At 44.9% G+C, this 57671-nt stretch carries 52 protein-coding genes (1 of these 52 running past the window's edge); 24 read left to right on the forward strand and 28 right to left on the reverse strand.

The window, feature by feature from the left end; genetic code table 11:
• Window positions 1-73: 73 nt before the first annotated feature.
• From QUB11_RS11440 to QUB11_RS11455, 4 genes are all read right to left on the reverse strand, one after another.
• Window positions 74-661 carry an aminodeoxychorismate/anthranilate synthase component II gene (locus tag QUB11_RS11440; RefSeq protein WP_333157814.1) on the reverse strand — a complete coding sequence of 196 codons (588 nt, stop codon included), beginning with the start codon at window positions 659-661 and terminating at the stop codon, window positions 74-76.
• 177 nt (window positions 662-838) lie between these two features.
• The gene (locus QUB11_RS11445; RefSeq protein WP_333202869.1) at window positions 839-1300 is read right to left on the reverse strand and encodes a diacylglycerol kinase family protein; all 462 of its coding nucleotides are present in this window, start codon (window positions 1298-1300) and stop codon (window positions 839-841) included.
• A 159-nt stretch (window positions 1301-1459) separates the two neighbouring features.
• The gene (gene ybeY / locus QUB11_RS11450) at window positions 1460-2050 is read right to left on the reverse strand and encodes an rRNA maturation RNase YbeY (protein WP_333202871.1); all 591 of its coding nucleotides are present in this window, start codon (window positions 2048-2050) and stop codon (window positions 1460-1462) included.
• A 206-nt stretch (window positions 2051-2256) separates the two neighbouring features.
• Window positions 2257-2475, reverse strand: coding sequence for a DUF3285 domain-containing protein (locus QUB11_RS11455; protein ID WP_172190724.1), 219 nt, complete (start codon window positions 2473-2475; stop codon window positions 2257-2259).
• Window positions 2476-2909: 434 nt separating this feature from the next.
• Between QUB11_RS11455 and QUB11_RS11460 the strand changes: the two genes are divergently transcribed.
• Entirely contained in the window at window positions 2910-3728 is an 819-nt protein-coding gene (locus tag QUB11_RS11460) for a hypothetical protein (protein ID WP_333202875.1), read from the forward strand.
• Window positions 3729-3837: 109 nt separating this feature from the next.
• Window positions 3838-4773 (forward strand): DUF1350 family protein, encoded by a 936-nt coding sequence (locus tag QUB11_RS11465; protein ID WP_333202876.1) that lies wholly within the window; start codon window positions 3838-3840, stop codon window positions 4771-4773.
• A gap of 10 nt (window positions 4774-4783) precedes the next feature.
• Here QUB11_RS11465 and QUB11_RS11470 read toward each other — a convergent pair whose 3' ends face one another.
• From QUB11_RS11470 to thrS, 3 genes are all read right to left on the reverse strand, one after another.
• Entirely contained in the window at window positions 4784-5581 is a 798-nt protein-coding gene (locus tag QUB11_RS11470; protein WP_333202878.1) for a DUF4058 family protein, read from the reverse strand.
• Between the two features lie 32 nt (window positions 5582-5613).
• Window positions 5614-6405 carry a DUF4058 family protein gene (locus QUB11_RS11475; protein ID WP_333202880.1) on the reverse strand — a complete coding sequence of 264 codons (792 nt, stop codon included), beginning with the start codon at window positions 6403-6405 and terminating at the stop codon, window positions 5614-5616.
• Between the two features lie 109 nt (window positions 6406-6514).
• Complete coding sequence (gene thrS, locus QUB11_RS11480) at window positions 6515-8344, reverse strand: threonine--tRNA ligase (RefSeq protein WP_333202882.1); 1830 nt, start codon at window positions 8342-8344, stop codon at window positions 6515-6517.
• Between the two features lie 444 nt (window positions 8345-8788).
• Between thrS and QUB11_RS11485 the strand changes: the two genes are divergently transcribed.
• The 7 genes from QUB11_RS11485 (at window position 8789) to trpE (ending at window position 17420) form a co-directional block, all read left to right on the forward strand.
• On the forward strand, window positions 8789-9118 hold the full coding sequence (locus QUB11_RS11485; protein WP_333202884.1) for a DUF2605 domain-containing protein: 330 nt from the start codon (window positions 8789-8791) through the stop codon (window positions 9116-9118).
• A gap of 607 nt (window positions 9119-9725) precedes the next feature.
• Window positions 9726-10037 (forward strand): DUF2973 domain-containing protein, encoded by a 312-nt coding sequence (locus QUB11_RS11490; protein ID WP_333054700.1) that lies wholly within the window; start codon window positions 9726-9728, stop codon window positions 10035-10037.
• A gap of 471 nt (window positions 10038-10508) precedes the next feature.
• Window positions 10509-12500: a DICT sensory domain-containing protein gene (locus QUB11_RS11495; protein ID WP_333202886.1), complete on the forward strand. Its 1992-nt coding sequence runs from the start codon at window positions 10509-10511 to the stop codon at window positions 12498-12500.
• A gap of 984 nt (window positions 12501-13484) precedes the next feature.
• Complete coding sequence (locus QUB11_RS11500; RefSeq protein WP_333202888.1) at window positions 13485-13985, forward strand: peptidoglycan-binding protein; 501 nt, start codon at window positions 13485-13487, stop codon at window positions 13983-13985.
• A gap of 299 nt (window positions 13986-14284) precedes the next feature.
• Window positions 14285-14710: a photosystem I reaction center subunit II PsaD gene (locus QUB11_RS11505; RefSeq protein ID WP_333160170.1), complete on the forward strand. Its 426-nt coding sequence runs from the start codon at window positions 14285-14287 to the stop codon at window positions 14708-14710.
• Between the two features lie 162 nt (window positions 14711-14872).
• On the forward strand, window positions 14873-15733 hold the full coding sequence (locus QUB11_RS11510; RefSeq protein WP_333202890.1) for a GNAT family N-acetyltransferase: 861 nt from the start codon (window positions 14873-14875) through the stop codon (window positions 15731-15733).
• 139 nt (window positions 15734-15872) lie between these two features.
• Entirely contained in the window at window positions 15873-17420 is a 1548-nt protein-coding gene (gene trpE, locus QUB11_RS11515; RefSeq protein WP_333202894.1) for an anthranilate synthase component I, read from the forward strand.
• A gap of 86 nt (window positions 17421-17506) precedes the next feature.
• On the opposite strand, the gene QUB11_RS11520 is transcribed toward trpE, so the two are convergent.
• The gene (locus tag QUB11_RS11520; protein WP_333202895.1) at window positions 17507-18061 is read right to left on the reverse strand and encodes a Uma2 family endonuclease; all 555 of its coding nucleotides are present in this window, start codon (window positions 18059-18061) and stop codon (window positions 17507-17509) included.
• Window positions 18062-18153: 92 nt separating this feature from the next.
• On the opposite strand from QUB11_RS11520, the gene QUB11_RS11525 reads away from it, so the two are divergent.
• Window positions 18154-19038, forward strand: coding sequence for a PhzF family phenazine biosynthesis protein (locus QUB11_RS11525; RefSeq protein ID WP_333202897.1), 885 nt, complete (start codon window positions 18154-18156; stop codon window positions 19036-19038).
• 172 nt (window positions 19039-19210) lie between these two features.
• On the opposite strand, the gene QUB11_RS11530 is transcribed toward QUB11_RS11525, so the two are convergent.
• From QUB11_RS11530 to petH, 3 genes are all read right to left on the reverse strand, one after another.
• Window positions 19211-20062: an alpha/beta hydrolase gene (locus tag QUB11_RS11530; RefSeq protein WP_333202899.1), complete on the reverse strand. Its 852-nt coding sequence runs from the start codon at window positions 20060-20062 to the stop codon at window positions 19211-19213.
• A 379-nt stretch (window positions 20063-20441) separates the two neighbouring features.
• The gene (locus QUB11_RS11535) at window positions 20442-21758 is read right to left on the reverse strand and encodes a homoserine dehydrogenase (RefSeq protein ID WP_333202901.1); all 1317 of its coding nucleotides are present in this window, start codon (window positions 21756-21758) and stop codon (window positions 20442-20444) included.
• Window positions 21759-21940: 182 nt separating this feature from the next.
• Entirely contained in the window at window positions 21941-23146 is a 1206-nt protein-coding gene (gene petH / locus QUB11_RS11540) for a ferredoxin--NADP reductase (RefSeq protein WP_333202903.1), read from the reverse strand.
• A gap of 589 nt (window positions 23147-23735) precedes the next feature.
• Here petH and QUB11_RS11545 point away from each other — a divergent pair.
• Window positions 23736-24740, forward strand: a complete 1005-nt coding sequence (locus tag QUB11_RS11545; RefSeq protein WP_333035850.1) for a phosphoribulokinase — start codon at window positions 23736-23738, stop codon at window positions 24738-24740.
• A 91-nt stretch (window positions 24741-24831) separates the two neighbouring features.
• Here the strand turns inward: QUB11_RS11545 and QUB11_RS11550 are convergent, their stop codons facing one another.
• From QUB11_RS11550 to QUB11_RS11575, 6 genes are all read right to left on the reverse strand, one after another.
• On the reverse strand, window positions 24832-26028 hold the full coding sequence (locus QUB11_RS11550; RefSeq protein ID WP_333202906.1) for a 5-methylcytosine restriction system specificity protein McrC: 1197 nt from the start codon (window positions 26026-26028) through the stop codon (window positions 24832-24834).
• Between the two features lie 47 nt (window positions 26029-26075).
• Window positions 26076-27680: an AAA family ATPase gene (locus QUB11_RS11555; protein ID WP_333202908.1), complete on the reverse strand. Its 1605-nt coding sequence runs from the start codon at window positions 27678-27680 to the stop codon at window positions 26076-26078.
• Between the two features lie 52 nt (window positions 27681-27732).
• A complete protein-coding gene (locus tag QUB11_RS11560) occupies window positions 27733-28164 on the reverse strand; it encodes an ASCH domain-containing protein (RefSeq protein WP_333202910.1) in 432 nt (143 codons plus the stop codon).
• Window positions 28165-28181: 17 nt separating this feature from the next.
• Window positions 28182-30299 (reverse strand): GNAT family N-acetyltransferase, encoded by a 2118-nt coding sequence (locus QUB11_RS11565; protein WP_333202912.1) that lies wholly within the window; start codon window positions 30297-30299, stop codon window positions 28182-28184.
• A gap of 256 nt (window positions 30300-30555) precedes the next feature.
• Window positions 30556-30957, reverse strand: a complete 402-nt coding sequence (locus QUB11_RS11570) for a type II toxin-antitoxin system VapC family toxin (RefSeq protein ID WP_333202914.1) — start codon at window positions 30955-30957, stop codon at window positions 30556-30558.
• Window positions 30957-31184, reverse strand: coding sequence for a hypothetical protein (locus tag QUB11_RS11575; RefSeq protein ID WP_333202916.1), 228 nt, complete (start codon window positions 31182-31184; stop codon window positions 30957-30959). Before QUB11_RS11575 ends, QUB11_RS11570 begins: the two co-directional genes overlap by 1 nt.
• A 208-nt stretch (window positions 31185-31392) precedes the next feature.
• On the opposite strand from QUB11_RS11575, the gene QUB11_RS11580 reads away from it, so the two are divergent.
• Window positions 31393-33045: an FAD-dependent oxidoreductase gene (locus QUB11_RS11580; RefSeq protein ID WP_333202918.1), complete on the forward strand. Its 1653-nt coding sequence runs from the start codon at window positions 31393-31395 to the stop codon at window positions 33043-33045.
• A 62-nt stretch (window positions 33046-33107) separates the two neighbouring features.
• On the opposite strand, the gene QUB11_RS11585 is transcribed toward QUB11_RS11580, so the two are convergent.
• Window positions 33108-33485 carry a GxxExxY protein gene (locus QUB11_RS11585; RefSeq protein WP_333154313.1) on the reverse strand — a complete coding sequence of 126 codons (378 nt, stop codon included), beginning with the start codon at window positions 33483-33485 and terminating at the stop codon, window positions 33108-33110.
• 499 nt (window positions 33486-33984) lie between these two features.
• Between QUB11_RS11585 and QUB11_RS11590 the strand changes: the two genes are divergently transcribed.
• The 4 genes from QUB11_RS11590 to QUB11_RS11605 all read left to right on the forward strand — a co-directional run bounded on the left by QUB11_RS11590 (window position 33985) and on the right by QUB11_RS11605 (window position 38215).
• A complete protein-coding gene (locus QUB11_RS11590) occupies window positions 33985-36801 on the forward strand; it encodes a valine--tRNA ligase (RefSeq protein WP_333202920.1) in 2817 nt (938 codons plus the stop codon).
• Between the two features lie 182 nt (window positions 36802-36983).
• On the forward strand, window positions 36984-37295 hold the full coding sequence (locus QUB11_RS11595) for a DUF433 domain-containing protein (RefSeq protein WP_333060152.1): 312 nt from the start codon (window positions 36984-36986) through the stop codon (window positions 37293-37295).
• Entirely contained in the window at window positions 37296-37643 is a 348-nt protein-coding gene (locus tag QUB11_RS11600; protein ID WP_333060153.1) for a DUF5615 family PIN-like protein, read from the forward strand.
• Window positions 37644-37717: 74 nt separating this feature from the next.
• Complete coding sequence (locus QUB11_RS11605; RefSeq protein ID WP_333202922.1) at window positions 37718-38215, forward strand: hypothetical protein; 498 nt, start codon at window positions 37718-37720, stop codon at window positions 38213-38215.
• A 154-nt stretch (window positions 38216-38369) separates the two neighbouring features.
• Here the strand turns inward: QUB11_RS11605 and crtB are convergent, their stop codons facing one another.
• On the reverse strand, window positions 38370-39299 hold the full coding sequence (crtB, locus tag QUB11_RS11610; RefSeq protein WP_333202924.1) for a 15-cis-phytoene synthase CrtB: 930 nt from the start codon (window positions 39297-39299) through the stop codon (window positions 38370-38372).
• 92 nt (window positions 39300-39391) lie between these two features.
• The gene (pds, locus tag QUB11_RS11615) at window positions 39392-40765 is read right to left on the reverse strand and encodes a 15-cis-phytoene desaturase (RefSeq protein WP_333202926.1); all 1374 of its coding nucleotides are present in this window, start codon (window positions 40763-40765) and stop codon (window positions 39392-39394) included.
• A gap of 275 nt (window positions 40766-41040) precedes the next feature.
• Here pds and QUB11_RS11620 point away from each other — a divergent pair, with 275 nt between their 5' ends.
• Window positions 41041-41679, forward strand: coding sequence for a restriction endonuclease subunit R (locus QUB11_RS11620; RefSeq protein WP_333202928.1), 639 nt, complete (start codon window positions 41041-41043; stop codon window positions 41677-41679).
• A gap of 100 nt (window positions 41680-41779) precedes the next feature.
• Here QUB11_RS11620 and QUB11_RS11625 read toward each other — a convergent pair whose 3' ends face one another.
• From QUB11_RS11625 to QUB11_RS11655, 7 genes are all read right to left on the reverse strand, one after another.
• Window positions 41780-42409 (reverse strand): TraX family protein, encoded by a 630-nt coding sequence (locus QUB11_RS11625; protein WP_333202930.1) that lies wholly within the window; start codon window positions 42407-42409, stop codon window positions 41780-41782.
• A gap of 600 nt (window positions 42410-43009) precedes the next feature.
• Window positions 43010-44320, reverse strand: a complete 1311-nt coding sequence (locus QUB11_RS11630) for a hypothetical protein (RefSeq protein ID WP_333202932.1) — start codon at window positions 44318-44320, stop codon at window positions 43010-43012.
• A 72-nt stretch (window positions 44321-44392) separates the two neighbouring features.
• A complete protein-coding gene (locus QUB11_RS11635; protein WP_333390595.1) occupies window positions 44393-45481 on the reverse strand; it encodes an SPFH domain-containing protein in 1089 nt (362 codons plus the stop codon).
• A 122-nt stretch (window positions 45482-45603) separates the two neighbouring features.
• On the reverse strand, window positions 45604-46374 hold the full coding sequence (locus QUB11_RS11640) for a Uma2 family endonuclease (RefSeq protein WP_333202938.1): 771 nt from the start codon (window positions 46372-46374) through the stop codon (window positions 45604-45606).
• Window positions 46375-46587: 213 nt separating this feature from the next.
• On the reverse strand, window positions 46588-46842 hold the full coding sequence (locus QUB11_RS11645) for a hypothetical protein (protein WP_333202940.1): 255 nt from the start codon (window positions 46840-46842) through the stop codon (window positions 46588-46590).
• A 13-nt stretch (window positions 46843-46855) separates the two neighbouring features.
• Window positions 46856-47896 carry a DUF6745 domain-containing protein gene (locus QUB11_RS11650; protein WP_333202942.1) on the reverse strand — a complete coding sequence of 347 codons (1041 nt, stop codon included), beginning with the start codon at window positions 47894-47896 and terminating at the stop codon, window positions 46856-46858.
• Between the two features lie 393 nt (window positions 47897-48289).
• Window positions 48290-48430 carry a hypothetical protein gene (locus QUB11_RS11655; RefSeq protein ID WP_333202944.1) on the reverse strand — a complete coding sequence of 47 codons (141 nt, stop codon included), beginning with the start codon at window positions 48428-48430 and terminating at the stop codon, window positions 48290-48292.
• A 55-nt stretch (window positions 48431-48485) separates the two neighbouring features.
• Between QUB11_RS11655 and dnaK the strand changes: the two genes are divergently transcribed.
• The 7 genes from dnaK to QUB11_RS11690 all read left to right on the forward strand — a co-directional run bounded on the left by dnaK (window position 48486) and on the right by QUB11_RS11690 (window position 57013).
• Window positions 48486-50606: a molecular chaperone DnaK gene (gene dnaK, locus QUB11_RS11660; protein WP_333202946.1), complete on the forward strand. Its 2121-nt coding sequence runs from the start codon at window positions 48486-48488 to the stop codon at window positions 50604-50606.
• A 131-nt stretch (window positions 50607-50737) separates the two neighbouring features.
• Window positions 50738-51934, forward strand: a complete 1197-nt coding sequence (locus QUB11_RS11665; RefSeq protein ID WP_333202948.1) for a DnaJ C-terminal domain-containing protein — start codon at window positions 50738-50740, stop codon at window positions 51932-51934.
• A gap of 103 nt (window positions 51935-52037) precedes the next feature.
• Window positions 52038-52976, forward strand: coding sequence for an Rpn family recombination-promoting nuclease/putative transposase (locus QUB11_RS11670; RefSeq protein WP_333202950.1), 939 nt, complete (start codon window positions 52038-52040; stop codon window positions 52974-52976).
• Window positions 52977-53116: 140 nt separating this feature from the next.
• The gene (locus QUB11_RS11675; RefSeq protein WP_333202953.1) at window positions 53117-55567 is read left to right on the forward strand and encodes a dynamin-like GTPase family protein; all 2451 of its coding nucleotides are present in this window, start codon (window positions 53117-53119) and stop codon (window positions 55565-55567) included.
• Between the two features lie 200 nt (window positions 55568-55767).
• Window positions 55768-56202, forward strand: a complete 435-nt coding sequence (locus QUB11_RS11680; RefSeq protein WP_333202955.1) for a KGK domain-containing protein — start codon at window positions 55768-55770, stop codon at window positions 56200-56202.
• Between the two features lie 47 nt (window positions 56203-56249).
• Window positions 56250-56717 carry a KGK domain-containing protein gene (locus QUB11_RS11685; protein ID WP_333202957.1) on the forward strand — a complete coding sequence of 156 codons (468 nt, stop codon included), beginning with the start codon at window positions 56250-56252 and terminating at the stop codon, window positions 56715-56717.
• A 50-nt stretch (window positions 56718-56767) separates the two neighbouring features.
• Window positions 56768-57013: an HNH endonuclease gene (locus tag QUB11_RS11690; RefSeq protein WP_015179287.1), complete on the forward strand. Its 246-nt coding sequence runs from the start codon at window positions 56768-56770 to the stop codon at window positions 57011-57013.
• Window positions 57014-57272: 259 nt separating this feature from the next.
• Here QUB11_RS11690 and QUB11_RS11695 read toward each other — a convergent pair whose 3' ends face one another.
• Window positions 57273-57671, reverse strand: the final stretch of a protein-coding gene (locus QUB11_RS11695; protein ID WP_333202959.1) for a sugar-binding domain-containing protein. 3414 nt of this gene lie beyond the right edge of the window; only the last 399 of its 3813 coding nucleotides appear in the window; its start codon lies off the right edge, out of view — the gene reads right to left on this strand; the stop codon is at window positions 57273-57275.

Consider the following 57671-nt stretch of genomic DNA (forward strand, 5'->3'; position numbering starts at 1 on the left):
CCGTCCAAAAAGGACGGGCGGGACGCCCATCCCACAATAACAATTAAAATTGTAAGTTATTTAATTCGCGATCCTAAAGCCGTTCCAAGAAATTTCGCAATAATTGCTTTCCCGCAGTCGTCAAAATACTTTCCGGGTGAAACTGCACACCTTCAATGTGCGGATATTCCCGGTGCCGCACGCCCATAATAGTTCCGTCTTCAACCCAAGCCGTAATTTCCAAAACTTCAGGACAACTCTGCTTTTCAATTACCAAACTGTGATAGCGAGTTGCAATCATCGGCGATTCCACGCCCTGAAAAACTCCGACTCCTGCGTGTTCTACCTGAGAAGTTTTGCCGTGCATCAACACGGGTGCAGAAACAATTTTGCCGCCGAATACTTGACCGATACTTTGATGTCCGAGGCACACGCCTAAAATTGGTAGAGTCGGCCCCAATTCTTTGATTAATTCCAGAGAAATTCCCGCATCTTCCGGCCGCCCCGGGCCTGGAGAAATCACCACTGCCGCAGGCTGTAATTGCCTAATTTCTGCTAAGGAAATTTGGTCGTTGCGGTAGACTTGCACTTCGCTGGCTACCGGCAACTCAGCACCGAGTTCTCCTAGATACTGTACCAAATTGTATGTAAAACTGTCGTAGTTATCGATGACTATAATCACGGGTTAAGTTAGATTTTAGGTTTTAGATTTTAGATTTTAGGTTAACTCGCTCCCTGAAAGCAAGGGTTTCAAGATTTTAGATAGATGCCGAAGATAAAAATAGCTGCAATATAGACTAAGAAAACTAAAAATCTCAAATTGGTCATCTAAAACCTAAAATTTTCTGGGCCCAATAAGTTACTGACGGGCGATCGCAATTTGAACGACTGCCCACAAAGGAGGAAGCAGAAGTGCAGCACCGACGATCGTAGCAGCCATTGCTGATACCAGAACCGCTCCAGCACCGCAGTCTTTGGCAATTTTGGCTAGTTCGTGGTAGGATTGCCCGACTGTCAAGTCTACCACGGATTCGATCGCCGTATTCAACAGTTCCATTGCTAAAACTATGCCAATGGTGACGCCGATCACAGATATTTCTACAGGTTGGAGTTGCAAAAATAGCGCGAGTCCGATCGCCAATGTTCCTATAACAGTGTGAATCCGAAAATTGCGCTGAGTTTCAAAAGCATAAGTCAGACCCCCCCAAGCGTATCTAAAACTCGTAGCTAAGCTAGATGCGATTTTCCAGGACAGATCTCGGTTGTATTTCAAGGCTTTTTTAGACTCGTGGACTGTCTGGCTAGAAGAGTCTTGAGGCATGGGCAGAAACTCTGCGATTTGTGATGAAATTGAGGGTCTATCTAGTGTCATAAAGAACCAACTTTAATTTACAGAGATGAATGAAAGCTAAACTTTTCAAATTAACTACATCAAGTCTAGGTAACTTTTCTATGTTTTTACTAAAGTTTTGGTTTAATTTCAGAAAGTTATGTTGGGCTTGACATGATTTGTTAAATCACCATCAACTTCAGTTATGCTGCCAGAGATCGCAAGACCGATCGCCCGCAGCAATATTTCTTGTTGATCGAGCATTTGAGTCAGACTTTCTTCATCCGGGTGATCCCAGCCCAAAAGATGCAGAAAACCGTGGGCGGCCAGCCAAGCTAGTTCGGTCTTCAGGGGATGTCCTTGCTGCTGGGCTTGTCGGTTCGCTGTATCGATCGAGATAACGATATCACCCAAGTATAGGGGTTCAGATGACTGCATTTCCTCTAGCTGAGGACAGTCTACCTCTAGAGATGCGAAAGCTAGTACATCGGTCGATCGATCAAGCTGGCGGTACTGGAGGTTGAGCGCTTGCATCTCCGTATCGGCGGTTAAACGCAGACTGACTTCGTAGCCGGGAGCAACTGGGACATCCTCCTGCTGGTTTTCCAGCCAAACGCTAAACCAATTTTCCCAGGTTTCGGCTGCAATCTCCCCGCTGGCTGCACTCTCAGGGAGGTTGGAAGCGTCGGCTGACTGCAGGGCGTGCCCGTAACAGTCCTCGACGTTCACCTCTATTAACATTTTTTTGCTCTCCTGTCAAGGGATATATTCAATTTTTTTACAAATTCCAATTGCGCGATCGAACGGCAGGGGATTTTGCTGTTGCTGGAAAGATACAGTAATCTGTTAGAGATTGCAACAGGCAGGCAGAACAATCAGCTTAACTCCCGATTAAGAAATATCAAAAACATCAGCAGAAATTAGAGGCTGATTGTTTGAATCCCCAATTAAGAATTGAAATAGCGATCGAGAAAAGCCAAACCCACGAGTACGCCTAAAAGTCCGGCGGCTGTCAAGGCAAAATGAAACAGAGAAGTCGCCCGCTTGCGAACCATGTTCCGCATCGCCAGCTTGACATAACTCGGTGGAGGTGCAGTGTTTGTCGGCGCTGTCGGGGTTTCGGCGGACTCTTCTGAGGCGGGAATTGCTGAGGGAGGTTGACTCATAACGGTTAGTTTAGAAGGTTAACAGAGGGGTTGCTGAGAACAGACTCGTCCCGATGTTAACAAATATGTAACGTTTTGTGTAGGCTTTTTTAGCTTTTCGATCGCCCCGGGCCCATTAAAGGGGGATTATACCAACAGATGAATGTGCGATCGCCCTGATAATCAATGCGATATTTTATTTTTATCTTCAGATACACAAGGATAAATTAAATTCCCGATCCGTGTTCCTGTGCGCTTTAACAAAAATTTTTAAATTGTCAAGTCGCACAATCAAGCGACACTCATTTGAGTTAACTCAAATGAGTGTCACCAGAAAAAGCGACTGTTAACCAACCGCGACGGGCAGTTATTCATAGATATAGCCACGGAAAAACAGAAACACAATTTTCCGGCTAAATAACCCAAGCTAAAAGTTAAATTACTCGGACACAAACATGGAAGTTTCCACCTTTGAAATCCTCACCGCACCGATCGCACCTGTGATGGGCATCCCTCCACAACTCATCCCAGTGGCTCGTCGAATCGTTCAGGGATACTTTCTCACCATCTCCAATCTCGAAGCGATCGACTTGCGATATCGGATTGAGTTTACCATCAGCTTACCCGTGCCGGCAGATCCTAATAAAATCTTGCTCAACAACGCTTTCTTAGTTGTTGACGTTGAAGGCAGTAACATCGAGGTACCTCTGACTCAGCAGCCAGGGAAACCGAAGGTATATCGCGCATTTTTCACAATACCCGCTCACAAAACTGCATCTGTTCAATTGTTGCCCATTCTGCCAAAAACTCTGACTCCAGGTTTGCTGGAAGTGCGCGGCTATGTCTCGCTATTTGTGCCAGCGCGTTCCATCTTTCCAAAGCCTCAACCCCAAAGCAAGAAACCAGTCAAGGTGTTATTGAATCCCGAAATTCGCGGTACTTTCTTGCCAAACGATTTCCCGTCAGCAACTCCAACTTCACCGGACTTCGATCAAATTAATTACACTTTAGCGATCGCCAGTGGAAAAGGCTTGAACGAGATTACGCCTGAACCAGGTAAACCAATTATCATCGATTTACCAATTGTTGGCCCAATTTTGGAAGAGTTACGCAACGGTAATTTGGACTTGGCTACTTTGGAAGCAGACAATTCAGAAAAAGCTCAAATGCTCGTGCAACTGCTGGCCCAACTCGATGCCAATGATGTCAATTTGAAAGAGCTAAATACAGTGATGGATAAATTCGATATTCCTGTCAGAATGTCTCGCGGCTAGAACTGTTAAATGGTAAGTAACTGTAGGGTGGGCAATGCCCACCTTACGTTTAATTACCTTTGATTACGTTTAATTAAGCCTACTTATACACTCACTGAGCTTTATTCAAATGTCGAACTCATTTAAATTTCAGCCTGTTTCTTTTAGTTGGGTGGCTGTTCATCCGCAGCCAAAAGGTGTGGTTCAATTTATTGGTGGAACTTTTTTTGGTAGTTTACCAACTTTGTTTTATCGATATTTTTTACACCAGTTGTTTGAAGAAGGTTATACCGTAGTTGCTTTGCCGTTTAGATTTACTTTTCGTCACTGGCCCATCGCTATTGGGTTATTAAAAGAGCAGGAGATTCTGAGAACAGAACTGACCCAAATTTCTCAAAGATTAGGCTATGAAAGCGAAATTTATCAAGAACCATCGAGTTATTTTTGGGTTGGTCACAGTCTGGGATGCAAGTACATTGCTCTTTTAGAATTTTTAAGCGACGATCGGTATCCAAATATTGTGGAGAAATTCTGCGATCGCCCTGACTACGAACGGATTCAAAGGTTAATCGAAAATCTGGGCATCGACCGACCTTCAATTAAAGGCCAGCCGTCCTTATTAATTGCTCCTGATATCAGCAATACAGAGAGCGCTATTCCAGTGCGATCGCTAGCAAAAATGTTAGACAAATTCCGCTTAGGAGTGCTACCAACCAGAGAACAAACTCAATGCTTTATTGCTAATAGTTCTCTGTTTAATTTGACTGCAATAATTTCTTTCGAGCGAGATGATATTGCTGGTTCTACCAATGATATTAAGAAAAGTCCAGAACAACAAAAAAACAGCGATGTACTTTGGCTCATACAACAGCTAAGTAATAGAAAATTGCCTTTATTGAGCCAGGAAATAGAAGGCAAACATTTAGAGCCGATTGGTCTCAAAATCGGTTATTATATTGTTAATCTCAATCCTTGGGAGAAATTCATCAAACCTCTGAAAAGCCGATTTCTTGAATATTGGTCTGTTCATTTTTTGGAGGCTTTAAAAAAGCGCTTAGGCGCTTAAATATCAGTTGTTATTTGCGATCGCCCTTTAACCCTCTTTCCCCCAACAAAACATCCGCCCAAGCAGCATCTGATTCTGAAAGCGCAGGAACTGGTGTGGCGGTGTAATCTATTCTAAAGTCATAGGCGGCGCGATCGTAAACCCCATTTAATAACGCTTGTAAATCTACAATTGGTTCCGCATCACTCGCTCGCAAAGGCAAGGGAAACTGAGGAATCATATCCGGTAAATTGAAAAGGTACAAATCTGCCAAAGGCCTTTGATTTCCGCGACTCACTAAAATTCGATAACTTGCCTCAATATCGTTATCAAAAACTGGTAGAGGTTGGTAACTTCGCAGCAAGTCAATCTCAACCAGATTAGTGCGACTACCAAACACCTTTTCTCGCTTTGCTTCATACATTTCTCGCCCTTTACCAGGGCGCTTATTGGCAGGTGACAGCACTTCAAGCACTGTCACAACTTCCCTAGTTGCTGTATCTCTTACCTCTAAATATGCTTCCCTAAATTCCACAGGTACTGGCAGTCTTACTTTCAAAGCTGTCACAGGCGGTGCGGCAACTGCAACATTAGAAGAAGTAGGGTTGGTTGGACTAGGAGAACGCTGCACAGTCACATCAGGAATCCCCACTAATAGGGAATTGTCCCCGCTAAGCTCATAAACTCTTTTTTCAATATCGACGATATATTTGGGCAGCAACTGCGGCACTAATGATTCAAAAATGCTACTAATTAGCAAGTGATGTACTTGAGGCCATAATTCAGGACTTTCTAAATAAGGATTCATCCCTGGAAATGGATTAGTCATTGATTTAACTCCTGTTAATTTACCTACTTGTATTATCCCCTTAACCCTCTCTCTCGCAACAGAGAATCGGCCCAAACAGCATCCGTTTCTGACAGCGGGGGCACTGCATCGGCTGTGTAATCAATTTCAAAATCATAACCTGCGCGATCGTATACTTGATTAATCAGCGCCTGTAAATCCAGAACCGGCTCTACATCTTCGGGACGCAAAGGCAAGGGAAATGCAGGAATTGTATCGGGAAGGTTAAATAAGTATAAATCGGCGATCGGGCGTTGATTGCTGCGGCTGACTAAAACGCGGCAGTCGCTTTTATGGGAATGTCCGAAAACTGGCAAAGGTTCCCCACCCCGCAACAAGTCTATTTCGACTAAATGGGTACTGCTATCAAATATTTTATTTCGCTTATTGTCATACTTTTCTCGACCTTCCCCCCGGCGTTTATTTGCAGGCGAAAGCACTTCAAGAACCGTGACAACTTCCTTGGTTGTCATATCGATTACTTCTAAATATCCTTCCCTAAATTCTTCCGACACTGGGATTCTGACTTTTAAAGGCTGCACAGTTCGGGAAGCGACGGCGACAGCATTAGATGCGATCGCACTTGCGGGACGGCGTTTCTGTTGGATAGAGACATCAGGAATCGCTACTAATAGAGAATTTTCACCTTTGATTTCGTAAATTCGCTTTTCAATAGCGACGCGGTATTTAGGGCGCAATTGCGGAGTTAACGACTCCTTAATCACACTAATCAGTAAATGATGGACTTCTGGCCAAAAATCAGGATGTTCTAAATAAGGATTCATCCCCGGAAATGGATTAGGCATGAGCGTACTTCCCGTTTACCACTACTATTTTAGCAGCTCAATTAAAAAAACGCAGACAATATCAACATATCATCTGCGTTAATCCGCGTGCATCTGCGATTAAAATTCCCTAAAAATTGCCATAACTGCTAATAGCAGCCTGCAACCTTCCAATCACTTCATCAACCGAAATCGCCCCCAACTCCCCAGAAGCCCGCGTCCGAATATTCAAACTATTCGCCTCAACTTCCTTCGCACCCACAACACCCATCACCGGAATTTTATCCTTCTCAGCATTGCGAATCAACTTGCCCAAACGCTCGCTATCCTCATCAGCTTCTGCGCGAATATTTAGCGCCTTCATCTTCGCCGCCACTTCCTTTGCAAACGGCAAAAACTCCGCGCTGACAGGCAACAACCGCACCTGAATCGGCGCCAACCACAGCGGAAAATCGCCCGCATACTGCTCGATCAAAATCCCGATCAAGCGTTCCAAAGAACCGAAAGGAGCGCGGTGAATCATCACCGGACGCTTGCGAATGCCGTCTTCAGCAACGTATTCCAAATCAAAACGTTCTGGCAAATTATAATCTACCTGAACAGTTCCTAATTGCCATTCTCTATCCAAAACATCTTGGAAAATGAAATCGAGTTTCGGCCCGTAAAAAGCCGCCTCCCCAATTCCCTCAAAATAATTCATTCCCAAAGTTTCCACCGCGCGGCGGATTGCACCTTGAGCCTTTTCCCAAGCTTCATCGGAACCGATGTATTTCTCTAAATTGTTCGGATCGCGGAAACTCAAACGCGCTTTAAAGTTTTTCAGTTGCAGACTCTTGAATACTGACAGAATCAAATCCACCACATTCAAGAATTCAGCATCCAACTGTTCCGGCGTAACAAATAAGTGAGAATCATCCACCGTAAAGCCGCGCACCCGCGTTAAACCGCCCAATTCTCCCGATTGTTCGTAGCGGTAAACTGTGCCGAATTCCGCTAAGCGCATCGGCAATTCTCGATAGGAACGCAATTCGCTTTTGTAAATTTGAATGTGAAAAGGGCAATTCATGGGTTTCATCACAAAACCCTGTTCGTTTGCTGCTGCTTCCTCATCCTCCGCCATCAGCGGAAACATATCTTCTTTGTATTTCTGCCAGTGTCCAGAAATTTTGAACAAATCGACTCTGGCAATGTGCGGAGTCACTACTTGCAAATAACCGCGCTTGATTTGTTCTTGTTTCAAGTAATCTTCTAAAATACTTCTCAAAACAGTGCCTTTCGGCGTCCACAAAGGCAAACCAGGCCCCACCGCATCGGCAAAGATAAACAAGCCTAATTCTTTGCCTAATTTGCGGTGATCGCGCCTTAATGCTTCTTCTTTGCGGTGTTTGTATGCTGCTAGCTGTTCGGGGGTTTCCCAAGCAGTGCCGTAAATGCGCTGTAACTGAGCTTTGGTTTCGTCGCCGCGCCAGTACGCGCCTGCTAGGCTTTCTAGCTCGATCGCCTTTGGATTCAACTCACTGGTATTATCCAAGTGAGGCCCGGCGCACAAATCCCACCATTCCTCGCCCAAATGGTAAAGAGTAATCGGTTCGATCAAACCTTCTAAAATTTCTAATTTGTAAGGTTCGTTAATCTCCTTAATTCTACGTTCCGCTTCCTCGCGGCTGACTTCTTCCCGAATTACAGGCAATTTACGGTTGATGATTTTGATCATCTCTTTTTTAATGGCTTTTAAATCCTGTTCCGTAAAAGGTTCGGGAGTGTCAAAGTCATAATAGAAACCGTTTTCAATCCAAGGGCCAATGGTCACTTGCGCCTTGGGAAATAACTTCTGCACCGCCATCGCCATAACGTGGGAGGTGGTGTGGCGAATTTTTTTTAGTGCCTCCGACTCACTCGTGCGGGGCAACTCAATTTTAGCGGACTCTTCTGGAGGGGACATGGATTGTGAGCTAGACATCGGCTGAATTAGCAATTAATTTAGTTGCAGTTGCTTCTATCTTACTCAGATTGGGACAGTAAGCGCCGACTTCCGGCAGGGGGACACTCCGGGAAATTAGGTCATTCTGGCCCGCGCAGGGGATTGGCCCGCGCAGGGGATTGGCCCGCGCAGGGCATAGTTTTTTTCTTCCTTCTTTCTTCTTCCTTTCATCCGTTACATCCGTTACATCCGAAGAAAGCGAATCCGTTGCCGAACTTCCTTCTCCTATGAGCTATTGCTAGCGAGTCTGAGCGGATATTGCAGAATTTGGGGATTTCGACTCAAAAATCGCTGCTGACACATTTAAATTTATTCACACCCACCTGCTAATTGTTGTTAAATTATTAAAATTTTGTTAGAAATATGTTACAATATGTAAAGACCGTCTAAGACTATAATAGATAAATAACCCAATTTTGATCCATGCTTAATTCCAACTTGCCCGAGCCAGAATTGCTCAAAGCGTTACTGGAACCGCTGTTAGAGGATTTCACTTACTGGTTCGATCGATCGGCAAAGCTCTTAGAAACTGAGGAAATTCCCTTTCTGGGCGACGAAGATCAATCTGACTTGCTGGCGCGAGTCAAACAGGCTCAGCAAGAAGTAGGCGCTGCTAAAGCTCTATTTCAAGCAACCGGAGGTCAAGTTGGGATTGAAACAGCAGCACTGATGCCGTGGCACAGACTGCTCGCCGAATGCTGGCAAGTATCGGCGCGCTTTCGCTCATGGCAGTCAGCTCCCCCTGGAAAATAAGGAAGCGAGTTCAAGTTAAATTTGCAGTCAAATCCCAAAAATGAGGAAATGTGGCTGCTGACTTGACAACCTCCAACAGATTTCCAGTTAATAAGTTATCAGAAAATTGGGTTTAAAACCCCGTCCTTTTAGGAAGGCTTTATTTCCAAAAAGTTGTAAAAGTTTCCCAAATAGTACCCTATACTACAAATAGATACAGGTAGAATAACCGCGAGCATCGAATGGATAACCAACCCCAAAATGACCCGCTTGAGAAACAATAATGTCTCGTGGGTGGCGAAAACCACAAAAACATAGCTAGGGTAGCCATCGCGCACCCATACCAGAAAACTCAAAATCTTAGTAGTTAGATGTACCGTAGGGCATACGGGAACAAAGGGAATGATCCCTTAACGCTTGGGGAGACAAGCCCTCTGGGACTATTCAAATTAGGCTGGAAGCTTCGTTCAATTGGACGGGTTTTTGGTTTAAATATTGCCGAAGGGATGAATAGTTTAAAGGTATGTCAGTGAACCAAGAATCCCCGCGTTTACGGCCGGGAGTGTCAATACTTGCTGAAACACTTTTGTAAATTGCTGTGTGGCTGTTTAGCCCGGAGGAGAAGATAATGTTGCACTTGCTTTATATTTTAGCTTTTACCGTTCTTGCCTTTCTGGCAGTCGGTAACTTAATCCGCAGTCTAGTCACCGTTGGTATGGAGTCCCAGCGCCCTCAACAGTTCAGGGCAAATAATCCCTACCCATCCTATCCTCGCTCTCAACCGGTACCGCATCCAGAACTTTTAGATGAATACGGAAACATAGTCAATGAGCCGCTTTTAGTGATGCGTTCGCTGACTGTCCAAGACGCCCGCGAACAATTAGATGCTCTCTACAAATCATCTCCGGGCGGCAGCGACGAAGGGGGCGAACTAGCCTGATACAACCACAGCCGCAGCATTTATACTTAGGCGCGATGCCTCAAAAAAATATAGGACTTACACGCTAGGTGTCCGAAGCCCGGTTTATTCATAGATGGTGGGTAAAAACCGGGTTTCTTGGGATCAGTCGTCAAAATAATTGGTCGTTAGTTTTTAACTAATGGCTAATTATTTGCGCTTTTTTAAAGTTTAATTACCGATTAACCAGATCGATCGCCAAAAAGCGATAATTATGGCACTGATATCCAAGAGCGAGGATAGTTTGACACTCAAGTACAGGGAAACTAGGAATCGGGGCGGGCACGGCGGAGCGAATTTGGGCGAACACCGGGGTACCCCAGGAGAGCGAAACCGATTTCTTTGTACTTTACTTACCAAGTGCTGTAAATCTATCAGATACTGAAGAAGGATCGCTCTAAATCTCCTATCGATCCTGTTTTGTCATCGGCAAAAATGCACGTTTAAGGCTAGATGATCGTCCCTATTTCGCTACTGGCAGAACTTCTGCAAGCTTTGCCCCAACTGCGGGCACAAATTTATTTCAAATCTTCCATGACAGCCTTGTCTCACGCGATGGAAGACTTAGTTTTGGCGGGTTCCGACGACGAACCGCTAGTCATTGCCAGCTTTCAGCGAGAGCGCTTCTACCGCCAGGAAGCTCACCGCTACCGGCGAATTGCCTCACGCTCGTCTCAGGTATACGTGCTGGCAGCACCGGAAACTGACTTTAAAAATTCCTCGGAATGTCACGAAACTGTGGCGTTTGCACCGGAGGACGGATTGAGTAAAGAGTGGCACTTAGTGGTGCTGGGGCAGCACTACTCAACTTGCCTGATTTGTCAAGAAAAAATTGTGCCGATCGACAACCAGGACGATCGCGGGCCACTGTTGATGGATCAAGCTCGCAGATTTGAAGGAATTTGGACGTTCGATCGCGAGGTAAGCTCCAAAGCGGCGGCATTGTTGCTCGATAGAATTGTCAATTATCGCCCGGAATTGGCCGAAAAGATCGATCGAGCGCGAACTACTTACAAGCTCAAAACCCCGAAAAAAACGAGGAAATCAGCCACTTCCAAAGCCACAAAACCCAACATAAGTACGGGAAAAAGCTCAAAAATTCCCAATCCCAAATTGAGCGATGCTTTTACCGAACGCTTAGTCACCTACTTGCAAGCAGGTCAGCACAAACTACTCAAAGCATACAGCGCCATCGCCGCTCAGGAACGCAAAGAACGCCTGGTAAACTTAATTACCACGGCAATGCGGCAGTCTCTCAACCCACAAGAAATCGTCGAAGTTGCAGTCCAAGAACTCGGCACTGCCCTGTCAGCAAGCCGATGTTTGATTTATCGCTGCAAGGCTGCAGATGTGGCGGTCAAAATCGATCGCGAGTTTTTGGCTTCCGGCGCTAGTTCCCTGCTGGATCAGACTTGGCTGTTGCAGGAAAATCAAATATGGAGCGACGCGGTGGCGCGGCAGGAGCGAGTTTACATCCAAGACACAGCACAACACCCGCTGATTGTCAATACAAAATCCCTGGAAAAAATTGTAAAAAATTGGCAAATAGTCTCTTGGTTAATGGTGCCAGTGCTTTATCAGGGGCGGGTTTTGGGAATGGTGGAAATGCACCAGTGCCGATCGACTTTGGCTTGGGAAGAAGACGAAATTGCATTAGTAGAGGCAATCGCCACCCAACTCGGAGCGGCCTTAATTCAAGCAGAAACCTACGCTCATTTAGAAGAACTCAACCAACAATTAGAAGCATTAGACCGCACTCGCAGCAATCTAATTGCCATCACCGGACATGAACTCCGCACCCCTCTTTCTACGATTCAAGTTTGTTTGGAAAGCTTGAACTCCGAACCAGATATGCCCCCAGAATTGCGGCAAATCATGTTAGAAACTGCCCTCGGCGATGCCGATCGAATGCGGAAACTCGTGCAGGATTTCTTAACTCTTTCTCACTTAGAAAGCGGGCGAGTCCAATGGAATGTAGAATCGCTGACGCTGCAAGAATGCGTTGATTTGGCCCTTAGCAGCGTGCGATCGGGGGGCGGACTCGATCGACAGTTACCGGAAATTATCGCCGAAGTTTCGGCAGAATTGCCTTTAGTGCAAGCTGACGGAGAGTGGTTGGTAGAGGTGCTCTCCAAACTGCTAGACAACGCTTGCAAATTCACCACACCTCAAGGAAGCGTGACCATAAGAGCCAAATGCAACGGTTCTCGGATGGTGGAAGTTCTCGTAGCCGATACAGGGAGGGGAATCGAGGCGAACAGTTTAAAAGTAGTGTTCGATCGATTTTATCAAGAAGAAGGAGCTTTGCGCCGCAGCGCCGGCGGTACCGGTTTGGGATTGGCAATTTGCAAACAGATTGTTGCCGGCTGGGGCGGTAAAATTTGGGTAGATTCCGCAGGAAAAGACCGAGGAAGTGAATTTCACTTCACTATTCCGATTGTTTAGACTAAATTGATACAGCGTATTCAAGGTTTATGAGGTATACCCCAGAAACCGGGTTTCTTTACAGTTCTCGCATGATTACTGATTCTGTTCAATAAACCCGGTTTCTCGCGATCTACATTTACATGGAATATACTGTAAAAAACCTGGTTGGTGGGCGTCTGAGCGCGCAAGTAGCGATCGAGTGATATCAAATCCGGTAGCATCGTCCTGTATTCATCTCTGTATTCTCTCCCTCTGCGTTCTCTGCGCCCTCTGCGGTTAAATCATTCCGATACAACCGGAAACGATATGATATCAAATTCGGCTGCGCTGGCATGATATCAAATCCGCTGCTAACAAATTTGATCTGAGGGGCTATTTAAGCCGGACTTGATATCACATACTAATCTAAAGTCGTCTTGAGACGACTTGAGCTATGAGGCTCTTGTTTCAACCCCTGTCGGACTTAACGACTACTATTAATGCCGATTGCATCGGAAGGATTTAACCACAGAGAACGCAGAGAACGCAGAGAAAGAGAAGAGAGAGATGAATACAGGACGATGCAAAGGTCAAGGATATCACCCTCAATCCTCACCCTGTGAGATCGGCCTTAAAGGTGAGGTGGCCACGCGGTGTTCAGCTTTAAAATATAAAGTATCAAAGCAGATTCAGGATGCGCTTGCCGTTTTCAACCCGGTTTGGCGACACAGTACCTAGGGATGCTGCCGAAAATTAATATCAGTTTAAAAAAAGAATCCAACTGTAGGTAAGCTGCAAACCCCGATAGTAATCAGTCATGCCGAATCTAAAATCTAAAATCTATAATCTAAATTGGTATAAGTCTCCTGTCCACAAGCCGTGACATGGTAAAAGTCGATCGAATCTGTTGAGGCACGGCCAACGCCAGTGTTGATTCGGGAAAAATTGAGAATGCAAATGTTTCGCCCGGAAAAAGTTTTTTTCCAGAAGAATACTCAAACCTAGAGGTTAGCAAAATCGATTATGTCACCTACAACCCAGATGAAATCTACTCAACCTATGGCCAAAAAGCCACAACTACAATTAGGTTCTCAAGGTAAAGCGGTATTGGAACTCGAACAACTCTTAACCAAGTTGCAACTTTATCGGCAGCCTGCTAAAGGAATTTTTAACCAAGCAGTTCAATTTGCGGTGAAACTGTTTCAGTTTCGGGTTTTCTTGTCGCCGGATGGCATTGTCGGGCCGCTGACTTGGCAGGCGCTTTATACTGCTGCTCCAGTTAATATGCCGATACTCAAATTAGGCAGTTCTGGGGAAGCAGTCGCTACTGTTCAGGAAGTTCTCAAAATTTCCAAGCATTATGGCGGAAAAATTGACGGCGACTTTGCTACTTTGACGGACAAAGCTGTTCGCGCATTTCAAAAAAGCTTTGGGATTGAGGCCGACGGGATTGTAAATCAAGAAACTTGGACTGCTTTGAGCCAAATTCCGCGCGGCTATGACCCTAAGTGGTTCTTGACTTAGGGTTGACGCGGTAAATTGTGCGATCGTGTGTGGGGGGAAATTGGGGGAATGTGCGATTATTCGGGTGCCCCACAAGCACCAGAATAATTGCTGTTTTTTTTTGATTATTTTTTCGGGATTCGTGCTGCCTAATTTGGTTTTATAACTTTGGTGAAAATTACCAATTATCAACTATTAATTACTAATTATCAATTATCAGAAAAGATCGATCGCCAAAAAACTGTTAACTTTCCTTACAATTTCTACAGCCGTGTCGCCTCATGATGATACGATGCCGTAAAAATCCTTTGGATATGTTTATGGCAGAAGAACTCACTGGACAACCCCCTCTTTTCGGCGGCAGCACAGGCGGCTTGCTGACCAAGGCGCTAGTTGAAGAGAAGTACGCTATCACTTGGACTAGCCCCAAGGAGCAGGTGTTTGAAATGCCTACGGGTGGCGCTGCGATTATGCGTCAAGGCGACAACTTGCTGCATCTGCCCCGGAAGGAGCAGTGCATCGCTTTGGGTGGCCAGCAACTGCGGGCTAAATTCAAAATCACCAACTACAAAATTTACCGCGTGTTTCCAGACGGTACTACTGAGTACCTGCATCCCAAAGATGGCGTGTTCCCTGAGAAGGTGAACGAAGGTCGTCCCTACAACGGTAAGATTGACCGCAATATTGGCAGCAATCCCAATCCGGCTAAGCTGAAGTTCAGCGGTAAGAAGACTTTCGATCCTTAGACAATGAGTGCATGGCTGAGCAAAACATAGGTAATATTCCCTGTAAGGCTCAGCTTGTAAACTTGTTTTTGCAGTAGTATTCTGGCGCGGGAGGCTAAGCCCGCAGCGCCAAAATACTACTGCAAACTTCTAATCTTATTAAAAGTTAATGTTAAATTAAAAATGAATCTCGCAATCAGGCGAGCGCAGCCTTCTGATATCGATGTTTGCGCTCGCATTAATTATGAAGCTTTTAAAGATATTTCCGATCGCCATCAATTTCCTACAGATTTTCCGACGCTGGAGTTTTCAACTGAAATTATTGGTCTTGTGATCGAAAGTCCGTTGTTTTTTGGCATAGTAGCCGAGAACTCCGGTGCGGTTGTCGGCTGCGGGTTTATGGACGAACGCAGCCCGATTCGTGGTATCGGGCCCGTCAGTGTCGATCGAACTTTTCAAGGCCGCGGCACGGGACGGGAAATGATGAAAGCTTTGCTGGAACGGGGACAGGACGCTGTGGGCATCCGTTTGGTTCAGGAATCTTTTAATATGGCGTCACTGTCGCTGTACGCTTCTTTGGGTTTTGAGGTGAAAGAACCTTTCGTGTTAATGGAAGGGAAGTTTCGCAGCCAGCCTCCGCATGGGTTTGAGGTGCGGCCGCTGGCTAGTGAGGATGTTGATGAATGTGCGGCTTTGTGCAAGAAATTATACAGGTGCGATCGAACTAGCGATATTGAGTACGCCCTGAATTTCTTTTCTCCTTGGGTTGCTTGCAAACAAGGTCAGATTGTGGCTTATACTTGTGCGGTGTCGGCTTTGAGCCACAGCGTCGCAGAAACTGAGGCGGATATGCAGGCTTTGCTCTTGGGGGCGGCCGCGTACAGTTCCGAAGAATTGCTTTCTTTCCACTTGCCGGTGCGTTACGCAAGTTTGTTTCGCTGGTGTTTGCAAGAGGGGCTGCGCGCGCTCAAGCCGATGGCGGTGATGGCGGTTGGCGAGTACCAGCAGCCTCATGGCTGTTGCTTTCCGTCTTTTGTTTATTGACAAGACGGTTAGGACGCTTTTAATCGCTGAAATTATTGCCAGGATTGCATTTTCCTTCTTCCTTCTTCCTTCTATCCTTTACATCCGTTACATCCGTTACATAATCCGTTGCCGAACTTCCTTCTTCCTTCTGATATATATGATATTTCCCGATTTCTCACAATTCTCGGAACTGGCGACACAAGGCAATTTTGTACCCGTGTATCAAGAATGGGTTGCCGATTTGGATACGCCGGTGTCTGCGTGGTATCGGGTTTGTGCGGGTCAACCTTACAGTTTTCTGCTGGAGTCAGTGGAAGGTGGGGAAAAACTTGGGCGTTATAGTTTCTTAGGGTGCGATCCGTTGTGGATTTTGGAGGCTAAGGGCGATCGCACAACTCAAGTTTACCGCGATGGTTCGCAACAAGTATTTACGGGCGATCCGTTTGTAGCTTTAACTGAATGTTTGGAGTCTTATCAACCCGTGAAATTGCCGCAGTTACCGCCGGGAATTGGCGGGCTATTCGGTTTTTGGGGTTACGAGTTAATTAAATGGATAGAACCGCGAGTTCCCGTGCATCCAGCCAGCGAGAATGATTTGCCAGATGGCTTGTGGATGCAGGTGGATAATTTGCTGATTTTCGACCAGGTGAAGCGAAAAATTTGGGCCGTCGCCTATGCGGATTTGCGGGAGGTTGGCGTTGATTTGGCCGATGCTTATCAGCAAGCGTGCGATCGCGTTGGTAAGTTAGTTGAGAAGCTGCAATCGCCGCTTTCCCAGCAATCTACTCTCATAGAATGGACTCCGCCGAGGGACGGGCAAGATGCCCGTTCCACAACCGGAAATACAGAATTGGCTTACACGAGCAATATTACCCGCGAAAAGTATTGTGCCAATGTTTTAAAGGCTAAGGATTATATCAAAGCGGGAGATATTTTTCAAGTAGTTATCTCGCAGCGACTAGAGGCTGAATACAGTGGCGATTCTTTTGCACTTTACCGATCTTTGCGTCTGATTAATCCTTCTCCGTACATGGCTTATTTTCATTTCAGAGATTGGCAGATTATCGGATCGAGTCCCGAAATTATGGTGAAGGCGGAAAACACTGCTGATGGTAAAAAAATAGCAACTTTGCGACCGATTGCCGGCACTCGCCGCCGGGGTAAAACTCCTCAAGAAGATGATGCTTTGGCTGCTGAATTGCTGCAAGATCCCAAGGAAATTGCGGAACACGTCATGTTAGTTGATTTGGGCAGAAACGATTTAGGAAGAGTTTGCCGAAACGGTACTGTAAAAGTTGACGAATTAATGGAAATTGAGCGTTATTCTCATGTCATGCACATTGTGAGCAATGTGGTGGGAGAATTGGCCCAGGATAAGACAGCTTGGGATTTGTTGAAAGCTGGTTTTCCTGCGGGTACAGTTAGCGGTGCTCCGAAGATTCGGGCGATGGAGATTGTGCACGAGTTGGAAGGTTGCCGCCGGGGGCCGTATTCTGGGGTTTACGGGTATTATGATTTTGAGGGACAATTGAATAGTGCGATCGCGATTCGGACTATGGTTGTTCGTTCTTTAGGTGGTGATAAACATTCGGTTTCTGTGCAAGCAGGTGCTGGTTTGGTGGCTGATTCTAACCCGGATATGGAGTACGAAGAAACGCTCAATAAAGCCAGGGGAATGTTGGAAGCAATTCGCTGTTTGAAGTAGCGAGGCGGAGCCTCTGGATCTGTGTTACCAGGCAGAGCCTGGTAACAAGAAAACAGCAGTAATTATTGCATTATTGTCCAATTTACCTAAGCCCCTAATATTCGAGTGACCGAAACTGCAACATCAGGAAATGCCAGCGGATTAATATTACCCTGAGTCAGAGTTTCTCTCGATTGATATCCTTCATTGGTAGGCTCTCGAAATACTATTAATTCCCTAGTTCGCAAATTGACAACCCAATACTCAGAAATGCCGGGTTCCGCATAAATCTTGCTCTTGATTCCCAAGTCTTTGCTCAGAGTATGATCCGAGTATTCTATCAGCCAAAAGATGTTTTCTGGATAGGGATGATGTTCTCGGTAATCTTGTCCCAAACGTTGAATTACAGCGATATCGGGTTGTGGCTCGGAGTTGCTTGGCGGCAAGATAATCGGTTTACCTTGGCGGATTTTAGCCCGATCACCCAGCAAATAAATTAGGTACTCTCCAGCCTCATCGCTAGAGTAAGCATGAGATTCTCCTTCGGGAGCCATTTCGATTATTTCTCCACCTATTAATTCAACGTTTCGCCCTTCCAGAATGCCGGCTGCAATGATGCGGTGGTAGTCTGCAACCGTCCATTTTACAGTCGTGACGCTCACGGCGATTACTCCTATGTTTTTATTGTTATTTTAACGGCTGTCTTGCGATCGATGTAAAATATCAGTTATAGACTTTTATCAAAGGCATAATTATGAATTTTTATATAGTTGACGTGTTTGCCGAGTCAAAGTATGCTGGCAATCAACTAGCTGTATTTTGCGGTGCGGGAGTTGCCGAACTATCTGAGGCGCAAATGCTACAGATAGCGAGGGAAATCAATTATTCAGAAACTACGTTTATTCGATCGCCCGATCCGCGAGATGGCGGCTATGACGTGCGGATATTCACGCCCAAGAAGGAATTGCCCTTTGCCGGTCATCCGACTTTGGGCACTGCGTTTGTGTTGCAGCAAGAGATTATTCGCCAAAAGGTCGATCGAGTAATTCTCAATCTAGCCGTCGGTCAAATTCCAGTTACTTTTAATTATCACAATGAATCGGCAGATATTTTGTGGATGCGACAAAACCCGCCTAGTTTTGGTCAAGTTTTATCAGCCGAAAGTCTGGCAAATGTCCTGAATTTAGAACCCGATGAAATTGATTCCAACTTCCCAATTCAAGAAGTTTCTACGGGAGTACCGTTTATAATTGTCCCATTAAAAACTCTCGCCTCGCTCAAAAAAGCTCAAGTCAACTTAGATAAATATTTTGAGCTAGTTGATACAATGGAAGCGAAAGAAATTTTGATATTTTGCCCAGAAACTTACAGCGACCTTAATGATTTAAGCGTGCGAGTTTTTGCCCATTCATTAGGAATTCCAGAAGATCCGGCGACTGGCAGTGCTAACGGCTGTTTGGCTGCATATTTGGTAGAACATGATTATTATGGGTCAGCAAAGATTGATGTCAGAGTTGAGCAGGGTTATGAAATCGATCGACCTTCTTTGCTGTTGTTACAAGCTGCCAAAAATGAAGGGGAAATAGCAGTTTTGGTGGGTGGTAAGGTGGTGATGGTTGCTAAGGGAGAATTTGTGTAGAATTTTTAACAGAGAATTATTAACCGCAGATGGACGCAGCTAGATTTAGATGCTTGTTTGGCGATCGAGATGTGACAATTTTGCTAATAGCGATCGCAGCACTTTGTCTGCTTCTGGCAGTCGCAGCGCGGGAAAACCAGCCATCTGCGGCCTGAAGCAATTCTGTCTGAGTTTAAACAAAGCGCTTTTTTCGGAAAATTTGCAATTGAGTGCGATCGATCTGAACGACTACTGGCCGCCGTTTGTTGAGGACGATCGCATTGTGTCTGTTTAGCAAAAGCAACTGAGCCAATATTGCCACAATCGCGCGCCTTTTGAGGAACTTGCCTTCAAAACGCGCCATTCGGACGATCGCCTCCTCGATTTTATAACAACAGTTGTTGCCTTTCTGGGAAATCACAAAAATCGTTCCCGGTATGTAATCGCCTTCATTTGCCCAGAAAGCATACCTTTCGCCTAAAGTAAAGTAGTGAAAAACATTGTTAGCGGTGGAAGTTTTAGCTAACTTTTCCGAAACGCCCAAAGAATTAAAAACTACAGTGGATCTAATATAATCCGGGTATTTTGCTGCTATTTGCTGAGCAACTTTGCCCCCCAAACTTTCTCCGATGACATCGGGCGGATTCCCGCTGTGAAATTGCTGCTTTATCCAATCAATAGCACCCGCAGTTTGCGCCGATTTTAACTGGCGTTCTAGTTTTGCCATAAATACATCGGGCGTATCTTCCAAAACGCGATCGAAAGGATACCAAGAACCGTAGCCGCGAATCACTAAAACAGGTGGATGATTGCCAGAAATGGGGACGCGACTTTCAGCATAAAAACCAGTGCGAGAGTCTTCAAACACTTTTGTTATGATATAATTTCCATCAATAACTTGCCCTTCCTGGTGCCGAATGTAAATTGAAGGATTATTGGGTTTAAAAGTATCGTGCAGTTGGGGTTTGGCAAACTTTTCATACAGGGAATCTAGCAAGTGCCTTCCCGTTTTGCGATCGACAAAATCGAATTCTGTTCCTTTCATCCCAAATCTCATTTTTAACTGATTGTGGGGGGAAAACCCGGTATTTTTCTTTTGGCAAAATACCTTTAGCCAGATTTGGTAGGGGCGGGTTCACCAACCATATCTAACGATTACCGACAATCTAGATAAACCCGCCCCCCACTACCGATAACCTACGTCAACCCGAAATTTGCATCGCCTCGGAAAGGTACATGATGATTTATGGTTCGGTTCGGGCGGGTTTTCGAGATTGTTTGTTTCAGGCAATTATTGTTTGTGAACCCGCCCCTACAAGCACCCGGTACATTCTGATTTACCGTTGGGCGAGGGCGGGTTTTAGAGATTGTCAATTATTGGCAAATATTGTAGGTAAAACCCGCCCGCCCCTACCAAATCACTTTTACAAAACTCGCAACGTGCTAGCAACACTATCGACTGCTTCCATCGCGCGAATTTCATCGAGTGCTTGTTGAAAATTCCCTTCCCTAACATCGTGAGTCACGACGACAATTTCTGCTAAATCGCCGTGAATTCCCGTCTGCACAACTGATTCCAAACTAACTTTGTGGTTGCCGAAACAAGTGCCTAGTTTGCCAATTACCCCCGGAGTATCGCGCGTCAGAAAACGAGCGTAAAAGCGAGTAACAAGTTCCTGCATCGGAGCAATTTTGCAGTAGTGTTGGTGACTGCAACTGAGTAAAGGATGAGGAATCGGAACAGCTTGGCTTTTCAGGATTGCCGCCACATTTATAATGTCGGATACTACGGCGCTAGCTGTGGGGCCTGCACCGGCGCCGCGCCCATACAGCATCAATTGCCCGATCGGCTCTCCTTCGACTAAAATGGCATTGTAAACCCCGTTAACACTCGCCAGCGGATGAGTTTTCGGCACAAAACTCGGATGCACTCGAATTGACAGCAGTTCGCTTTCTCCCTCAGCTTGCTTGCCATTGTAGTGGGAGGTTTCTTGAGCAATAGCCAACAATTTAATCACAAATCCCAGCTTGTCGGCGTAGTCAATATCAGCCGCACTAACTTTTCTGATACCTTCGCAGTGAACATCTGCTAATTTGATGCGTCCGCCAAAAGCTAGCGAGGCTAAAATAGCAATTTTATCGGCAGCATCTAATCCATCTACATCTGCTGTGGGGTCAGCTTCAGCATACCCTAATTGCTGAGCGTCGGCGAGCACTTCGGCAAAGTCTGCGCCTTCTGTTTGCATCCGCGTCAGGATGTAATTAGTTGTGCCGTTGACGATGCCGGTGACAGTTTGAATGCGGTTTGCAACTAAGGATTGTTTGAGGGTTTGAATGACTGGAATGCCGCCGCCGACAGCAGCTTCTAGCATTACGTAAACGCCTTTTTTGTTGGCGGCCTCGAAGATTTCATTCCCGTAGCGGGCGATAACTGCTTTGTTGGCAGTGACGACGTGCTTGCCGCTGGCAATAGCTTGCAGAATGAGCGATCGCGCCGGTTCCAATCCGCCAATCAGTTCTACTACAATATCAATTTCCGGGTCAGTTGCGATCGCTTCTAGGTCAGTTGTCAGCACATTTTCTGGCAATTGTAAAGACCGAGTTCGAGAAATATCGCGCACTCCCACCCGATAGATTTCCAATTCCTGCAACAGTGGATGGCGACCATCTGGGGAGAGCAAAATCTCTGCTGTTCCCGCGCCAACTGTACCCAAACCTAACAAACCAATTTTGAAAGCCACGACTTTGACCCGTAGAAACTCAATTAAGCCACAACCATTGTAGGCTATTGGCGTACCGGATCAATGAAAATAGTATGGTAGGGTACGCATTCAGTACCTTACAAGTCGGATACAATTGCCCTAAAAACAATTGTAGGGCGAGCCAAGCCCACCCTACAAATCAGATTAAATCAGGTAACAGATTAATAAGTTTCAACGTGCCAACGGTGTTCTTTCTTCAACTGTTTCTGATAGGCAGCCCACTCAACACCGTGCTTGCCAGCCGCCGCCGACATTCCCTCATCAATTCCGCCTTCCATACCCTTCAAACCGCAGATATAAGTGTGAGTATTCGGCTTTTGAACCAATTCCCACAATTGGTCTGCGTTCTCTTGAATCCGGTTTTGAATGTACATCTTGCCGCCGTCAACATTCTTTTGCTCGCGGCTGATGGCATAAGTCAAGCGGAAATTATCAGGGAACTCGCGCTGCAATTGTTCCAACTCTTCCTTATAAAGAATGTTGGGAGTGTAAGCAACTCCAAAGAAGAGCCAAGCTAAACCTTTGAATTTGTAATCGGGATTGTTTTCTTTAAACATCCGCCACAAATAAGCCCGGAAAGGAGCAATCCCCGTACCGGTACCCATCATTATAATGGTGGCTTCTTCGTCGTCGGGCAACAGCATTTCCTTGCCTACGGGGCCGGTGATTTTGACATCATCTCCAGGTTGCAAACCGGTGAGAAAAGTCGAACAAACACCAAAGACTTGTTCGCCAGTTTCCGGGCTTTTGTACTCTAGGCGGCGCACGCACAGCGAGACTGTTTTGTCGTCGAGATGGTCGCCGTGACGGGTGGAGGCGATCGAGTAAAGCCGAATTTTGTGAGGTTTGCCGTTTTTATCTGTGCCATCGGGAATAATCCCGATACTTTGACCTTCGAGATAGTGCAAATTGCCTCCAGAAATGTCGAAGGTGACGTGGCGGACTGTGCCGTCGCCGCCTTCTCTGACTAATTCTTCTGTAGAAATGCACTTACCAATATAGGGATTGGCCGGCTTGTAGAGGTTAACAGGAACCTGAACTTTTTCCTTGGCTTGAGTCATGGGCTTAGTTTCTTCTCCAGATTTCTGACTCTGTAGCCCTGCTTCTGGTGCGACTTTGCCATTTGTTTCGGGAGCGCTGTTTGAGGGGCGGATGCTGACAATTCTTCCACCCATGCGAGCAATTCTACGCATTTCCTGATTCATGCGATCGTAGGGCACGGAGATAAATACGCTACCACTACGGCGAATCGGGTTACTTATTTGGTCAGTCGCTTGGCTCTGACGCATACCCTCCACTTCGTAAACAAAGATGCGGCTGCCTGATTCTGAGTTTGCCGCAACACCAGATATGCTTGGGCTGTACATTTGTTGATTTTCCTTCACGATACAGAGTTATAAAGAAAGAGAATGTGACGTTAGACTCAATTTACTTTTTTCTTAAGGCCATCGGGACTAATTGGCCGCGCCAATTTTTGGGCCTCGCCACGCCGTCCGTAGTGTTGAAGTTGCGATCGCTCGCGTTATCAAATCCCTACTAGCCGAACGCCGCGCTCACCGAGCCCGCTTTGCGTTCGGCTGTTGACCTATAGCTATTGTTGTCTGCGTACTGCCAATATTTTACCCGATCGGGGGATCTGCCCCGATAAGTCCTTGTGATTTGGGGAGCGCCCCACCAGATCAAGGAAGATTCGAGCAGTTTAATGAGGCTGAGCTTGTAGGGGGCCGACGCATTCTGGTAAGATTAACCGCTAAAGTTAGTATTAATTACTTGCCTTGAAGATTGCTTGGGTCTTCCCGGGCAGGCAGTCAACTCACTGCTGTATGCTGGTGAGAACTTGATCCTCTCGGGGTAGCAAAGCAGTACAAAGCCTGCTTGTGGCTACCTGCGGGCTGAAATTTTGTGGAATCTAGACTTGAGTTAGTTAGTAAACAGTGATTTTGTTAGAGGGAAACTATGACCAGTAAGCCGGATCGCGTGGTTTTAATTGGCGTTGCCGGAGATTCCGGATGCGGAAAATCTACTTTTTTACGCCGATTGACAGATTTGTTCGGGGAAGATTTCGTTACTGTAATCTGCCTCGACGACTATCATTGTCTCGATCGCAAGCAGCGCAAGGAAACAGGGATTACAGCCCTTGACCCTAGAGCCAACAATTTTGACCTCATGGCCGAGCAAATGAAGGCTCTCAAAGAAGGTCATGCGATCGACAAGCCGATTTACAACCACGAAACCGGTCTGCTCGACCCTCCTGAGCGGGTAGAGCCGAATCATGTGATTGTGATTGAGGGGCTGCATCCCCTGTACGACGAGCGAGTTCGATCGCTCCTCGACTTCAGCGTCTACCTCGACATCAGCGACGAGGTAAAAATTGCTTGGAAAATCCAGCGCGACATGGCGGAACGGGGCCACCGTTACGAAGACGTGCTGTTTGCAATCAATGCTCGCAAACCGGATTTTACCGCCTACATCGACCCGCAAAAGCAATATGCTGATGTGGTAATTCAAGTGTTGCCCACCAACTTGATCAAAGATGACAAAGAGCGGAAAGTTCTGCGTGTGCAGATGATCCAGCGCGAAGGCATCGCCAATTTTGAGCCTGCGTATTTGTTTGACGAAGGTTCAACAATTAACTGGGTTCCTTGCGGCCGCAAGCTGACTTGTTCCTATCCCGGAATTAAGATGTACTACGGGCCTGATGCTTTCTACGGTCACGAAGTCTCGATTTTGGAAGTAGATGGTCAATTCGAGAATCTCGAAGAAGTTATTTACATAGAAAGCCATTTGAGCAAGACTTCTGCGAAGTATGAAGGCGAGTTAACTCACCTGTTACTCCAGCACCGCGAATATCCTGGTTCCAACAATGGAACTGGTTTGTTCCAAGTGTTAGTCGGATTGAAGATGCGGGCGACTTACGAGAAGTTGACTGCAAAAGAAGCGAAAGTGGCTGTTAGTGTTTAGAACACCGACATGAAAGATTTGGGAGGCGCAATTGCGCCTCTTTTTTTGTGGGTAAATGAACCGCAGAGGGCGCAGAGGGCGCAGAGTAGAGTTACGGGAGGGTGTTTGGAAGTAGAGATTTTAAGAAGGTTTTTCCGGCTTCATGGAGGTCGCTATCTAGGGAAAAAGTTAAACTGCGAACTCGAATATCGTCATTTTTTATATCTAGTGGCTGTTTGAGGTTTTGCGGGTAGACGAGAATTGCATTTTGGCACTTTAACGCATTTGCGTAAGCAACTATTTGATGAATGTCATTATTGGCTACTTTATCGGGAGCTTTGTATTTTGTATCGAGGACGTATTGGACTTTTTTTGTTTCACTATCGCGTATAATTAAGTCAATCTTATCGAAATAATTTGTGTCATGTTCAACTCGGTGTTGTGGTTCGACCTCAAAGCCTTTTGGTGTATTTGCTTTGAGCCATTCAGCCACAAACTTTTCATATAAATTAGCCATGTCTATCAGAAAAGGGAGCATTTCGCGATCGCCTGTTTCGTGACTCGGCCCTGTGTTATCTAAAAAGAATCGACATAAGGCGTGTAAAAGTTGATAATCTTCATTCAAACGGTGATAATTTCTATCAATACAAGCTTCGGATTTAAAAGGTTTTAATGTAACAAATCCTTGGAGTGCGTGAAAGGCTTGTCGCACAGTGGATGAAACAGATTCACGGCACAAACCGCTGCGGCCAATGATGAAGAGTGTCCAAGCGAGTATTTGATTGTCTTCGATATCGCCTGTTTGTTCGTTATAGTGGCATTTTAGTTTAACATCCCAAGGTTTTTGCAGGGCTGACCGCAAATCGACGCGGCCGCGAATGTAGGCGAGTCTTTCTGTTTTGGATAAGTAATCGCGATATAATCCTTTGCGACAGCGTTCTAGAATTTTTTGGGCAAGAATGTTAGCTAATCGTTCATAGACTTGTTCTAAAGATTCGCACTCAATCTGTCCCTTCGGAAAATTGATATTAAGTTTGTAGGCATAGTCAAGCATTCCGAATAAGTTTGTTATCGGAACTTTGGGGCGGATAAAAATCTTAAAGTCGGGAGTAATTGGAATATTACCAACTCTGCCTTTAGATTTTAATTCCCATTTATATTTAGTTTTAGGGTTGGGAAATTCTATATCTATCTCCTTGGCATAATTCTGGTATATTTTTTGTCCTACTGCTTCCGGGATAAAACCTCGTTCAAAGCTTTCGGATTTATATTCTGTGAGTTCGATCATTTGGGGCGATTCTGGTTTCATAGATGCTGTAACGCCGTGTTTTCGGTAATAATGGTAGCGTTAGATTATCAATTGCTTAATTTGTCTTTAATTTTATCCCAGAGAAATTCATCCATTTTTTCCTGCTGATCAAAGAAATATTCTTCTAGGTATGGCTCAATTTCCATTTGCCAAATATCTTGGATATCTTCAGCTAAGGTTTTTGTCAAAAAGAAAGAGATGCCTAATTCATAGTGTTTGTTGTTAATTGCCAGATTGACATTTTTGAGAAGGCTAATTAATTTATCAACTGGAAAACCTGTTTCCTCTCTGTGGTGATACTGTCGCAGCACTTCATAGTTTGGATAAACGGGAATGAATGCGAAGCGGCGGCGGAGTGCGTTATCGACTAAGGCAATAGAACGGTCTGCTGTGTTCATTGTGCCGATGATACGGACATTTTTAGGGATTCTAAATAGTTTACCGCTGGCTAGTTTAACAGTGCGATCGCGGTCATCAAGCAAATACATCAACTCTCCAAATACCTGAGATAAATTTGCGCGATTAATTTCATCAATAATGAGAATGCAAGTGTCTTCACAGGCTTCGGCTTTTTCGCAAAATTCTAGGAATCTACCGGGAACTATGGGATATGTTAATTGCCCGTCTTGACTTTGCGGGCGGATGCCTTGAATGAAGTCTTCATAGGTATAGGCTGGATGAAATTGTATCAGTTCCCAGAAGCCATCGCCGCCACCGATTAAATGTTTGGCTAGTTTTTCCGCTATGAAGGTTTTTCCGGTTCCGGGCGGGCCTTGCAGGATGGCTTGTTGCTTGCGGTGGATGGTGCGTATGCAGCGGTTTAGTTCTGTTTCGTCAAAGCCAGTTTCTTCGGCGCATTGGTTCAAAAGATATTCCGGTTGCAACTCTCCTTCTTCTACAGCGTATTCAAACACAATTGCCTCATCTACTAATGGCCCTTCGTTACTAGGAAAGTCATATTTTTTTATTTCTACAAGCCAGTGGCAGAACATATCAAATAGATCGTCCTCTCGGATAGATGGAACGCCAGGCTGGTGCATTTCTTTAGTTAATTCTTTAATCAGGTTGTGTCCGGTTAAGTTAGCATCGGAGTAGTCTATTAGCTGTTTGCTGTAGGCAGTATTGGCGAAATAGTTAATCACCTGTATTGACTTATCATTAATCGCGAGAAAGTCATCGGGACGGAGAGCATTGAGGATAGGCGTTAGCATTCCTATCTCGCCGAACCAGGAGACGCGCATTTCTTCTGAAAACTCTCTACAGGTCGAATATAGCTGACTCGGATCGTCGTTACAACAGCAGACTAAATAAAAAATTAATTCGGCAATTCTTACTGGCGCTATTAATGACAATTTTTTATACGATTTTGAATTCCATAATAACCCTTTTATTATGCACGGATTAATATGAATCCAGGCTCCCATTTGTCGATTAGTAGGAGAGTCTTGGTAAGGTAGAAGTTTCAACATTATAGATTCAGTCACATCTTCTCCATACTCAGCAGCAGCAGCGACCGCTTCAAAATTTCGACGCCCCTGCTGACGCTGCTCCTGGTAAGCCGCTGTGTGACGCAACCCATCGGGAGTGTATGGATATGAATTGACAAATTCTTGAAATAATTTGACAAACTCAGCCTTTTTTTCCGCTTCCATGCTATTCTCAAATACTGTCGATTAATTAATATTTTTCAGCAACACTTCCTGTCTAACGTTCTCCTAATAAATTGACAATGTTAAACTGATTAGCTGTCAGGTATCGAAAACTCTGTGGCGGTTTAAGGTTAGGTAACTTGTTTCTTAAACGATGTAACTCTACTGGCTGACTAAACCTATGAATATCTTTTAAAAAGATGCCTACACCTACTTTTACACCTTTGTAATAATCAAAAAATTCTTCATGGCTAATTCCTGCTATTTTTTCCACTTCCTCCCAAAGCTCTGTGATGGGTTTTTCAACAATATTATCCACCTTGAAAGAACCAACTACAGCTTTTTCGGGAGAGGAAACATAGACTACCACTCGATCTCCTTCATCCAAAAGTCGAGGCCGGACTCGGCGCAGTTCAACTGTTTTTGTACGATCGAATATTTTAGTTGCGTACTCGGGACGAATAGATAATAATAAGATATTTGACATTTGTGATTATCCTCTTTCTAGGTCGCGGTTCCTTCTTTGTAGATTATTCCAAAATTAGTTTTTGAAACCCTAAATACGCTTTGAACCGTTGTCTGCTTACCCAGTATTCCCTGAATTCTCTTTAATGTCAATGGGTTCGTGAAAAGCTGAGTGTGGCTGAATCTTATCGCCATGATATCTGCGTTTGGTTCCTCTTTGGCTATTGTCATTAAATCTTTTAATTCGTAGACTCCTAAGCTGCGAAATTGTCGATAGAGTTTTTCCGGCTTGTCTATTATAACTTCCTCTAGTCTAGAGCAAGCTTTAACCTCTTTTGTCCCCTGAGTAAATGATGAATTGGAGCTGACGTACCATAAAATTCTACCAATAACACCCGGTCTGAGGCCACCATTAGCTGACTTGCTTTTATAATATACAAGTTCCCGTTTTAAGGCTAGCTCAATTTTAGAGCCAAAAAGGCACTGCTTAGCTAACTCTTCATCGAATAAGTCTTTGGCCCATCTGGGTTGAATGGGAATCATGAAAGTAGGGAGGTCAGCATCAATAATCTTAGCAGGCCAAAGGCGACGTTCAAGCTCTGCCATCGTTCCTATATCTTGAATTAATTCGGGAGTGTTAAGGGTCTCGGCAATTTTCATGCAAAAATTATATTCTTCCCCTATTTTTGCTAGGTTTGCCAGTTTTTGAGACATATCCGCTGCTGTTTCTGCTACAGGCGGATTTGCCTTTAAATACCCATTATTAACTCGAACAAAAGCATCTTCTTGAATAGCTTGTATAACAATTTCATCGAAATACTGGTCAGTAAGTCTCGTAAATTGCCTGTTTTCTTTTACTGAAACTGATATGGAGTGGAAAAGTAAGTACCGTGCAAGTGCCGCTGCTAGAACACCGCGTTTAACTCGGAGCATTGTAACTTCTAATTCGTGATTTTTATGTTGGCAATAGGCAATTAAAGCAAGCGGTTGATTTTCACCATCTAAAACGACCTGACACTTGAATTTATCGGGATTGGAAATTATCTGGCGCAGATTTTTCTGAAAATCGGCTATTTTTTCTCCCCTATCAACCGCATAAAAACAGTTAGTTAACAGTAATTTATCAAATTTGCTATCAATTAGTTGAATGGTGAGATTCTGTATGCCGACAAACCGTACTGGTTGATATTGAGTATCTCTGCGAACATCATCCAGTTTAACAATTAAGTCTGTAGGAGTCATAATTGCTAAACTAAAGTTTTCATAGACGGCATCTGCTAAAGCTAATATTTTGGGGTCGCGAGTTAAAAAAATTAAGTAATCAGCAGCAATAGCTTGTGCTAATTGACGAACTAATACTTCGTTTATTTCATCAATATTGATACTGGAAATTAGACGATTGAGAGACTTAAATTTTGTTTCAAAAGCCTGCCGCTCGCAGTGGATTTTAGTAAAAGTCTCCCCTAACAGGCGTTTACGCTTTCTTAGAGCGACCTCAGAGATCGCGTTTATTGCCTTAAAAATCTCATCGGTAATACACAATTCCAAATAATCTTGTAACCAGTCAGCAAGTAGAGAGTCTGATTCGGCGCTTTCAATATCTTCATTACCGTGCAATTCTAAGAAAATACTTGTATCAATAACAGCACAAATTTTAGACTCTAGTTGTTGTGCAGCAGCTTGAGAAAATATAGTTGGATGACCGTGATCCAACCACCAAACAGTAAGCAGTTTACCCTCCTTACTTCTTCCCGGGCGATCGTTAAGAGGAATAAAACCCAATGTTTCCCACATTCTGTCTATTCCATAATCGCGACGGCATTTGAGTTGAATTCCATAAAAATTCTGAGTTTTTTGGCTGAGGGAATTGACTAGCTGTTTAGTAACACCCCGACCGCGATATGCAGGATCGACGCAGAGATGAACGATAACAATAATGTTGCTGCGACGCACTGGTCGGTAAAGCAGATAGCCAATGCAATTTTTTTGAGGAGTGAGTGCTATAAGTATCACCCGATCTCTTGCACTTTCGCGAAAAGCACCTTCTGTAAAAAAGCCCAGAGTTTTTTTATTGGCATCACCTAGGGCTATAACAGTTTCTAAATGGGGGGATGTTTCGTCAATCTCTTCAATCGTCATCTGTGTTTCTTCTGTCACTTTTTTGTACCTCCTTAAGTTACCGCCATACCTCAGTTTGATCTAAATTTACCACTGAGTCAATGATTTGGGTGCCTATCTCGCCCTTACTTCCCTCTCAGTATCACATTACAAGTGGCTGGGAAAGTCGGGAGTCATAAAGTACGATCGCACCCACCATCCTTACCCGCATCAATAGCCCTCCCAAACCAGTAACGCAGGCAAAACCGCTAACAACAGTTCCCGGAAAATTTCAACTTGCGCCGAGTGCTCAGATTTACCAAATTGTGTCTATACTAGATAATTGAATCCGGCGATCGCGACTAATAACGGGTACATTAAGATACAAAGCAGTAGCAGCAATAATGCGATCGGGTAAATCGGGAATTTGCGATCGGTCAACTTGCCTTAAAGTCAAAGCTATATTGCGATCGAAAGGAATTTCAACCAATAAGGCATCATCGCTCTCAACTTCTCTCAATAATAGATCGAGAGTAGTTGAATTAATCCGCCCTCTCTCGCTCAGATAGACAATTTCTGCTAATGTAATTGATGAAAAAGCCACCTGATTTCCTTCGGCAGCTATCTCTTCTATTGTCGTTCTAGCAGTCACCGAAAGTCGTGAATCGGCAAAGATATACCAGATAATAGCATGAGTATCAGCTACAGCACGCAGCATTAGAAATCCTCCCTTGGGAAATTCGCCCATTCTTCGCTGCGAACTTCATCTATATCAGCGGCAGAAGGTGCAATTCCCAAGTCAGCACATAAACCCCACAATGATTTGCGGGGAGTCGGCCCAACAACTAATTCTCGTTCTATTTCAGGAACTATCCACTTAATCAATCGTAACTTTTCGGCTAGAGACAAGTGCTTGACAAGATTTAAAACCGCCTCAAAAGTCATGTTTTTTATGTTTCAATTTGTGATTGATGTAATTGTAGCATTTTGGCCGCCAAGGACAGCATCACCAGGTTTGGGTTGAGAAGATTCGTTTACCACGGTTCCCGGAAAATTTAAAACTGTGTCGAAATTATCTAAACGTGCTATATTCAACTCCGTAAACCCTGAACTTCCCTATCAGGTATTGCAAATTTATCCACGAGTCAACTGAATGCTCTCTACTTTCAAGAAACTAGCTTCAATTGCAATCATCTTTGCCGCCCTAAAACTTTTACTGAATTATCCGGTTTTCAGAGAAATAGAAAATTATATCGCAAATAGAGACCCAGCAAGTGCTACCTTAGACAATGGAACTCTGCAGCAAAAACCCAGCAGCCCGCCTCCGGTACCTCCCAAAAAATCACCGGAGCAAACGTTCGATGTAGTAGTATATGGTGATGAAGTACCGGGGATATGTGCGGCGATATGGGCGAAGAAAACTTTAGGCGCAAAGGGCAAAGTTGCGATCGTGCGATCGAACTACGGAAGAGCACCTTTGGGCGGCTTACTCACCCGCGGCGGTTTAGCTTACATCGATTTAGATAAAATCCCCGATTGGTACCGCCAACCCTACGCCCAATGTTTTAAGGAATTCTTAGATAAAGCGAATGCGCGCGAATCTTGCTTAGACCCAAAAAGGGCAGATCAAGCTCTCCGGCAAATGCTTTCAGCAGCAAAAGTCAGAGTAATTTCCAACTCAACTCTTACTCCCCACGTCGTAGATAAAAAAATCGAATATGCCGAAGTAAAAGGCAGCACCTTAAGAATTAAAGCCAACTCTTTTATTGACGTAACTCAAGACGCGGAATTAGCCAGAAAAGCCGGATTATCTTATTATACAGGATATGAATCTCAAAATATAAAATCAAAAAATGAAACTTTAGCAGTCTCTGTAGTTCCGACAATTACAGGTATAACAATGTCCGAATTCCGCAGCATAGAAGATGACATTCTCTACAATCGACCTTTGGTAAAAAAGATTAAAGAAAGCATTATGAAATCTAAAGATCCGGCCAGTACAAAATTCTGGCTGAGGAATTTCTGGAGTACGATTTATCAGCCATATACAGACGGCTACGACATCAGAAGCGTAGCCATAGGAGCAGCGTATCACATAGACAGAAATCTGCCCTTTAGTCAAAATAAAGGATTCTTTTTTGATAAAGGCAATGTCTGCGTTTATAACAAAAATGTGCTGTCCTGGAACGGGTTTCTGTTTAAATACCAAGTTGACCAAATCATGAAGATGGAAGCTAACGGCAGAAAACCGACTCCTGAGATGATTAAAGAAATGTCACATCTCCAACACTGGCTACAAAAGAAATCTGGTAAAGATGTGAGAGTATTTATTCCAGACGAGATTTATATCAGGCAAAGTTTGAACGTTCGCGAGGTGGTAGATCCGCTGACGGGGAAGGAGATTATCAAAGGGGGAACAGCAGCGTCCAAGTCGATCGGCAGTTTTTCCTACGATTTCGATATGCGGGGCGGAGTCAAGAATTTATCTGCGAGAATTCCGCCGCTACCCGTCTATAATTTCGGGATAGAAAGCGCTTTGGCTAGCAAAGTCAAGAATTTAGCCATTGTCGGGCGATCGTCGGGTTATGTCGGTATGGCTGTATCCGTCGGGCGAATTGCGACGGTGAATATTTATCAAGGACAAGGTGTGGGCGTCGCCGCTGGTTTGGCTAGCAAGTTCGGCGTGCCACTGAATTCGATTACTTCGGCTGAAACGAAAAAAGCTCTGGAGACTTTAACGGGGAAAACGACGTATTTGTCGGGGAGAGATACGAGTTATGGGGTGGATTATAAGGAGGTGAAATAATTAGAGATATTAAGAGAACTTTACCGCAGAGAGCGCAGAGAGGGGAGGGATGAGAGGTTTTTTTACGACAGGATGAGGCGGCGAATTCCTTCTTTTAAAAAGCGGACATTAAAGTTGATGAGAAGGGCTAGAGGATAACCAGTCATTTTCAGGTATGATATAACTTGAGCCTCATGGATAGGAAGTATAGTTTGGACTGACTTTAATTCAATAACAAGAGTGTTGGCAACCAGCATATCGTATCTGCCTTCCCCAACCACAACACCCTTGTAAAGGACATTCACCGTAGGTTGAGGGTCAAAAGGAATTCCCCGGAGAGCGAGTTCTTCACGCAACGAATTCTCATATACCGCTTCCAAAAAACCCGGCCCCAACTCCTTATGAACCTCCATCGCCGCCCCAATCACCGCATAAGTCAACTCATTCAGATCATCTTCCAACTCTCTTCTCTCCTCTTCTCAAACCAATAATCACAATCATAATCCAAAACCCTCCCCACACTCTTCCCTCTGCGCCCTCTGCGCCCTCTGCGGTTCAAAACTCTTCTCTTAATGGAGTGGATTGTAAAGACGTGAATAGATATTAAGAGGATTTTACCGCAGAGAACACAGAGAGCGCAGAGAGGGGAGGGATGAAAGGTTTGTTTACGACATCCAAAACCCTCGCAACACTCTTGCCTCAGCGCCCTCTGCGCCCTCTGCGGTTCAAACCTCTTCTCTTAATGGAGTGGATTGTAAAGAGGTGAATAGATATTAAGAGGATTTTACCGCAGAGAACACAGAGAGCCCAGAGAGGGGAGGGATGAAAGGTTTTTTTACGACATCCAAAACCCTCGCAACACTCTTCCCTCAGCGCCCTCAGCGCCCTCTGCGGTTCAAAACTCTTCTCTTCCCTCTCCTGTGGCACAATCTTATATATAAAACCTGCACCCTCTCGCCAATGACCGCAAACCTACCACCCCAATACGACCCCCAAGCCACCGAAGCCAAATGGCAAAAATACTGGGAAGACAACCAAACCTTCAAAGCTGACCCCGAAAAAGGCGGCGAACCTTACTGCGTAGTTATCCCGCCGCCTAACGTGACCGGCAGCCTCCACATGGGACACGCTTTTGAAGAGACGCTGATTGATGTCCTCGTCCGCTATCACCGCATGACTGGACGCAATACCCTGTGGTTGCCGGGAACGGATCATGCTAGCATCGCCGTTCAAACTATTCTCGAAAAGCAACTCAAAGCAGAAGGCAAAACTCGCCACGATTTAGGCAGAGAAAAATTCTTGGAACGGGCCTGGGAGTGGAAAGCTGAATCGGGCAATACTATTACTAATCAATTGCGGCGTTTGGGCGTGTCTGTTGATTGGTCGCGTGAACGCTTTACTATGGATGAAGGCTTATCCGCTGCTGTTTTAGAAGCATTTGTCCGCCTGTACGATGAGGGGCTGATTTATCGCGGTAATTACCTGGTGAATTGGTGTCCGGCTAGTCAGTCTGCTGTGTCGGATTTGGAGGTAGACCAGCAGGAAGTTGAGGGCCATTTGTGGCATTTCCGCTATCCTTTGACGGATGGTTCTGGTTATTTGGAAGTGGCGACGACTCGGCCGGAAACAATGTTGGGCGATACTGGGGTGGCGGTGAATCCACAGGACGATCGCTACAAACATCTTATCGGTAAAACTGTGACTTTGCCGATCGCAAATCGCGAAATCCCAATCATTGCTGATGAGTTTGTCGATCCGACTTTCGGAACTGGTTGTGTCAAGGTGACACCCGCCCACGATCCGAATGACTTCGAGATGGGTAAGCGTCACAATTTGCCGTTTATTAACATTATGAATAAGGACGGCACTTTAAATGAAAATGCCGGAGAGTTCCAGGGACAAGACCGATTTGTTGCCCGGAAAAATGTGGTGCAGCGGTTAGAAAGTGACGGGGTTTTGGTTAAAATAGAAGATTATAAGCATACTGTTCCTTTCAGCGAACGTGGCAAAGTTGCGGTCGAACCTTTGATATCTACGCAATGGTTTGTAAAGATAGATCCTCTTTCTCAACGTGCTTTAGAAGCATTAGATCAAAGTAACTCACCAGTCTTTGTTCCTGACAGATGGACAAAGGTTTATCGCGATTGGTTGGTGAAGCTGAAGGATTGGTGTATCTCCCGACAATTGTGGTGGGGACACCAAATCCCTGCTTGGTATGCTGTTAGCGAAACCCAGGGCGAAATTACTGATACAACGCCGTTTGTGGTGGCGAAAACTGAAGCTGAAGCTAAGGAAAAAGCTACGGCTAAATTTGGTAAGGATGTGCAGCTAGCAAGAGATCCAGATGTACTGGATACTTGGTTTTCGTCTGGGTTGTGGCCTTTCTCAACTCTGGGATGGCCTGACGAAACTAAAGATTTGGAGTTTTACTATCCGACAACTACTTTGGTAACAGGTTTTGATATCATCTTTTTCTGGGTTGCTAGAATGACGATGATGGCCGGACATTTTACTGAAAAGATGCCTTTTGATACTGTTTACATTCACGGTTTGGTGTTGGATGAAAACGGTCAGAAAATGTCGAAGAGTAAAAATAACGGTATCGACCCGCTGCTGTTGATTGGTAAGTACGGTACTGATGCTTTGCGCTACACCTTGGTTAAGGAAGTGGTAGGGGCCGGTCAAAATATTCGTATGGAGTACGATCGCAAAACTGATGAATCGAAATCAGTGGAAGCTTCGCGGAATTTCACGAATAAGTTGTGGAATGCGGCTAGGTTTGTGATGATGAATTTGGAGGGACAGACGCCGCAGCAGTTGGGAATTCCTCACCCCCCCCAACCCCCCCTTACTAAGGGGGGGAGAGAAGAAGATTCCCTTGTTGAGGGGGGGAGAGAGGAAGGGTTGGAATTGTGCGATCGCTGGATTCTTTCTCGCTACAATCAAGTTGTACAGCAAAGCCGCAATTGTTTGGAAAATTACGGTTTGGGGGAAGCGGCGAAGGGACTTTATGAGTTTATTTGGGGCGATTTCTGTGACTGGTATATTGAGTTAGTCAAGTCTCGCTTGCAACAGGATGCTGAACCAAATTCTAAGAAAGTGGCCCAGCAAACTTTTGCTTTTGTGTTGGAAGGGATTCTGAAACTACTACATCCTTTTATGCCACACATTACTGAGGAGATTTGGCACACTCTGACTCAAACAGGTGACGATCGATGTTTGGCTTTGCAAGCTTATCCTGAAGCTGATATCTCGCTAATTGATGCTGAATTAGAACAGCAGTTTGAGTTGTTGTTCGGTACAATTCGCACTATTCGCAATTTGCGGGCAGATGCTGATATCAAACCCAGTGTGAAGGTGACGGCGATTTTGCAAAGCGAAAGCGAGAAAGAACGCCAAATCATCTCAGATGGAGGTGTTTATATTCAGGATTTGGCAAAAGTCGAAAATCTGACTGTTACGGCTAGTTTGGATGCAGAACCCCCCCTTAATCCCCCCCTTGGTAAGGGGGGGCAAGGGGGGTCAATTGCTGGGGTAGTCGGTACTGTGCAAGTATTGATTCCTCTGGCTGGGGTGGTTGATTTGGCGGCTTTGCGTGCTAAATTGGAGAAGAAGTTGAGCAAGGTGGAAGCTGAAATTAAGCATACTGCGGCGCGCTTGACTAATCAGAAGTTTGTGGATAAGGCTACTCCTGATGTGGTTCAGGGGGCGAGGGATGCTTTGGCGGAAGCCGAAAAACAAGCCGAGATTTTGCGCGATCGGCTAAAGTTGTTTTAAGAGTTGACAGTTGACGGTTTTTAGTCAATTTGTAGGGTGCGTGAGGGCGAAAAACCTGGGAATCCCAAGGAAAATATTGACTCTCACGCACCGCAGGCGCGATCGGCTATAATCAAATAAGATTTTACAAGGTCTTTGGTTTTTAACTTAACTATTTAGAGATTTTAGTTTGGGATCTCACTATGCTATCAATAATTTATCCTCATATCGAGAAAGTAGCGGGTCAACCCGCACGGTTGCAGCGGATACCCCGCGTGCGGGTTGTTCAGATTGTGATGGATTATTTAGCTTACGGTTGGTCAGTCGAAGAAATGTGCCGCCAGCATCCTTATTTGATGCCGTCGGAGGCTCATGCAGCGATGGCTTATTACTTCGACTTTCAATCTGAAATTGAGCAGGAGATTCGCGCGGAATGGGAGCAGGTACAACAGGAAAAATCTTTGCTTTTACCTTCACCATTTTTCGTGAGAATGCGAGCTAAGGGATTATTGTAAGTGGCAATTTTTCTGTACATGGACGTTCACATTCCCCAAGCAATTACCGAGCAGTTGCGCCGTCGTGGTGTAGATGTTTTGACGGCGATCGAAGATGGTGCGACAGAATTGCCGGATGATGAACTTTTGGAACGTGCCACTCAGCTAGGGAGAGTATTGTTTACTCAAGATATCCGTTTTAGGGCAATGGCTCAAGATTGGCAGCGTCAGGAAAGACAGTTTGCTGGTTTGATATTTGGACATCAGCTAGGCGGTACGATCGGACAATTTGTTAAGGATTTGGAACTCATTACTTTAGCCTCGGAATCTGATGAATGGATGAATGCTGTTGAGTATATTCCTTTTTAGGACGATCGCACTTCCGTGTGAGAAAAATAGTAAAAATTAGGCCAAACAAAAATTACCAATCACTAATAACCCTCATGTTATATTTAGCCCAAGTACAAAATCAGGAAAATTTAGGCGAGATAAGTCTGCAATTGCTGGCTTGCCAAAATTCTGATGATACTTGGGCTATTCTTAGTGAAGAATGTTTCTTGACATTACCGCAAGATTTTGCTCAAAATCCAATTTACTCTGCAACTAATGTTTTAAATGAAGGGATTTTAGTATTAGCAGATATTGGCGAAAATAACCAGGTTGTCAATATTCAATCCGCTACAAACTGGGTACTACAATTAGTTGAGAAATATTTAACAACAGGCTTTACTCCCGATTTTTTGCAGCAAGAAGCCCAGAAAGCAGAAGGGTGGAGGCAATCTCTCACTTTGCAGAGTCAAGAATTGTCTCGCCGCTTGATTGAAGTTGAAGCCCGCCGAGAACAAATTCAAAATTTAGAAGCAAAACTCCAGCAGGAAAAGCAATTGTTGGAAACTTCGATCGCCCAATTGAAAATTCCGCCCGCTACTCCACTAATTTGACTTATAGTTTGACTTAAATTAACTAACCAAACATAGGGACACGGCACTACCGCGTCCCCACAAACCTAATATGCAATTTGCTGGACATCATATAATTTGTAACTTGACAAATACCCCTTACCCGTTGCCGAATCGCTAGCAAAATTGCCTGCGGCTAAAGCACTTTTGACTTCATCCAAGCGGCGGGGAGACACAGCAGTTTCTGAGAATTGGTAACGTAAGCCCGCTTCTGAAACACATCATACTGATTGCGTTCGATCGCATTTAAGATTCTGCTGTAGAGCATTGTAGCAGCCCAAACAGTCCAGCGAATATCGGGACTGAGCACTTTAATTCCCGGTTCGGCGCTGGCGTATAATTTGCGAGCTCGCTGAATTTGAAACCGCATCAATTCCCGCCAGCGGTTGTCAATCACACCGTTGAATAAATCTTCTTCCGTGTAGTTAAACAAGGCTAAGTCTTCTAAGGGAATGTAAATGCGGCCGCGGCGGGCGTCTTCTCCGACATCGCGCAAAATATTAGTCAACTGCTTGGCAATACCGAGGGAGATGGCTTCTTCTTTGGGAATTCTATTCCCCCAGTGCCAATTCCAGTTAGCAGCGGAGTTCGATTCGCCTACACCCATAACAGACATCGACATCAGCCCGACAGTACCCGCTACTCGATAACAGTAAAGATTGAGTTCTTCAAAAGTTTCGTAGCGGCTGCGGTACAAGTCCATTTGCTGGCCCGCAATCATCTCTCGAAACGGCCCAATGTCGATCGGGAAACGAGACAGCGTATCCACCAAAGCTACGTCGTAGTCATCGTGAGGATGGCCGGCAAACACCGATTCTAGCCGTTTTTCCCACAAATTGAGGGTTTCAGGGGTCGTTGCATCAGAACCCGGCCCGTCTACGAGTTCGTCGGTGCGGCGGCACCAGACGTAAATCGCCCAAATCGCCCGACGCTTGGCTTCGGGCATGAGTTGAGTGCCTAAATAAAAATTTTTGGCATAACTCGCCGTGACTTGGCGGCACAGTTCGTAGGATTCATCCAAAGAGGCCAGAGTTCTCATGCACTGGAGTTTTGACAGTTGCAGCATCCGAGAATAAGAAATTTAAAGATTAGAATTGACACTCCCCCGTTTAGAAAACGGGAGATTCTTTTACGTCTTTATGAAAAATTCTTAATTTTTCATTTGTTATTGGCCGTCGAAATAGCCTGCGCTGTCAGCTTACCAGAAAGCACGGCACCTTCCATACTCGCAAGATAACGCTGCATCGTATAATCCCCCGTTAGATAGAAATTGCTAATGGGAGTTATTTGCGTGGGACGGCACTGCTGGCGTCCGGGAGTGGCTTTGTAGACGGAACGAGGGGTTTTGACTACGTGATATTTGAGCAGTTTGGCTGGTTCTGGGATTTGATCGGGAAAGAGTTTTTCTAACTCGACCATTGTGGCTGCGACGATATCTTCGTCAGATTTGCCTATCCAGTCTTTGGCCGGTGCTAAAACCAGTTCCAGCATTGATTTGTCTGGGTTGGCATATTCGCGGCAGGTGTTGCTCATGTCGGCGTAGACGCTCAGCAGGGGCGATCGCGAGAACAGCAAATGGTCGATTTCAGTTAGCTTGCGATCGAACCACAAGTGTACATTAATGACGGGTACTCCCTCCAAACCTTCGAGCTGTTTGAAATAATCCATTTCGCCCCAAGGTTTCGGCATCATCAGCTTCAGCGGGTCAACCGGCATCGCGGAAACGTAAATATCGGCCGTCAGAATTTCTGACTCTGCCCCTTTGACGCCCCGAATGTGGAAGCCGCGCACCGTGTTGTCATCGTTGAGCAAAAACTCCCCAATGGGTGCGTTCAGCCGGACTTCACCGCCGCGCTCAGTTATGTAGTCTACCATCGGCTGACACAACCTTTCTGTGGGGGAACCGTCTAAAAAAGCCATTTTCGAGCCATTTTTCTCTTGCAGGAAGCGGTTGAGGGCTGTCAGCAGTATGGTTGCAGATATTTCGTGGGGGTCGATGAAGTTGAGCGCCTTGGACATGGCGATGAATACTTCTTTTTCGACTCTGGGGGGGACGTTTTGCTTTTTGAGCCAGTCGGAAAACGAGTATTTGTCCATTTCTTCGACGTATCTTTGACCCTGAAGCATCGCCGGAATCAAACCTATACCGAAGCGGATTTTTTCGGGCCAGGTGAGCATATCGTTGTTGCTCAAGATGGCTGCGACGCCGTTGAAGGGGGCCGGAAGGTCGGGAAAGTCAAAGCGGGAATAGGTTCCGGGGGTTTCCGGCTGATTGAAAATCATCGAGTGTTCTTTCCATTGCAGCCGGTCTTCAATGTCAAGTTCTTTGAAGAGTTGGAGCATATTCGGGTATGCACCGAAGAAGATGTGGAGGCCGGTTTCGTACCAGTCGCCATCTGCATCTTTCCAGGCGGCTACTTTGCCGCCGAGTACGTCCCGACTTTCTAGGATGATGGGGGTGTGGCCCGCGTCGGTAAGATATTTAGCGCAGGAAAGTCCTGCTAAGCCTGCTCCGGCGATCGCAACTCGCATTTGATACTACTTGGCCTCTGTGTTCGCTTCGGTTTAATTATACTTTACAACTCGTTACATTTTTTTGGGAATTGGGGAAGGTGGAGGTGAGGGGTGCGGGGCGATCGGGTGGTCAGAAACCGGGTTTTTTACGACCCTACTTCGTTGTGACCCATAGATTCGGTAAAAAACCCGGTTTCTTTGGTGTGTATGCCTAATTCCTGATTAACGGAAATTTAGCAATTATTGCTATCATAAATTAAGAGCAAATTTTGATGAATTGCTTACTTAAATTTATGGTACAAACAATTCAAGCTAGAAATGTCGCGTTGAACGATTTGGAAACCCAATTCAAAATTGAGTGGGTTGAAGATGACCAATTCTTTCGCGAGTGGCAAGATGATTTGCCAGAAATCAATGATGCTGAAAAACAGCGGCTGGACAGAGTGAAGGCAAGTTACAGGAATTTGCTCAAACATCCGCCACTTCTAGAAAATACAGTCAAAATGGTTGTGCTGTCTCCGTTTTTGGATTTAGCTGATTTCTATCTTGCTCCTTTTCATGTTACTTCCGAAAAATCGGTAGAAATTGTTGACGAGGATGAAGGAACTATTGTCAGGGGACAGTTGGATGTTTTGGCTTTGTTTCAGGAGTTTTGGGTAGTAGTTATTGAATCTAAGAAAGCTGCGTTTTCTTTGGAGGTAGGGATTCCGCAGTTACTGGCTTATATGTTAGCTAATCTGAGTGCCGATCGACCTACTTACGGATTGTTAATGAATGGGGCAGATTTTCTATTTGTCAAGTTAGTTAAGCGGGAAAAAGCACAGTACGCTTTTTCTAGGAAGTTTTACCTTTTCAATCCGGGGAATGATTTGTACAGCGTGCTGAGTATTTTGAAGCGCCTCGGTCAGTTGAATGTTGGCAATAGAGTTTAGAAAGCGATCGCACTCTTCTGGGGGCGATCGCTCAGAGACGCGGTTGTACTTCGTTTAAATAAAAAATCAAGAATTAAGTAATTAGAATTCCCAGTCTTATTTAGACAATTGTTCGCAGTGCCGCTAGCCCCCCAAGGTGTAGTGGGTAAAAATAATAGAAAAATCTTTTTTCTATAGCCGTGGGTTTTTTGTCTTTAGAGGTATCGTAGTATGCCAGAACTAGCGGCGCGAATATGGCGAAAATTTGAATCCAGCTTTGGCAACTAATTGCATATCCGATATTTGCTATAGTCCAGCCGAACCACCAAAGGCGAGATCCTCCTCCTTTCCACCTAATCATCAATAGCGGGCAAGCCACTGCATACCACCCGTAACTCACTCCTAAAATTTGAGCAGTTACTAGACCTGTGCTTAAAACTGCAATTTTGCGATCGAAGCGTCGGATGTAGCTCAAAGTTAGTGCTGCTACGGCAAAGCTAAACATGATGTTTAACTGTAAATTGCCAAAAAGTAACATATGAGGTATTTGAGAAAGTACCCCAAATAATATCAGTCGAGTAATTAGAGGATTTTTGTCCCCCGGTCGTTTCCAGTTTTGAGCAAACACCCAACTAAACAACGGAAAACTGAGGCGGCCCATGATACGCATGGGTTCTGCTTCAATCATCAATCCGATGTGATCTATTAGCATTAGAGCTGCCGCCAACCATTTAATTTGATTTTGATTCATACAAGTGATTCTCCTATTCTGTTATTTTTTTTGTAATAATTAAATATTTGTTTGATTTTTGACACAAGATATTTACAAATTTCGCTTTCTCAGTATGTTTAATATGCTATAAAGTGCAGTTCTTCAATGTGTTCTTAAATGTTGATAGTTCGTATTTTATATATCTTTTCTGAAAATAGTATTTTTATTAAAATTCTCAGTACAATTAAATAGACTGTACTCATAATCTATCCTTAAAGCAACACCTAAATTAAAGAGAATAAGCTCTCTTTAATTTAGGTGTTTTAAAAAAATTACGTAAAAACCCTCTTGTGTACTCCTTAAGGTAGATTTACCTTAAATTTATTGATTCGGAGCAAATAATAATTGAGTTAATTTTACTGACCAAGAATTTCAAAGGTGGTACCCGCCACGCGATTTATCCGGGGAATCAATCGAAAATCGAAAATCGAAAATCACTTATTGCCCCCGCATTTATCCGTGGGGTCGCCTCTAAAATCTAAAATCTAAAATCTAAAATCTAAAATCGATTGACCTCGATCGCGACTACTACACCTACGATGCCTCCGCCGCCTCCGATGATTGCTCCATCCAGAATTGCTACAGTGAAGAGGGAAGAGGGGCTGGCGGTAATTTTTTGTTCGGTACAGGTGCGGTAGAGGGAACAGGCGCTGGCGGTAATTTTTGGCTCGGTACAGGTGCGGTAGAGGGAATAGGAACTGGGGGTAATTTTTGGCTCGGTACAGGTAGGGAAGTTGGTTGGGGTTGCGGTTGAGGCAGGCCGGGCACACGGATATATTTCCAATTACCAGTAAACAATAGGTACATAACACCCGCAAGCACGACACCGCTAACAACAGCAGCAGTAATTTTCCAAACACTGTAGGGACGTTCGCCTTGAACTTCAGCGGTGCGTGCATTAACCATTACTTGATATCGCTGGTTTTGATAGCGATAGGCGCACAGCCACACAGGGAGCAAAATATGCTTAAAAGTGATAGCATTGTAATCAGTAGAAATGCTGTGAACCCGCTGCTCGTCGCCTCCAATATGCCTACAAACATCGAAGTGAATAGTACCGGCCATGACATTTTTAGCAGATTCAAATCCTTGAGTGAGAGAAACTTGCGATCGCTGCGCTTCAAACCCAGCTAAATAAGATGAATTGTAAGCGCGCAGCGACTCCTTGAGATGCCAAGGTTCTAACGCATCCAGACGCGGGCGATCGATCGAAGTTGTAGCGGGAATCAGAATATCATCAAAAGGGCGATCGACTCTGCCAGAAGCAGGCCACCACCTGGTATGTTGCACTTGGCGAGTCTTCGTTTCAGTTTCGCCCTCCGAGTTGGTTTCCGTATAAGTCTCAGTTACGTAGTAGTGTTCTCCGCGAGAACCCTGATAGTAACTAACCGTATAAGTGTCGTAAGTCCAAAACGGCAAATAAACCCCTTGAATTTTCTCCTGCTGCGCTAGGGATTTCAAAGCAGAGGGAGCAAACCAGCGATTGCTGAGCCACTTCTGAATGCTTTCTCTGGCCTGTTTATCACTAACTTCAAAGGGTACAATTCCCTCTGGGTGGACGCTAGGACTAGCCTTTGCAGGTTGCGTCACAATTGGCGAAGCACAAAATGGGCATTTACCCGCTACTTTCGGCGGTTCAAAAGTAACACTTGCTCCGCAATCATTGCATTTTACTTCAAGGGCTGTTGTTGATAAAGTTGTCAGCGTCGTGCGATCGAGTTGGAGATATTGTTCGTAAGAATTTTCCTTTACCTCTTCAGCAGTTTGGGGAATTGCATCTTCCCAGCCGCAGTAAGCACACTTGAGCTTTCCTGCTTGGGGGTTGAACTCTAAATAAGCGCCGCAGCTAGGACATGGAAAACGTTTAACAGCAGGTTCCGAAGTATTCATAATAGTTTATTGGTGATGTAATTGGTAATCGGGAAAGCCTACCAATTACCAATTAATTAAATATGCAAAATTTTAGGCGGCGGCGGGCGGGGGAGGCGGCGGTACTGTCGCCAACAAAGATGCTAATTCTGGCACTTGCGATGCTAACTTCCAGCCGTCAAAACCCGCACGCCACACCATTACCTGATGTGTCAAACCATTTTGCAGAAGTTGATGCAACTCAAAAGGCCCTAATTGTTGACCGTTCTGGGCAATATACCACTGAGTTTGTGTTGGCGGGGGAGGTGGCGGCGGAGTTTGCGATGCTGGCGGCTGCATCATATTTGTCATTTGCTGACCTAGTGCCATTCCCATGCCCAATTCTAATGCTTGATTGCCGCCGCTGGGGTTATTTGCTGATGCTTCTATGGCGTTAGCAGCTTGATATTGGGTATATTGCTGCATATTTCCCAGAAGTCCGATTGAGGCTCGTTTGTCGAGTGCTTCTTCAACTTCAGGCGGCATCGAAATGTTTTCAATTAATAGCTGAGTTAACTCTAACCCATACTGCTGGATACTTGGCTCTATGGCAACTCGCACCTGTTCGCCCATGTGGGTGTAGTTGGCTGCAAAGTCTAGCAGGGGAACGCGGGAATTGCCAACCCAATTGGCAAAGGCACTGACTATTGTATTGCGGAGTTGATCGCTGATTTCATCTACTTGAAATAGTCCGTCAGTGCTGATTAGTTGTTTTAAGAGTTGTTCTGGATGGGAAACTTTAATGTTGTATGTGCCAAAAGCCCGCATTCTCACGGGGCCGAGTTCTGGATCGCGGATAATTACAGGGTTAGAGGTTCCCCATCTCAGGTTGGTAAATATTTTGGTGTTAAAAAAGTAGACTTCTGCTTTAAAGGGAGAGTTGAAACCGTAGGGCCAACCTTTTAAGGTGCCCAGAACGGGTAAGTTGCGGGTGTACAGTTCGTACATTCCCGGATCGAAGACATCGGCAACTCGGCCTTCGCTGACAAAGACTGCTATTTGTCCGGGTCGTATAGTTAGTTTAGCACCTTGTTTAATTTCGTTTTGGTGACGCTCGAATCGATAGGCAATGGTGTCGCTGGTATTGTCCAACCATTCGATGATATCGACAAATTCGCCGCGAATCTTGTCAAAGAGTCCCATAGATTTATTTTGGGTTGTTGTTCGATTTTAGCTTCAATAGGAGCGATCGATGTTCCCGATCGCCATTGTAAAGTTTTTAGGTGCGATCGCTGGGGCTGGGGGCGATCGCACTTTCAGACAATTCACAATTCTGGTTCAATTCCAGCCGATCGCAACTGAGCGCGCAATTGCTCTAATTGGTCTTCGGCGCGATCGGCTCTTTGCCGTTCTTGTTCTGCTCTTTCAGATCCAGATAACAACAGATTCCCTTCACTATCCCACCAGCGCAACCAAGGTAATTCAACATTTTGATACACTCCTTGCCAAATTCCCAATTCCACTCCTAACGGTGCAATCGGATAATGACCGCGTTCATTTGCAGCAACTAATTGATACCTATCTTCGATCAGATGATAGACTTCAACACTAGCCTTGGCTACTTCATAAATTCCGTAAAATGCCGGATGGATGACATTTTCATAAATCCAGAATTTACCCGGCTTAGTTTCCTGTTTTCCCGATCGCAATAAAGGAGTTCTGTCCCGTTCTTCGGCACCATTCCCGGATACAAACTCTAACACAATCAACGGCGATACAAACTCTTGCCACATCACGTATGAACGGCGCGATTGACCATCAAGTGTTGGCGGGACATTAGGCACATAAAACCAGTCCGGCGCTTCTGCACCCCGTTCTAGCGGCTCAGTTAATCGCCAATAAATACCGCTATCTTGACCGATGCAATAGTTACCGTCAGCGTGAATTCTCTGCAAAACGGGAGTAATTGAATCTGTTAGCAGGATGCTTTGGGGATGTTCTTGAAAATTTTTCACAAAAGTACCGTCTGATTCGGGTAGTTGAGTATGATCTGGCCAACCTGTGGGATTGTTTTCTACATCTAGGGTAAATTTCATGGTTTTATTGCGGTGGCAAATATTGTATTGTATTGAAAGAACTACGGATGCAAATATTAGTGTCTCAAAGATAAATCATATCTATTCCGGTGTAACCGGAATGATATAGAGGAAACGGCAGTGCCGTTTCCCTACCGTAATTAATTGTAGGGACACGGCACTGCCGTTTCCTGACTGTGGGTAACATTAATTCCGATGCTACCGGATTTGAGATCACAGCAATTCCTCCCGTTCCTCAAATTCCCCTTGTTCTCCCCGCACTAAAGGTTCATCCTGAAAGCACCCGCAAGTTCTCTCAAAAAAACCGGGCGACCAGCCTAAGTCTTCCGGTGTTTTAGCCTCAGTTGCGGGTGTTATGCGCTGGAAAACTACAATAACTTCCAAATCTGTATCTTTAATCCCAACCGGGACTTGCAAATGCAGCATCCCGTCCGAACCGACGCGCGATCGCACTTTAATGCTTTGCATAACTCTTGCCTCCTTAAGTTTGTACTGAAAAATCCTCTGGATCGACTCCCCAATTCACCCATTTAATCGCTTCTCTGGCTGAGTTGATATCGGGCGGCACTCGCAAAGCGTGAATAAATCCGGTGCTGGGACAAGTCATCTTTAACAGATAAATCGGCTCCACGTCAAGGTTTGTATCAATTTTTAATAATGTGTATTCCTGCCAAGTATCTAATTCAACGGCTGCTAATTCAGAGCAAATGCGATCGTAACCAATTCCTTGAATTAGCACTCGCTTGAGTTCGGCGTTTTCTTCCTCTAAAAGCCATTGAGGTTGCCATTCATGCGGATGGATTTTGCCGTATTTTTCGGGTAAGGTGACGCCGTGATAGGAATAGAGGCTGTACCCATCGGCAAATTGAATGGCGGGTCCTCCTTCGGCGTGGAGGCGGTGTTGGCTGTCGAAGGAAAGGATGCGGGGGCGATCGCACACAATGCAAACTTTTTCATAGGTAAAAATCCAGCCGCATTGAGTTGTCAAAGACTTAAGCGCTTGCCACCTTCTGCGATGGTATTTGCACTTTAATACGGAGAAGCAGAAGTCACAACGTGCAGCAAGTTCTGCCCATATTATATAATCTAGAAACTCATAATCCTCATTATAGTGAAATGGTTCATGACAAAAAATAGATTCTAATAGTTTCTTAAAAAGATCGGAAAAACGCATCCATGCTTTCCGGTAAAGCTGGGAAGATAACTTATTTGAAGCCTGTGCCATTATAGAATCCAAAGTCTTGCAGTACAGTTTTTCTGTAAATCGATCGACCAGATTAACTCCAAATTCTTCGTATAGCTGAGTAATTGATTTGCCGCGAAGAACAAGATTTACAGCTTGATAGGGGCTGTGGCAAAAAATAATTTCCGGTTCTTTTTCGCCAATTACAAGGTAAGCTTCTTTAATTGCATCTGCTGCTTTTTCGCAGTCGATCGGCTCAGTGGAGTACATGATTTCCCGCCACTTATCATCATAAGCTAGCATTAAATCTTCTTGTTCTGGAGTAAGTTTTTCAATCATCGCTATCCTCTAAAATCGATTATGCCAAAGAAACCGGGTTTTTTACCGAATCTGTGGGTGAGTGCGAAAGATTTTCGTAAAAAAACCCGGTTTCTGACACCCGTGCGTAATTCCTACTTGTAATAACCTCAATCTTCATCCCACTTATCTTTAACTGCTTTGCCTTTTAGATTGAGAAACTCAACTGAATACAATACTTCTAATCCGGGCATTCAGGATACCTCTATGTTAATGATAGGATAACTTTTGCTCTCCATTCTAACTGGTATCTTGCACCATTCTCAAGTAGCCATTTATGAACAGGCTTTCCGGCCTGTTCCACAAAAATTCAATGTTCTTGTGGAACAGGCCGGAAAGCCTGTTCTTGAGAATGGTGCAAGATATGAGTTCTAATCAATTTGCTCCTCGGTTGCTGCGCCAAACCGTATCGAAAAAAGGTCGATCGCACCCAGCCAACCCCAGCAACCTGAACCGCAGGTGAGGCAATCCCCCTGCAGCCCCCGCTTCTCGACGCGGTACAATAAGTGCAATCATACTTAACGCTTATATTGAAAAAGTTACACACAACGCCACAGGAGACAACTGACGCATGGGTAAAGTAGTTGGCATTGACCTCGGAACAACAAACTCAGTAGTAGCCGTCATGGAAGGCGGCAAACCGGTTGTGATTGCCAATGCAGAAGGGATGCGGACAACTCCCTCGGTAGTCGCTTTCACAAAGGAAGGAGAACGCCTTGTGGGACAGATGGCCAGACGCCAGACTGTTCTCAACCCGCAAAACACCTTTTACGCAGTCAAGCGGTACATCGGACGCAAATATACCGAACTGACTCCAGAATCAAAGCGCGTCCCTTACACAACTCGCCGCGACGACAACGGGAACATCAAAGTCAAGTGTCCCCGCCTGAAAAAAGATTTTGCCCCAGAGGAAATTTCGGCGATGGTGTTGCGGAAACTGGCCGATGAAGCTAGCCGCTATCTGGGACAAGAGGTGACGGGGGCTGTAATTACTGTTCCCGCTTATTTCAACGACTCGCAGCGACAGGCGACGCGGGATGCGGGACGAATTGCCGGACTTGAGGTCAAACGGATTTTAAATGAGCCGACAGCGGCTTCTTTGGCTTACGGTTTGGAGAGGCGAGAAAGTCAAACTATTTTAGTGTTTGATTTGGGCGGCGGTACTTTTGATGTGTCGATTTTAGACGTGGGAGATGGAGTATTTGAAGTTAAAGCAACTAGCGGCGACACTCAATTAGGCGGCAATGATTTTGACTCCAAAATTGTTGACTGGTTGGCAGAACAATTCTTAGAAAAAGAAGGAATTGATTTGCGACGCAACCGCCAAGCTTTGCAGCGATTGATCGAAGCGGCTGAAAAAGCCAAGATTGAACTGTCGGGAGTCGGTGTCACCGAGATTAATTTGCCGTTTATCGATGCGAATGAAGACGGGCCTTTGCATCTGGAAACGCGGCTGACTCGCGGTCAATTTGAGGGACTCTGCACAGATTTGGTGCAGCGGCTGCGGCGGCCGGTCAAACAAGCTTTGGCTGATGCAAGTTTGAGTCCTTCTCGCATTGATGAAGTTGTGTTGGTCGGCGGTTCGACTCGCATTCCTTTGGTGCAGGAAGTTGTTCGCAGTTTGATCGATCGAGAACCGAATCAAAATGTCAATCCCGATGAAGTTGTGGCGGTGGGTGCGGCAATTCAAGCGGGTATTTTGGGTGGGGATGTCCGCGATGTGCTGCTGTTGGATGTGACGCCGCTGTCGCTGGGTTTGGAAACTATCGGCGGGGTGATGAAAAAACTGATTCCTCGCAATACTACTATTCCCGTCAGGCGATCGGACATTTTTTCGACGGCTGAAAACAACCAAACTGTGGTAGAAATTCACGTGATCCAAGGGGAACGGGAATTAGGCAGAGATAATAAGTCTTTGGGACGGTTTAAACTAACTGGAATTCCGCCGGCGCCACGAGGGATTCCGCAGGTACAAGTAGCTTTTGATATTGACGCTAACGGGATGCTGTTGGTGACTGCTTTGGACAAAACTACCGGCAGGGAACAAAGCATTACTGTGCAAGGTGCTTCGACGCTGAGTCAGCAGGAAGTGAATCAAATGATTCGCGATGCGGAACAGTTTGCTCAAGCTGATAAGTTGCAGCGGGAAAGGGTAGAAAAACGCAATCGCGCTGAAGCTTTAGCTTATCAAGCGGAGCGACAGTTGCGAGAAGTTGCGCTCGATCGCGGAATGCAGTTTGCTCAAAGAAGTCGCCAGCGAATTGAAACTTTAATTCGGGAATTGCGAGACAGTTTGGAACGCAATGATGAGCGGGGAGTTGACCAAGTTGGTTCGGATTTGCAGGATGCTCTTTACGATTTGAGCCGGGAAGTTTCAGCTTTTGCTGATGATGACGATGATGACGATTTCTTTGAGTCTGTGAAGCGGACTTTTACGGGCGACGGTACCAAGCGACGCAGCGATGACAGCAGCTATTATACCAATGCTAAACCGTACAGGCGATCGACTGTCGATCCAATTCCCGATCGCCCCTATGATCGCCCCTATGATCGCACCGGTGATCGTATGAACGATCGCATGGGCGATCGCATGGGCGATCGTATGGGCGATCGTAGAAGCAGTGCTAATCGCCCCACTCGCCCTTATCAAAATCAAAGCGACGATTGGGATGATGACGACGATTGGCTCTAATTAGTGGTTAGTCATTAGTCCCTAGTCATTAGTCCCTAGTTTGAAGCAGGGAAGCAGCATGACTAATGACTAATGACTAATAATTAATGACTAATGACTAATGACTAATAACTAATGACTAATGACTAAATATGCAGAATTTTCGCAATTACTATCTAATTTTGGGAGTACCCAAAGATGCCACGGCTGATGAGATAAAAAAAGCCTATCGACGGCTAGCCAGACAGTTGCACCCTGACGTAAATCCAGGTGATAAATCTGCTGAAGATAGGTTTAAGGATATTAATGAAGCTTATGATATTCTTTCCGATCTAGACAAGCGCGCTCAATACGATCAGTTTAGTAAATTCTGGAAACAAAAGGGATTTCAAGGAAAGCAAGGGGTGCGACTTCCCAATTTCAAAACTTGGGGAAATACTAAAAATACCCGGAAAAAACCGGCCGAAGATGTCGATTTTAGTGATTACTCGGATTTTAATAAATTTCTCGACCAAGTGCTCGGAAGGCGGCGGGAAGTGAGGATGGCGACAGCGAATGATGCAGCGGGAGTAGCCTCCTCTGAACCGTGGAGTACGGCTTCTAAGAAAACGAGTTATGTTGCTAATTCTCGCCCACCTAGAAGGGATTTTGACGATCGCGAAATGCGACGGGAAACAGACGATCGCGAAATGCGACGGGAAACAGACGATCGGGAAATGCGACGGGAAACAGTCGATCGGGAAATGCGACGGGAGATAGTCGATCGCGAAATCAGAAGGGATATAGCCGATCGCGAAATGCGACGGGAAATTAGGGAAACAGTCGAGCGTGAAACGAGAAGAGACATTGAGGCCAGGCTAACTCTGCCTTTGGAAAGAGCTTATTCGGGTGGTACCGAGCGAATTCGTTTGGAAGACGGGCGAGCGATCGAGGTAAATCTGCCTCCTGCTATGGTATCAGGCCAGCGGATTCGCTTGCGAAATCAAGGTATGGGCGGCGGAGATTTATATTTAAAAATCACAGTTTCTCCCCATCCATTTTTTCGATTGGAAATGTCGGATATTTGCTGCGAATTGCCACTGACTCCCAGCGAAGCGGTGTTGGGGGGAGATATTGAAGTACCGACGCTAGACGGCTTGGTAAAGATGAAATTGCCACCGGGAGTAACGTCTGGAAAGCGGTTGCGGCTGGCTAACAAAGGCTATCCGACAGGAAATGGCGATCGGGGCGATCAGCTAGTAGAAATTCAGGTGTTAATCCCCAAGGAAATTAGCGAGGAGGAACGGGAATTATACGAAAAGTTGCGGCAGATAGAAATTTTTAAACCGCGTCAAAATTTGTCGGTTTAATTCTGTAGCGTGCAATGCACACCAGAAGTTTGGTTGCTATAATCTAGTAGGGTGCGCCTCCCGCACCTGAAGACTTAACTATTACAAATTTACCGTTACCAATATGTTCACATTCATCAATCCTAAAACTGATTTTGCATTCAAAAAAATTTTTGGTTCTGAAAATAGCAAAGACATTCTCAAGAGTTTTTTGAATGCCTTGCTGTATGACAGTCAGCCCACCATCGAAAGTTTGCAAATCCTCGATCCTCATTCACTACCGCTAATTCGAGGTCTTAAGGATACTTACGTCGATATTAGAGCTCAGTTAAATGACGGCACAAATGTAATTATCGAGATGCAGGTTTTGAACGTAGAGGCTTTTGAAAAGCGGATTTTGTACAATGCAGCCAAAGCTTATTCAACGCAATTAGAAACAGCAGAACAATATGTAATGTTGAATCCAGTGATTGCCTTGACCATCACTGATTTTGAGATGTTTGAGGATTTTAGGAAAGTAATTTCGCGGTTTGTCCTGAAAGAAAGAGAGTTCTTGAGCGATTATCCTATTTTCGATTTTGAATTGGTTTTTGTTGAGTTACCAAAGTTCCAAAAAAGTTTGAATGAGTTAGAAACATTAACCGATAAGTGGATTTATTTTCTCAAAACTGCTAGGGACTTAAACGCAGTACCTGCAACAATGGAAGAGGTGCCAGAGATTAGTCAAGCATTTGCAATAGCGACTAAAGCTAATTTGAGCTATGACGAATTAAGCGAGTTGCAAAAACAGGAAATTTACATCCAAGACCGTCGGGGAGCAATCACTAAAGCCGTCAGCATAGCAACAGAAAAAGGCAGACAAGAAGGAATCAAAACAGGACAAATAGCACTGATTATTCGTCTATTGGAACGTCGTGTAGGTGCTGTCACTCCCGAAGTTCAAACTCAAATCGGGGAATTGTCGATCGACCAATTGGAAAACTTAGGAGAAGCCTTGTTAAATTTTAACGACATATCAGATTTAACAGCTTGGCTGCAAACACAAGATTTACCCGCCGAATAGCCGTTAGCGGAGCCCTCGAAGAGGATCGCACTTTCAGCAATCCTGGATCGCATAAGTAAAATTACTGTTGTGATTCTTCCTGAACTAGCAGAGAATTAATACTAAGGTAATTTTCCCACAATCAGGAGCAGTCTGCCGCGATGACTCAAATGCCCCCTCAATGCAACAATCTGCAAGAGCAAGTTGACTCCTTACTGCAACTGCTGCGTCAGGAATCCTCTTTGCGACAACAAGATATCACGGCGGTACAAGCTTCTCTGAAAAAGGCAATTTCTCCTGAGTTTGAAATTGTGTTTGCTGGCGCTTTCAGTGCGGGAAAATCAATGCTGATTAATGCTTTGCTGGAGCGAGAATTGCTCTACAGTGCAGAAGGACACGCGACAGGTACTGAATGTTATATCGCCTTTGCTGAGCCGGAAAAAGAGCGAGTTGTTCTCACTTTTTTGAGCGAGTTTGAGATTAGCCAGCAAGCTTCTGTGCTTTGCCATCAGTTAGGTTTAGCTACGGAACTTAATATTAATCAAACAGATGTAGTGTCGCTGTTGTCTCAGGGATGTAACATAATTATTGAAACGGAAGGCGGCGAAAATAAATCCGAGTTAGCCAAAAAAGCTAAGGCTTTGATGCTGCTGTTAGAAGGTTTTGAGGCAAATCGCGATCGCATCCAAACTCTCGAAAACGCTACCTACTCGATGGAACAGTTTAACTTTTCCAATCTCAAGGAAGCTGCTAGTTATGCCCGTCGCGGTAGTAACAGTGCTGTACTTAAGCGAGTAGAATATTACTGTTATCATCCGCTGCTGCAAGATGGCAATATTATTATCGATACGCCGGGAATTGATGCGCCGGTGCAGCGGGATGCAGAATTGACTTATGATAAGATTGAAAGCCCCGATACTTCGGCGGTTGTCTGCGTTTTGAAAGCAGCTTCGTCGGGGGAAATGACGACGGAAGAAACCGAGTTGATGGAAAAAACACGGGGAAATCCGGGAATTCGCGATCGACTGTTTTACATTTTTAACCGCATTGACGAAACTTGGTACAACACGCAACTGCGACAGCGCTTAGAAAATCTGATTAATTCCGACTTTCGCGATACTGCGAGAGTTTACAAAACTAGCGGATTGTTGGGGTTTTACGGGAGTTTGATTCGAGGAACAACAGGGCGCGATCGCTTTGGTTTAAATACAATCTTTGCCACCAGTAAAGGGCGAGTTTTTGGAGACGATAAATTAGATTCAGAGTTTCTCGGTAATAGTGAAGAAACTCCGCAATTTGTTAGTGAATTTAATCGCTACTGTGCGAATTCCGGCAAACTGTCTCCGAGCAAATTTCGCATTTCAGTTAACAGCTACGAAACACCCAATGAAAACTACGTGCGGATTCTTGCAGAACAAGGGCAACCATTAATTGCTCAATTAATTCAAGATAGCGGCATCGAAGATTTTCGCACAGCTATCACCCGTTACCTCACAGAAGAAAAACGCCCGCAACTGTTCAAAAATTTAGCTGACGACTTAGAAGACTTGTGCATTCAACTGCGGAAACATTACCAAACAATTCAGCGGAATTTGGACAGCCAGCCCCGCGAAATTGAAGCAATGAAAGCACAGGAACTTTTGCGACTAAATCAAGAGTTGCAGCAAGTCGGACAGGATTTTCGGGAACATATCGCCGAAGAAGTCAATGAAATGATTATGAACAGATGCGATATTTTCGATATAGACTTTCGGCAACTGCAATCTCGGATGATCCGGCGCTTGGATGAATTGTTAGATGGATTTTCTGTTGAGGCGGCTTACGGACGCACTTTGCGGAATCATCCCCGCAATGCTACAGCACCTTTAATTGCTGTTTTAGTTGAAGCGCTTTATTATTTAGCGAATCAGTTGGAAGATATTTTAGTAGAGGCTACTAAGTCACTGGTTGATAATTATTTCCAGTATTTGAAAGATAGCGTTCGCAAGTCGGAATACTATCGATTACTCTATCGGTTGTTGGGGAATGATGGGGGCATTGAACAGCAGTTAGAGGAGTTATCAAAGCGGGTTTCTGATGCTTTGGTAAATGCGGCGGGCGTTGAGTGCGATCGCTACGTTCGAGAAAGTCCCCGTTTTTACGACGAAGACACGTTTTCGATTTATCAATTCCGGCAAACATTGCAGCAAACTTCTCAAGGTTACGACTGCGAAAATATGGTAGATGCCCAACCTGCAATTCGGCAATTATTGCGACTGGATTTCGATTTGAAAGTGTCGCAAACAATTGAAAAAACCTTCCGCCAAACTGTTAATAAGACGCTCAAAGATCATTTGTTGCCGATGGCCCAAAAGCAAGCGGATGATATTTTGCAGAAATACAGTCAAGCCCGCGATTATGTGGAGCAAACTCTGGCACAGGAGGCGGAGGAGAAAATCGCTAGGAATCAGCGGCTGCAAGCTGAGAATGATGAAAAGATCGAAAAGTACGATCGGGCGGTTTCTGGGATTAATAGCTGTTTGCAGGCGATGAAATTGCACGAGCATTTATTGCCTGTAATTGGGCAAAATGATGGTGTTTCGGTGGATTTTGAGGCGAAAGATATTGATTGAAATTACCTAAATTGAAAACCCGGCGATTGGAAATCGCGGCTACACAGACAAAACCCGCCTTCGCGGGTTGAAAGCATTCTTAGTCCGCGGAGGCGGACTTCGTTTGTGTAGACGCGAATTCTGTTCGCCCGGTTATTGCGAAAAGAAAGATGCTACTCTAAAATAGCTAGGATGACAGTAAAAAAAACTTAGAGATTAATATGGAAGATAAATTTGATTTTCACAACTGTGGTAATGATGATGCTTTATCTTTTGGTAAGGCAATGCTTAAAATAGAAAAACTTAAGGAAACAGTAAAGAACATTTTGCCTGAAAATGAGTTAGGATACAAACTCAATCTGTTCTTAATCCAGCAAGCCCTAAATATTGATGTAGCTTTAACTACCGATCAAACACGTCGTTTATATGAGAACTGGTTTGGTGAAGGTATAGATTGTGAAATTCTCAGAGTGGGTGCTAATGGCTGGAAGAAAGGAAAGATTAAGCTCAAACTCAATGTTACTATAGAATTTTGCCCAGACGAACCCGAAGTCGGAGAAACACCAGAAAACAACGAATCAGAAACTAGCAAACCAGAATCTCCCCTTGACGATTTGCGGCGCCAACTTCTCAATCAAGAAAATTCACCCAGCTAGTCCATTAAACATCCGCGTTAATTCGCGTTCATCTGCGGTTAAAACTCATGGCTAAAAAGCCTATTAGGTTAGATATCAATATGGAAGATAAATTTGATTTTCACAACTGTGGTAATGAGGATGCTTTATCTTTTGGTAACGCAATGCTTAAAGTAGGAAAACTCAAGGAAACAGTAAATAGAGTTTTGCCTGAGTATCGGTTAGGAGAGACACTCAATAAATCGTTAAAAGAACAGAATTTAAATATCCATGTACCTGTTGACACTCGCCAACAACGTTTTTCATATAATAACTGGTTTGGTCAAGGTATAGATTGTGAAATTCTGAGAGTTGGTGCTCAGGGCTGGAAGAAAGGAAAGATTAAGGTCAAACTCAATGTCACTATAGAATTTTGCCCAGACGAACCAGAAGTCGAACAAACACCAGAAAACAACGAATCAGAAACTAGCAAACCAGAATCTCCCCTTGACGATTTGCGTCGCCAACTTCTCAATCAAGAAAACTCACCCAGCTAATCCATCAAACATCCGCGTTAATTCGCGTTCATCTGCGGTTAAAAATCATCATGTCTAAAACCCCCAGAATCCCGATTCCCCCAGAAGTCAGAAAATACGTATTTACTCGCAATAAGTACCAGTGCCAAAGCTGCGGCCAAACCAAACTAGAAACCCAACTGACGATCGATCATATCATCCCCCTAGCGCGCGGCGGCAGCAACGACATCAGCAACTTGCAAACCCTCTGCGGCACCTGCAACCAAAAGAAAACCGACAAACTAGACCCCCGCTTCCGCCGTCACTTTGACCTTTGATATTTAACAGTATAATAAAATCAGCAATTTAAGCTTGAAATTGCTAACCTCTGTTCGATCGCACTTTTAATCCCTAGCTTGGATAACTGCAATGGTGACAAATTGCACCATTGTCAAGAACAGGCAAGATGCCTGTTCCACAAGAAAATTTATCTCTTGTGGAACAGGCATCTTGCCTGTTCCTAAGCAAGTAATTGAGAATGGTGCAACATCTCAGTTACATCCGTTACATCCGCTACAAAATCCGCTGCCGAACTTCCTACCATCGATAATACCGATAAGGATCATCCCCCTTCTCAAAATCCGTTCTGTAATCCCAGTGATAAAACTCCCGACTCGAACCATTAAACACAGATCCATCCGCCTTAAAACTCGCCCCTAAATTAGCCAAAATCTGAGCATTTGCCCTGGTTTGCCGCCAGCGAGTAAAACGCAAATAAGTCTTAGTATCAGCATTCAAACTGTCCGGTTCAATCTGAGAAAAAATCGCCACACCCTTGCCAACTTTTACCCGACTTAACAAACCGTCAGCGCCGATTTCTCCCCCAGACTTAATTAACCAAGTATCATAAAAAGAGCGCGATCGCAAATCTGAGGCACTAACCCCCTTCACCTCATCCCAACTCGGAACCGCCAGCGAACCCCCAAAATCCTGCGC

The organism is Microcoleus sp. B6-A1 (assembly GCF_036705085.1).
Taxonomy (GTDB): domain Bacteria; phylum Cyanobacteriota; class Cyanobacteriia; order Cyanobacteriales; family Microcoleaceae; genus Microcoleus.

Bases quoted from the DNA above. Each gene is read 5' to 3' on its own strand.
- crtB (WP_333202924.1), bottom strand. From the start codon at position 39,299: ATGCTGCAACTGTCAAAACTCCAGTGCATGAGAACTCTGGCCTCTTTG.
- QUB11_RS11605 (WP_333202922.1), top strand. From the start codon at position 37,718: ATGTTATATTTAGCCCAAGTACAAAATCAGGAAAATTTAGGCGAGATA.
- QUB11_RS11545 (WP_333035850.1), top strand. From the start codon at position 23,736: ATGACCAGTAAGCCGGATCGCGTGGTTTTAATTGGCGTTGCCGGAGAT.
- QUB11_RS11575 (WP_333202916.1), bottom strand. From the start codon at position 31,184: ATGACTTTTGAGGCGGTTTTAAATCTTGTCAAGCACTTGTCTCTAGCC.
- QUB11_RS11635 (WP_333390595.1), bottom strand. From the start codon at position 45,481: ATGGGACTCTTTGACAAGATTCGCGGCGAATTTGTCGATATCATCGAA.
- QUB11_RS11465 (WP_333202876.1), top strand. From the start codon at position 3,838: ATGTCGAACTCATTTAAATTTCAGCCTGTTTCTTTTAGTTGGGTGGCT.
- QUB11_RS11685 (WP_333202957.1), top strand. From the start codon at position 56,250: ATGGCTAAAAAGCCTATTAGGTTAGATATCAATATGGAAGATAAATTT.
- QUB11_RS11550 (WP_333202906.1), bottom strand. From the start codon at position 26,028: ATGAAACCAGAATCGCCCCAAATGATCGAACTCACAGAATATAAATCC.
- QUB11_RS11525 (WP_333202897.1), top strand. From the start codon at position 18,154: ATGAATTTTTATATAGTTGACGTGTTTGCCGAGTCAAAGTATGCTGGC.
- pds (WP_333202926.1), bottom strand. From the start codon at position 40,765: ATGCGAGTTGCGATCGCCGGAGCAGGCTTAGCAGGACTTTCCTGCGCT.
- QUB11_RS11475 (WP_333202880.1), bottom strand. From the start codon at position 6,405: ATGCCTAATCCATTTCCGGGGATGAATCCTTATTTAGAACATCCTGAT.
- QUB11_RS11665 (WP_333202948.1), top strand. From the start codon at position 50,738: ATGCAGAATTTTCGCAATTACTATCTAATTTTGGGAGTACCCAAAGAT.
- QUB11_RS11580 (WP_333202918.1), top strand. From the start codon at position 31,393: ATGCTCTCTACTTTCAAGAAACTAGCTTCAATTGCAATCATCTTTGCC.
- QUB11_RS11630 (WP_333202932.1), bottom strand. From the start codon at position 44,320: ATGAATACTTCGGAACCTGCTGTTAAACGTTTTCCATGTCCTAGCTGC.
- petH (WP_333202903.1), bottom strand. From the start codon at position 23,146: ATGTACAGCCCAAGCATATCTGGTGTTGCGGCAAACTCAGAATCAGGC.
- QUB11_RS11670 (WP_333202950.1), top strand. From the start codon at position 52,038: ATGTTCACATTCATCAATCCTAAAACTGATTTTGCATTCAAAAAAATT.
- QUB11_RS11455 (WP_172190724.1), bottom strand. From the start codon at position 2,475: ATGAGTCAACCTCCCTCAGCAATTCCCGCCTCAGAAGAGTCCGCCGAA.
- QUB11_RS11675 (WP_333202953.1), top strand. From the start codon at position 53,117: ATGACTCAAATGCCCCCTCAATGCAACAATCTGCAAGAGCAAGTTGAC.
- QUB11_RS11640 (WP_333202938.1), bottom strand. From the start codon at position 46,374: ATGAAATTTACCCTAGATGTAGAAAACAATCCCACAGGTTGGCCAGAT.
- ybeY (WP_333202871.1), bottom strand. From the start codon at position 2,050: ATGTTAATAGAGGTGAACGTCGAGGACTGTTACGGGCACGCCCTGCAG.
- QUB11_RS11530 (WP_333202899.1), bottom strand. From the start codon at position 20,062: ATGAAAGGAACAGAATTCGATTTTGTCGATCGCAAAACGGGAAGGCAC.
- trpE (WP_333202894.1), top strand. From the start codon at position 15,873: ATGATATTTCCCGATTTCTCACAATTCTCGGAACTGGCGACACAAGGC.
- QUB11_RS11500 (WP_333202888.1), top strand. From the start codon at position 13,485: ATGTCACCTACAACCCAGATGAAATCTACTCAACCTATGGCCAAAAAG.
- QUB11_RS11560 (WP_333202910.1), bottom strand. From the start codon at position 28,164: ATGTCAAATATCTTATTATTATCTATTCGTCCCGAGTACGCAACTAAA.
- QUB11_RS11655 (WP_333202944.1), bottom strand. From the start codon at position 48,430: ATGATTGCACTTATTGTACCGCGTCGAGAAGCGGGGGCTGCAGGGGGA.
- QUB11_RS11650 (WP_333202942.1), bottom strand. From the start codon at position 47,896: ATGATTGAAAAACTTACTCCAGAACAAGAAGATTTAATGCTAGCTTAT.
- QUB11_RS11680 (WP_333202955.1), top strand. From the start codon at position 55,768: ATGGAAGATAAATTTGATTTTCACAACTGTGGTAATGATGATGCTTTA.
- QUB11_RS11460 (WP_333202875.1), top strand. From the start codon at position 2,910: ATGGAAGTTTCCACCTTTGAAATCCTCACCGCACCGATCGCACCTGTG.
- QUB11_RS11590 (WP_333202920.1), top strand. From the start codon at position 33,985: ATGACCGCAAACCTACCACCCCAATACGACCCCCAAGCCACCGAAGCC.
- QUB11_RS11510 (WP_333202890.1), top strand. From the start codon at position 14,873: ATGAATCTCGCAATCAGGCGAGCGCAGCCTTCTGATATCGATGTTTGC.
- QUB11_RS11620 (WP_333202928.1), top strand. From the start codon at position 41,041: ATGGTACAAACAATTCAAGCTAGAAATGTCGCGTTGAACGATTTGGAA.
- QUB11_RS11445 (WP_333202869.1), bottom strand. From the start codon at position 1,300: ATGCCTCAAGACTCTTCTAGCCAGACAGTCCACGAGTCTAAAAAAGCC.
- QUB11_RS11490 (WP_333054700.1), top strand. From the start codon at position 9,726: ATGTTGCACTTGCTTTATATTTTAGCTTTTACCGTTCTTGCCTTTCTG.
- QUB11_RS11690 (WP_015179287.1), top strand. From the start codon at position 56,768: ATGTCTAAAACCCCCAGAATCCCGATTCCCCCAGAAGTCAGAAAATAC.
- QUB11_RS11470 (WP_333202878.1), bottom strand. From the start codon at position 5,581: ATGACTAATCCATTTCCAGGGATGAATCCTTATTTAGAAAGTCCTGAA.
- thrS (WP_333202882.1), bottom strand. From the start codon at position 8,344: ATGTCTAGCTCACAATCCATGTCCCCTCCAGAAGAGTCCGCTAAAATT.
- QUB11_RS11505 (WP_333160170.1), top strand. From the start codon at position 14,285: ATGGCAGAAGAACTCACTGGACAACCCCCTCTTTTCGGCGGCAGCACA.
- QUB11_RS11485 (WP_333202884.1), top strand. From the start codon at position 8,789: ATGCTTAATTCCAACTTGCCCGAGCCAGAATTGCTCAAAGCGTTACTG.
- QUB11_RS11495 (WP_333202886.1), top strand. From the start codon at position 10,509: ATGATCGTCCCTATTTCGCTACTGGCAGAACTTCTGCAAGCTTTGCCC.
- QUB11_RS11645 (WP_333202940.1), bottom strand. From the start codon at position 46,842: ATGCAAAGCATTAAAGTGCGATCGCGCGTCGGTTCGGACGGGATGCTG.
- QUB11_RS11570 (WP_333202914.1), bottom strand. From the start codon at position 30,957: ATGCTGCGTGCTGTAGCTGATACTCATGCTATTATCTGGTATATCTTT.
- QUB11_RS11555 (WP_333202908.1), bottom strand. From the start codon at position 27,680: ATGGAAGCGGAAAAAAAGGCTGAGTTTGTCAAATTATTTCAAGAATTT.
- dnaK (WP_333202946.1), top strand. From the start codon at position 48,486: ATGGGTAAAGTAGTTGGCATTGACCTCGGAACAACAAACTCAGTAGTA.
- QUB11_RS11595 (WP_333060152.1), top strand. From the start codon at position 36,984: ATGCTATCAATAATTTATCCTCATATCGAGAAAGTAGCGGGTCAACCC.
- QUB11_RS11625 (WP_333202930.1), bottom strand. From the start codon at position 42,409: ATGAATCAAAATCAAATTAAATGGTTGGCGGCAGCTCTAATGCTAATA.